Origin of the sequence: Peteryoungia ipomoeae (assembly GCF_004912165.1) — a bacterium.
GTDB classification, from domain to species: Bacteria; Pseudomonadota; Alphaproteobacteria; order Rhizobiales; family Rhizobiaceae; genus Allorhizobium; species Allorhizobium ipomoeae.
The window spans coordinates 1,247,317-1,303,099 of sequence record NZ_STGV01000001.1 but is presented as its reverse complement, the minus strand read 5'-3'; the positions used below and the strand labels follow the sequence as shown (position 1 = coordinate 1,303,099).

General features: G+C 59.8%; 53 protein-coding genes and 1 tRNA gene (2 of these 54 running past the window's edge). 18 read left to right on the top strand and 36 right to left on the bottom strand.

All coding sequences use genetic code 11. The annotated features are described in order from the left end of the window. Window positions 1-1,329, bottom strand: partial view of an aminopeptidase N gene (gene pepN / locus FAA97_RS06305; RefSeq protein WP_136597624.1) — the 5' portion only. It extends 1,320 nt beyond the left edge of the window; 1,329 of the gene's 2,649 nt are visible here — the first part of the coding sequence; it begins with the start codon at window positions 1,327-1,329; its stop codon lies beyond the left edge, outside the window. Window positions 1,330-1,823: 494 nt separating this feature from the next. On the opposite strand from pepN, the gene FAA97_RS06300 reads away from it, so the two are divergent. Then, window positions 1,824-2,762: a DMT family transporter gene (locus FAA97_RS06300; RefSeq protein ID WP_136597623.1), complete on the top strand. Its 939-nt coding sequence runs from the start codon at window positions 1,824-1,826 to the stop codon at window positions 2,760-2,762. Here the strand turns inward: FAA97_RS06300 and FAA97_RS06295 are convergent. Next, window positions 2,759-4,003, bottom strand: a complete 1,245-nt coding sequence (locus FAA97_RS06295) for an MFS transporter (RefSeq protein WP_136597622.1) — start codon at window positions 4,001-4,003, stop codon at window positions 2,759-2,761. The two genes, FAA97_RS06300 and FAA97_RS06295, sit on opposite strands and share 4 nt — an antisense overlap. 321 nt (window positions 4,004-4,324) lie before the next feature. Here FAA97_RS06295 and FAA97_RS06290 point away from each other — a divergent pair, with 321 nt between their 5' ends. Next, the gene (locus FAA97_RS06290; RefSeq protein ID WP_136597621.1) at window positions 4,325-5,221 is read left to right on the top strand and encodes a hypothetical protein; all 897 of its coding nucleotides are present in this window, start codon (window positions 4,325-4,327) and stop codon (window positions 5,219-5,221) included. A gap of 32 nt (window positions 5,222-5,253) precedes the next feature. On the opposite strand, the gene FAA97_RS21045 is transcribed toward FAA97_RS06290, so the two are convergent. The 6 genes from FAA97_RS21045 to FAA97_RS06265 form a co-directional block, all read right to left on the bottom strand. Continuing rightward, on the bottom strand, window positions 5,254-5,412 hold the full coding sequence (locus FAA97_RS21045; protein WP_168800929.1) for a hypothetical protein: 159 nt from the start codon (window positions 5,410-5,412) through the stop codon (window positions 5,254-5,256). A 273-nt stretch (window positions 5,413-5,685) separates the two neighbouring features. Further along, window positions 5,686-5,874 carry a hypothetical protein gene (locus FAA97_RS06285; protein WP_136597620.1) on the bottom strand — a complete coding sequence of 63 codons (189 nt, stop codon included), beginning with the start codon at window positions 5,872-5,874 and terminating at the stop codon, window positions 5,686-5,688. A gap of 136 nt (window positions 5,875-6,010) precedes the next feature. After that, window positions 6,011-6,898 carry a uracil-DNA glycosylase gene (locus FAA97_RS06280; RefSeq protein ID WP_136597619.1) on the bottom strand — a complete coding sequence of 296 codons (888 nt, stop codon included), beginning with the start codon at window positions 6,896-6,898 and terminating at the stop codon, window positions 6,011-6,013. A 61-nt stretch (window positions 6,899-6,959) separates the two neighbouring features. After that, window positions 6,960-8,252, bottom strand: a complete 1,293-nt coding sequence (locus FAA97_RS06275; RefSeq protein ID WP_136597731.1) for an Hsp70 family protein — start codon at window positions 8,250-8,252, stop codon at window positions 6,960-6,962. A 676-nt stretch (window positions 8,253-8,928) separates the two neighbouring features. Then, window positions 8,929-9,714: an SDR family oxidoreductase gene (locus tag FAA97_RS06270; protein WP_136597618.1), complete on the bottom strand. Its 786-nt coding sequence runs from the start codon at window positions 9,712-9,714 to the stop codon at window positions 8,929-8,931. A gap of 95 nt (window positions 9,715-9,809) precedes the next feature. Further along, window positions 9,810-11,252: a putative bifunctional diguanylate cyclase/phosphodiesterase gene (locus tag FAA97_RS06265; RefSeq protein ID WP_168800928.1), complete on the bottom strand. Its 1,443-nt coding sequence runs from the start codon at window positions 11,250-11,252 to the stop codon at window positions 9,810-9,812. Here FAA97_RS06265 and FAA97_RS21040 point away from each other — a divergent pair. The 3 genes from FAA97_RS21040 to FAA97_RS06255 all read left to right on the top strand — a co-directional run bounded on the left by FAA97_RS21040 (window position 11,251) and on the right by FAA97_RS06255 (window position 14,411). Further along, on the top strand, window positions 11,251-11,526 hold the full coding sequence (locus FAA97_RS21040) for a hypothetical protein (protein WP_168800927.1): 276 nt from the start codon (window positions 11,251-11,253) through the stop codon (window positions 11,524-11,526). The genes FAA97_RS06265 and FAA97_RS21040 overlap by 2 nt on opposite strands. A gap of 332 nt (window positions 11,527-11,858) precedes the next feature. Further along, window positions 11,859-13,520 carry an electron transfer flavoprotein-ubiquinone oxidoreductase gene (locus FAA97_RS06260; protein ID WP_136597616.1) on the top strand — a complete coding sequence of 554 codons (1,662 nt, stop codon included), beginning with the start codon at window positions 11,859-11,861 and terminating at the stop codon, window positions 13,518-13,520. 276 nt (window positions 13,521-13,796) lie between these two features. Beyond that, window positions 13,797-14,411, top strand: coding sequence for a L,D-transpeptidase (locus FAA97_RS06255; protein WP_136597615.1), 615 nt, complete (start codon window positions 13,797-13,799; stop codon window positions 14,409-14,411). A 57-nt stretch (window positions 14,412-14,468) separates the two neighbouring features. Here the strand turns inward: FAA97_RS06255 and FAA97_RS06250 are convergent, their stop codons facing one another. Further along, on the bottom strand, window positions 14,469-15,365 hold the full coding sequence (locus FAA97_RS06250) for a DMT family transporter (protein WP_136597614.1): 897 nt from the start codon (window positions 15,363-15,365) through the stop codon (window positions 14,469-14,471). Between the two features lie 272 nt (window positions 15,366-15,637). Here FAA97_RS06250 and FAA97_RS06245 point away from each other — a divergent pair, with 272 nt between their 5' ends. Then, window positions 15,638-16,546: a diacylglycerol/lipid kinase family protein gene (locus FAA97_RS06245; RefSeq protein ID WP_136597613.1), complete on the top strand. Its 909-nt coding sequence runs from the start codon at window positions 15,638-15,640 to the stop codon at window positions 16,544-16,546. Window positions 16,547-16,561: 15 nt separating this feature from the next. On the opposite strand, the gene FAA97_RS06240 is transcribed toward FAA97_RS06245, so the two are convergent. The 6 genes from FAA97_RS06240 to FAA97_RS06215 form a co-directional block, all read right to left on the bottom strand. After that, a complete protein-coding gene (locus FAA97_RS06240; protein WP_136597612.1) occupies window positions 16,562-17,419 on the bottom strand; it encodes a GNAT family N-acetyltransferase in 858 nt (285 codons plus the stop codon). Window position 17,420: 1 nt separating this feature from the next. Next, window positions 17,421-18,167, bottom strand: coding sequence for an aspartate/glutamate racemase family protein (locus FAA97_RS06235; RefSeq protein ID WP_136597611.1), 747 nt, complete (start codon window positions 18,165-18,167; stop codon window positions 17,421-17,423). A 6-nt stretch (window positions 18,168-18,173) separates the two neighbouring features. After that, window positions 18,174-18,992, bottom strand: coding sequence for an ABC transporter permease (locus tag FAA97_RS06230; protein ID WP_136597610.1), 819 nt, complete (start codon window positions 18,990-18,992; stop codon window positions 18,174-18,176). A 1-nt stretch (window position 18,993) separates the two neighbouring features. Then, complete coding sequence (locus FAA97_RS06225) at window positions 18,994-19,899, bottom strand: ABC transporter permease (RefSeq protein ID WP_136597609.1); 906 nt, start codon at window positions 19,897-19,899, stop codon at window positions 18,994-18,996. A 203-nt stretch (window positions 19,900-20,102) separates the two neighbouring features. Beyond that, a complete protein-coding gene (locus FAA97_RS06220) occupies window positions 20,103-21,401 on the bottom strand; it encodes an ABC transporter substrate-binding protein (protein ID WP_136597608.1) in 1,299 nt (432 codons plus the stop codon). Between the two features lie 36 nt (window positions 21,402-21,437). Beyond that, window positions 21,438-22,526 (bottom strand): ABC transporter ATP-binding protein, encoded by a 1,089-nt coding sequence (locus FAA97_RS06215; RefSeq protein WP_136597607.1) that lies wholly within the window; start codon window positions 22,524-22,526, stop codon window positions 21,438-21,440. 243 nt (window positions 22,527-22,769) lie between these two features. Between FAA97_RS06215 and FAA97_RS06210 the strand changes: the two genes are divergently transcribed. Next, on the top strand, window positions 22,770-23,495 hold the full coding sequence (locus tag FAA97_RS06210) for a GntR family transcriptional regulator (protein ID WP_136597606.1): 726 nt from the start codon (window positions 22,770-22,772) through the stop codon (window positions 23,493-23,495). Between the two features lie 64 nt (window positions 23,496-23,559). On the opposite strand, the gene FAA97_RS06205 is transcribed toward FAA97_RS06210, so the two are convergent. From FAA97_RS06205 to FAA97_RS06185, 5 genes are all read right to left on the bottom strand, one after another. Beyond that, on the bottom strand, window positions 23,560-25,167 hold the full coding sequence (locus FAA97_RS06205; RefSeq protein ID WP_136597605.1) for an ABC transporter ATP-binding protein: 1,608 nt from the start codon (window positions 25,165-25,167) through the stop codon (window positions 23,560-23,562). Window positions 25,168-25,169: 2 nt separating this feature from the next. Then, on the bottom strand, window positions 25,170-26,294 hold the full coding sequence (locus FAA97_RS06200) for an ABC transporter permease (protein ID WP_136597604.1): 1,125 nt from the start codon (window positions 26,292-26,294) through the stop codon (window positions 25,170-25,172). Beyond that, window positions 26,287-27,210, bottom strand: a complete 924-nt coding sequence (gene oppB / locus FAA97_RS06195) for an oligopeptide ABC transporter permease OppB (protein ID WP_136597603.1) — start codon at window positions 27,208-27,210, stop codon at window positions 26,287-26,289. The genes FAA97_RS06200 and oppB overlap by 8 nt, the downstream gene beginning before the upstream one ends. Before the next feature lie 69 nt (window positions 27,211-27,279). After that, window positions 27,280-28,878 (bottom strand): peptide ABC transporter substrate-binding protein, encoded by a 1,599-nt coding sequence (locus tag FAA97_RS06190; RefSeq protein ID WP_136597602.1) that lies wholly within the window; start codon window positions 28,876-28,878, stop codon window positions 27,280-27,282. A gap of 186 nt (window positions 28,879-29,064) precedes the next feature. Then, window positions 29,065-30,423, bottom strand: coding sequence for a glutamine synthetase family protein (locus FAA97_RS06185; RefSeq protein ID WP_136597601.1), 1,359 nt, complete (start codon window positions 30,421-30,423; stop codon window positions 29,065-29,067). Between the two features lie 189 nt (window positions 30,424-30,612). Here FAA97_RS06185 and FAA97_RS06180 point away from each other — a divergent pair, with 189 nt between their 5' ends. Beyond that, entirely contained in the window at window positions 30,613-31,986 is a 1,374-nt protein-coding gene (locus FAA97_RS06180; protein ID WP_136597600.1) for an aspartate aminotransferase family protein, read from the top strand. Between the two features lie 48 nt (window positions 31,987-32,034). On the opposite strand, the gene FAA97_RS06175 is transcribed toward FAA97_RS06180, so the two are convergent. Together FAA97_RS06175 and FAA97_RS06170 are read right to left on the bottom strand one after the other, a co-directional pair. Continuing rightward, window positions 32,035-32,808, bottom strand: coding sequence for an SDR family NAD(P)-dependent oxidoreductase (locus FAA97_RS06175; RefSeq protein ID WP_136597599.1), 774 nt, complete (start codon window positions 32,806-32,808; stop codon window positions 32,035-32,037). Between the two features lie 82 nt (window positions 32,809-32,890). Continuing rightward, the gene (locus FAA97_RS06170) at window positions 32,891-33,184 is read right to left on the bottom strand and encodes a DUF2218 domain-containing protein (RefSeq protein ID WP_136597598.1); all 294 of its coding nucleotides are present in this window, start codon (window positions 33,182-33,184) and stop codon (window positions 32,891-32,893) included. Window positions 33,185-33,319: 135 nt separating this feature from the next. Here FAA97_RS06170 and FAA97_RS06165 point away from each other — a divergent pair, with 135 nt between their 5' ends. Then, entirely contained in the window at window positions 33,320-33,793 is a 474-nt protein-coding gene (locus tag FAA97_RS06165) for an OsmC family protein (protein WP_136597597.1), read from the top strand. Between the two features lies 1 nt (window position 33,794). Here the strand turns inward: FAA97_RS06165 and FAA97_RS06160 are convergent, their stop codons facing one another. Further along, the gene (locus FAA97_RS06160; RefSeq protein ID WP_168800926.1) at window positions 33,795-35,276 is read right to left on the bottom strand and encodes a glycosyltransferase family 39 protein; all 1,482 of its coding nucleotides are present in this window, start codon (window positions 35,274-35,276) and stop codon (window positions 33,795-33,797) included. Window positions 35,277-35,292: 16 nt separating this feature from the next. Beyond that, a complete protein-coding gene (locus tag FAA97_RS06155; protein WP_136597730.1) occupies window positions 35,293-36,291 on the bottom strand; it encodes a glycosyltransferase family 2 protein in 999 nt (332 codons plus the stop codon). A 97-nt stretch (window positions 36,292-36,388) separates the two neighbouring features. Here FAA97_RS06155 and FAA97_RS06150 point away from each other — a divergent pair, with 97 nt between their 5' ends. Further along, entirely contained in the window at window positions 36,389-37,351 is a 963-nt protein-coding gene (locus tag FAA97_RS06150; protein ID WP_136597595.1) for a lysylphosphatidylglycerol synthase transmembrane domain-containing protein, read from the top strand. Window positions 37,352-37,389: 38 nt separating this feature from the next. On the opposite strand, the gene FAA97_RS06145 is transcribed toward FAA97_RS06150, so the two are convergent. From FAA97_RS06145 to FAA97_RS06140, 3 genes are all read right to left on the bottom strand, one after another. Then, window positions 37,390-38,892 (bottom strand): AMP nucleosidase, encoded by a 1,503-nt coding sequence (locus FAA97_RS06145; RefSeq protein ID WP_136597594.1) that lies wholly within the window; start codon window positions 38,890-38,892, stop codon window positions 37,390-37,392. 93 nt (window positions 38,893-38,985) lie between these two features. After that, the gene (locus FAA97_RS21035) at window positions 38,986-39,156 is read right to left on the bottom strand and encodes a hypothetical protein (RefSeq protein WP_168800925.1); all 171 of its coding nucleotides are present in this window, start codon (window positions 39,154-39,156) and stop codon (window positions 38,986-38,988) included. Between the two features lie 173 nt (window positions 39,157-39,329). Then, a complete protein-coding gene (locus FAA97_RS06140; protein WP_136597593.1) occupies window positions 39,330-39,665 on the bottom strand; it encodes a DUF2147 domain-containing protein in 336 nt (111 codons plus the stop codon). Between the two features lie 514 nt (window positions 39,666-40,179). Here FAA97_RS06140 and FAA97_RS06135 point away from each other — a divergent pair. After that, on the top strand, window positions 40,180-40,446 hold the full coding sequence (locus tag FAA97_RS06135; protein ID WP_136597592.1) for an SEL1-like repeat protein: 267 nt from the start codon (window positions 40,180-40,182) through the stop codon (window positions 40,444-40,446). 139 nt (window positions 40,447-40,585) lie between these two features. Here the strand turns inward: FAA97_RS06135 and FAA97_RS06130 are convergent, their stop codons facing one another. The 3 genes from FAA97_RS06130 to FAA97_RS06120 all read right to left on the bottom strand — a co-directional run bounded on the left by FAA97_RS06130 (window position 40,586) and on the right by FAA97_RS06120 (window position 42,679). Further along, a complete protein-coding gene (locus FAA97_RS06130) occupies window positions 40,586-41,698 on the bottom strand; it encodes a pyridoxal phosphate-dependent aminotransferase (RefSeq protein ID WP_136597591.1) in 1,113 nt (370 codons plus the stop codon). A gap of 111 nt (window positions 41,699-41,809) precedes the next feature. Then, window positions 41,810-42,211 (bottom strand): PilZ domain-containing protein, encoded by a 402-nt coding sequence (locus FAA97_RS06125; RefSeq protein ID WP_136597590.1) that lies wholly within the window; start codon window positions 42,209-42,211, stop codon window positions 41,810-41,812. Window positions 42,212-42,325: 114 nt separating this feature from the next. After that, window positions 42,326-42,679 carry a hypothetical protein gene (locus FAA97_RS06120; RefSeq protein ID WP_136597589.1) on the bottom strand — a complete coding sequence of 118 codons (354 nt, stop codon included), beginning with the start codon at window positions 42,677-42,679 and terminating at the stop codon, window positions 42,326-42,328. Between the two features lie 223 nt (window positions 42,680-42,902). Here FAA97_RS06120 and FAA97_RS06115 point away from each other — a divergent pair, with 223 nt between their 5' ends. After that, window positions 42,903-44,120, top strand: a complete 1,218-nt coding sequence (locus FAA97_RS06115) for an NAD(P)/FAD-dependent oxidoreductase (protein WP_136597588.1) — start codon at window positions 42,903-42,905, stop codon at window positions 44,118-44,120. A gap of 147 nt (window positions 44,121-44,267) precedes the next feature. On the opposite strand, the gene FAA97_RS06110 is transcribed toward FAA97_RS06115, so the two are convergent. The 3 genes from FAA97_RS06110 to FAA97_RS06100 form a co-directional block, all read right to left on the bottom strand. Further along, window positions 44,268-45,200 carry a tyrosine-type recombinase/integrase gene (locus FAA97_RS06110; RefSeq protein WP_136597587.1) on the bottom strand — a complete coding sequence of 311 codons (933 nt, stop codon included), beginning with the start codon at window positions 45,198-45,200 and terminating at the stop codon, window positions 44,268-44,270. A 295-nt stretch (window positions 45,201-45,495) separates the two neighbouring features. Then, window positions 45,496-46,506 (bottom strand): porin, encoded by a 1,011-nt coding sequence (locus FAA97_RS06105; protein ID WP_136597586.1) that lies wholly within the window; start codon window positions 46,504-46,506, stop codon window positions 45,496-45,498. Window positions 46,507-46,747: 241 nt separating this feature from the next. After that, window positions 46,748-46,838: transfer RNA gene (locus tag FAA97_RS06100), tRNA-Ser, on the bottom strand. Window positions 46,839-47,466: 628 nt separating this feature from the next. Here FAA97_RS06100 and FAA97_RS06095 point away from each other — a divergent pair. Beyond that, the gene (locus FAA97_RS06095; protein WP_136597585.1) at window positions 47,467-48,450 is read left to right on the top strand and encodes a porin; all 984 of its coding nucleotides are present in this window, start codon (window positions 47,467-47,469) and stop codon (window positions 48,448-48,450) included. Window positions 48,451-48,547: 97 nt separating this feature from the next. Here FAA97_RS06095 and FAA97_RS06090 read toward each other — a convergent pair whose 3' ends face one another. Both FAA97_RS06090 and FAA97_RS06085 read right to left on the bottom strand, forming a co-directional pair. Continuing rightward, window positions 48,548-49,408, bottom strand: a complete 861-nt coding sequence (locus FAA97_RS06090; RefSeq protein ID WP_136597584.1) for an alpha/beta fold hydrolase — start codon at window positions 49,406-49,408, stop codon at window positions 48,548-48,550. A gap of 156 nt (window positions 49,409-49,564) precedes the next feature. Further along, the gene (locus tag FAA97_RS06085; protein ID WP_136597583.1) at window positions 49,565-51,670 is read right to left on the bottom strand and encodes a lytic transglycosylase domain-containing protein; all 2,106 of its coding nucleotides are present in this window, start codon (window positions 51,668-51,670) and stop codon (window positions 49,565-49,567) included. A 214-nt stretch (window positions 51,671-51,884) separates the two neighbouring features. Here FAA97_RS06085 and dapA point away from each other — a divergent pair, with 214 nt between their 5' ends. The 4 genes from dapA to FAA97_RS06065 all read left to right on the top strand — a co-directional run bounded on the left by dapA (window position 51,885) and on the right by FAA97_RS06065 (window position 54,502). Next, the gene (gene dapA, locus FAA97_RS06080; RefSeq protein ID WP_136597582.1) at window positions 51,885-52,769 is read left to right on the top strand and encodes a 4-hydroxy-tetrahydrodipicolinate synthase; all 885 of its coding nucleotides are present in this window, start codon (window positions 51,885-51,887) and stop codon (window positions 52,767-52,769) included. Between the two features lie 137 nt (window positions 52,770-52,906). Continuing rightward, entirely contained in the window at window positions 52,907-53,437 is a 531-nt protein-coding gene (locus FAA97_RS06075; RefSeq protein ID WP_136597581.1) for an AAA family ATPase, read from the top strand. A gap of 166 nt (window positions 53,438-53,603) precedes the next feature. After that, window positions 53,604-54,080, top strand: coding sequence for an SsrA-binding protein SmpB (gene smpB / locus FAA97_RS06070; RefSeq protein ID WP_136597580.1), 477 nt, complete (start codon window positions 53,604-53,606; stop codon window positions 54,078-54,080). A gap of 2 nt (window positions 54,081-54,082) precedes the next feature. Then, a complete protein-coding gene (locus FAA97_RS06065; RefSeq protein WP_136597579.1) occupies window positions 54,083-54,502 on the top strand; it encodes a DUF3830 family protein in 420 nt (139 codons plus the stop codon). Between the two features lie 247 nt (window positions 54,503-54,749). Here the strand turns inward: FAA97_RS06065 and FAA97_RS06060 are convergent, their stop codons facing one another. Further along, entirely contained in the window at window positions 54,750-55,334 is a 585-nt protein-coding gene (locus FAA97_RS06060) for a LabA-like NYN domain-containing protein (protein ID WP_136597578.1), read from the bottom strand. A 289-nt stretch (window positions 55,335-55,623) separates the two neighbouring features. Here FAA97_RS06060 and rpoZ point away from each other — a divergent pair, with 289 nt between their 5' ends. Next, window positions 55,624-55,783, top strand: the 5' portion of a protein-coding gene (gene rpoZ / locus FAA97_RS06055; RefSeq protein WP_136597577.1) for a DNA-directed RNA polymerase subunit omega. 242 nt of this gene lie beyond the right edge of the window; the window shows 160 of its 402 coding nt (coding positions 1-160); its start codon is at window positions 55,624-55,626; the stop codon falls past the right edge of the window.

Genomic DNA, 55,783 nt, shown 5'->3' with positions numbered 1-55,783 from the left:
GAACTGGTTGAGGTCGGCGCCTGTTGCATCTTCAAAGCACTTGACGAAATCCTCGACGGTCGAGGCATCGCCGTCATGGCGTTCGAAGTAGAGATCCATGCCCTTCTTGAAGCCGTCGCGACCGAGAATGGTCGCGATCATGCGTGTGACTTCGGAGCCCTTCTCGTAGACCGTGGTCGTGTAGAAATTGTTGATCTCACGATACTTCGTCGGCCGGACCGGATGCGCGAGCGGGCCGGAATCTTCCGGGAACTGCTCCGAGCGCAGGTGGCGCACTTCGGCAATGCGCTTGACCGGGCGGGAGCGCATGTCGGCCGAGAATTCGTGGTCGCGATAGACCGTCAGGCCTTCCTTGAGGCAGAGCTGGAACCAGTCGCGGCAGGTGATGCGGTTGCCGGTCCAGTTGTGGAAATATTCATGCGCGATGATCGCTTCGATATTCGCGTAGTCCTGATCTGTCGCGGTCTCCGGGTCGGCAAGGACATATTTGTCGTTGAAGATGTTGAGACCCTTGTTCTCCATCGCGCCCATGTTGAAGTTGGACACGGCGACGATCATGAAGATATCGAGATCGTATTCGCGTCCGAAAACCTCTTCGTCCCACTTCATCGAGCGCTTGAGGGCATCCATGGCGTAGGCCGCGCGCGGCTCCTTGCCATGCTCGACATAGATCTTCAGCGCGACCTCGCGGCCAGTCATGGTGGTGAAGGTGTCTTCGACGACGCCGAGATCGCCGGCGACCAGCGCAAAGAGGTAGGATGGCTTCGGATGCGGGTCGAACCACGCGGCGAAATGCTTGTCGGGGCCGAAGCCGGCGCCACCGAGGAAATTGCCGTTGGACAGCAGAAGCGGATTGGCCGCCTTGTCGGCGATGATGTTGATCGTATAGACCGCGAGCACATCCGGCCGGTCGGGGAAATAGGTGATGCGGCGGAAGCCTTCGGCCTCGCACTGGGTGCAATAGATGCCGTTCGACCGGTAGAGGCCCATCAACTGCGTGTTGGCCTCCGGATTGATCATCGTGACGACGGTGATCTCGAACGGTGTCGATTCCGGCAGGTCGCGGATCTCGAGACTCTCGGGCAGGGCGGTGTAGCGCGCCGGATCCATCTCGATCTGATCGAAGAGAAGACTGGTCATGGTGAGATCGTCACCATCCAGAACGAGGGGGGCTGCGGGATCGACACCTTCGCGCCGGTGGAAGATCAGACGCGCTTCCACCTTGGTTTCGGTCGGATCAAGTTCGAAGGTCAGATCAACTCGTTCCAGAACAAAATCGGTGGGGCGGTAGTCTGCCAGATGAACGATCCGGCCCGTATCTGTGCGCATAGTATGTCCTGGTCGCTTCTCAATGTGGGCCCGGTTGCCAGCGTCCTGTTGTCAGCATCGCATGTCTGAGCCAAATCCAGTCGATCATTACAGCAAATTCTGAACGATTGTTAAAACTCTAGCGAATTTATGGGTCTGCTTATCTGCCGCAAAGGCAGAAAAGCGCGCGTTATGGCGTCATAATGGAACATTGCCCAAGAATAGTTCACCGCTGATCTTGCCCGGCCCTTTCAAATTTCGGTGACTGAAGAGGGCAGTTCGGGATTATTTTGAATGCATGCACGATGGATCGTCGAGGCCGGAGAAACGCCGGTTCGCGTCAGGAGTCCGGCCGGACTGCCTATGCCCGAAAGATCGAGGGAAGGTCGATTGCTGCCTTGTCTGATCACCGGGAAGCTGCAAGGGTTCGCGCCGCATGAGCGACCCGGAGGGTGAGTCTGGGGCGCAGAAGACCCGGTTGTGAGACCGATAGACAGACAGGCAGCACAGCTACGATGGCATACGCCGACCCAAGCCCCTTACGCGGGATCCTACTCAAGGTTTGTTCGGTTGGTGTGTTTGTTGCCATGGCGACCTGCATCAAGCTTGCGGGTGCCGGAATTCCGCCCGGACAGATCACGTTCATGCGGTCGGCCTTTGCCGTTTTGCCGGTTGTGGCCTACCTCGCATGGCGGGGTGAATTGCGTCGGGCGATGCGGACCGATCATCCCTTCGGCCATGTCAAACGTGGATTGATTGGCGTCTTCGCCATGGGCTTCGGTTTTTATGGCCTCGTCTTGCTGCCGCTGCCGGACGCGATTGCCATCGGTTATGCCATGCCACTGCTGGCCGTCGTCTTTGCTGCGGTTTTCCTCAAGGAGACGGTGCGGCTCTATCGCTGGTCGGCCGTCGCCATCGGTCTTGTGGGCGTGCTGATCATATCGTTGCCCAAGCTGTCGCTTTTCAGTGAGGCGGGCCTGGGAGGGCAGGCGGCGATTGGCGCCATCGCCGTTCTGTGTTCGGCAGCGCTCGGTGCGGCTGCCATGCTTCAGGTTCGCCAACTGGTCGAAGTGGAAAACACCTCGACCATCGTCCTCTTTTTTTCCGTCATGGCAGCGCTTCTCTCCGCAATCACCTGGATCTTCGGCTGGGCAAGTCTCACGGCGGAGGCCACGCTTCTCTTGATCCTGGCCGGCATCTTCGGCGGCATCGGGCAGATCCTGCTGACGGAAAGCTATCGCTATGCCGATGTCTCGACGATTGCACCCTTTGAATATTGCTCGATCATTCTGGGATCGGCTGTCGCCTATGTGCTTTTTTCGGAAATCCCGACCGGCACCACGGTCATCGGCGCGCTGATTGTTGTCGGGGCGGGGATTTTCATCATCTTTCGCGAGCACCAACTCGGCCTGGAGCGGCGACGGGCACGAAAGGCCTCGACGCCTGCAAACTAGCTCGTTTCTGCTGCGGGGTCATGCAGCGGCGAGGGCGCGTCGGTGCCCTGCATGCTGGGCATAAGCGCCTGGAAATCGGTCTTGTCATCTGCGGTGACATCGGCCGGGCGGCGGGTCATGCGCCAGGCGGCGTAACCGGCATAGAGCGCGAAGGCGACACCGAGGAACCAGATCAGCGCATTGGGGCCAAAGGCCTGCATCAGCGAACCCGCCATGATCGGACCGGTGACGGTCCCGAGGCCGTAGAGGATCATGATGGCGCTCGACAGCGTCACATATTCATGCGGCTCGGCGAGATCGTTGGCATGCGCGACATTGAGCGAGTAGACCGGATAGAGAACGGCGCCGACAAGGAAGCCGGAGAGGTAGACGGCGAGAGGCTGTTCGCTGCCGAAGGCCATCATGAGAAGGCATGCGCCGACGCCGAACAGGCCCGCGCCAATCATGACCTTGCGTCGATCGATGCGGTCGGAGAGCCGCCCGATCGGCACCTGGGCCAAAGCTCCACCAGCCAGGAAGGCGGCAAGAAGGGTTGCGCCCTGCGCCGTGTTGAGGCCGATATTCTGCGAGTAGACGCCGCCCAGACTGCCCCAGGTTCCCGACAGCGCACCGGATAGAAGCGAGCCGAAAAAGGCAATCGGCGACCGATTGAGCAGGCGCTTGAGGTCAAAGCTCGCTTCCGCGATGGGCGAGGGCGATTGCGCGGTCGACAGCGCTACGGGAAACAGGGCGGCTGAAAAGATCAGGGCGCAGATCATGAAGAGCTGCGGGCCATTCACATCACCAAGCGGGACGAGATACTGGCCGCCGATCGAGCCGACCAGGCAGGTCACCATATAGACGGAAAACAGGGCGCCGCGGTTGTCGTTGTTGACGCGCTCGTTGAGCCAGCTTTCGATCAAGAGATAGGCGCCTGCGATTGCAAAACCGGAGAGGCCGCGGAAAATCATCCAGGCCCACCACTCGACGACGAGAGCGCAGAGCAGGATGGAGATGGTCAGGAGCGTGACAAGTGCGCCGAAAACCCGGACATGTCCCACCCGCCGGACAAAGATCGGCGTGACGATGCAGGACAACGTGAAGCCGAACGTGTAGCCGGTCGCGATCACCGAAATGATCAGTGTCGACCAGCCCTCGGCCAGGGAGCGGATGGGCAGCATGTAGCTCATCAGCCCGAAGCCCGCCATCATCATCAGGGTCGAGAGCATCAGCGTGGCGATAGAGGCGAGGCTTGACAGCATGCGGCGGGTTCCTTGCAAGATTTTGCGATCTTGACCGGAAATAACAATCCTTCAAGATGAAGTTGCGACCCGCCGGGGTGAAATCACGCCTTCGGTGGCGATGACAATCATTGATAATAATAATGAATTGAAATGGTGAGGCAATTTCGTTTAGGTTGTTAAGTGTCACAGGACGGCGGCTGCACGTTGGCGGTCGCTGACGAAAGGTTTTCATGCTGTTTCGGCAAAGTGCAAAGGACCGATGGAAAGCTGGCGAACCACAGGACCGTCAGGGGACTGATCCGTTCATTTTGGCCGTCACTCTGTCCTTGAGGAGGCAACATGCCGTTCTCGGTCGATGAGATTGCCGAACATCCGCATTTTCTTGGGGCCCTGCGCGATTACTCAAGCAGTCTGCGTCAGCAGTTCGATGGTGCGCCCAGGCTGTCGCGGATGATGGCATCGCATCAGCGCTGGCTCTTGAGCCAGGCGGCGCTTGCACTCGATCTGGAGTATGATCCAAGCCAGCCGAGCAGTGGGCTGACGACGACAAACCTGCGCGAGATCGTCACGACCACGTCCGCTGCAAGCCGCAACACCGTGCTGAATTTTCTCGACCAGCTGCTGAGCTACAAGTTTGTCCGAATTGCCGGTGATCCCTACCGTCGGCCCAAACGCTACGAGGCAACCGATATCAGTCTTGCGGCCATGTTCCAGTGGCTGGTGACGAACCTCAGGCTTCTCGACAGCCTGGATGGGGGCGGGCGTGTGTCGCAGCTTCTCGCCAAGCCCGAGCTGTTTCGCCTGATCCAGCCACAGATCGCTCATCGAACGTGCCATTGCCCCGCCTGGCGCGAGCCGCCGAACCGTGTCGCGCATTTCCTCTGGACGGAGGCCGGCGGTCTGGTGATGGATGAGATGGTCCGGCGCGCGACGGATCTGAATTCGGAGTTGGACGGCTACCCGATCGGTCGGGTGGATGCGCGCAGTCTGTCCGAGCAGTTCATGATCTCGCGCACGCATTTGCAGCGTCTGCTGCGCAAGGCGGTGGATCTCGGTTGCCTAGCCTATGTGGACGATGCAAAGTCCGGCTTTGTGTTGAAGCGGGCGTTCCTTGAGGAATACTGCCATTGGCAGGCCATCAAGTTTGCAGTCGTTGATTTTGCCTTCGAGGCAATCTGCGGCCCTGTGCGCCTTAGTCTGCGCGAGCCGCAGCGCAACACGCTTCGCGAGGCGTGAGCAAGACTTTGTCGTCGGGCTGACTGAGAGGGTCAGATATCGAAGGCGCAAGCGCGAGCTGTTTCGCCGCGTTCGAGAGCGGCCCGACGGCGACGCGCCGCATCCGACAGGGCGGCGGAAACACTGATGGCCTGCTCGATGTCATTCATGACCTGGCGAAGACTGCGGACAGAGCTGAGGCGAAGGGACATGACGTTCTCCTTGACGAGAGTGGTGGTCTTGCAGCCCTTAATCTGTTCACGATTGAACGATTGATGCAATGCACAAATGGGAGAGGCAGATATGCGCTTCGCGCAGAGCCGCCCGTTCGGCATGCGGAGGTTTGGAGAACTGTCCGGAGTTACATCGGCGCCGAGGCGTTTGCGCAGGGTCGCGCAGGGGAACGCAGAGCTGTTTGCTGGGGCTTTTCGGTGACCCGTGGCAACAAAAGTTCGGCGACGCTTCGAGCGTCGGTTCAAGCCAGGTTAGAGGCTGTGCTCGACAACGCTTGTGAGCGGGCGTGCGATGCGGCCGACATGGGAGGTGCAGCGGGCCGTCAACTGCTCTGTGGCTGCAAGACCACCGCGATGGTATGGCGCATTGACGCGCCCAATGTCGCCGGCCAGACGGAGCGTCTCGAATTTGCAGTGGATTGGGCGAGTGCGCAGGGTCACGGGGTTATTCCTTGTGAGTCGATCCTCCCTCACAGGTGCCGAATATCGCAGTGCAGCATTTTTTCGGCAAGGCGAACAAATGCGATGCTGCCATGCGCAATTCGCATGGCGTTTGTCATATCTCCGTTGAAATGCCTTAAACCTGGGCAGGTGCCTGCTGAAGGCGCTCGGAAAAAGCCAGAAGGTCGAGCCAGGCCAGAGCCTTGCTGCCGGGAGCAGACAGAAGCTCCTGCGGATGCAGGGTGGCAAGCGCCGGAACGATATGGCCGGAGCCGCCAATCTCGCGCCATTTTCCGCGCAAAGCATGGATCGTGCCGGTTTCTCCGAAGAAGAAACGGGCGGCAAAATTGCCGAGAACCAGAACCTGTCGCGGTTCGCAGAGCGCGATCTGCCGCTCGATGAAGGGGCGGCAGATGGCGATTTCGGGTTGCGAAGGCATGCGATCTCCCGGCGGGCGCCAGGGAATGATGGTCGTTACGTAAACCGCCTCCCGCGGTTGGCCGATTGCCGCCAGCATCCGGTCCAGCAGAAGCCCGGCGCGCCCGGAAAAGGCTGTACCTTCCCGGTCGTCGTCAGCGCTCGGCATTGGCCCGATGACCATGATGCCGGATTGGCCGGAGCCCGTGACGGACACTGTCGAACGGGCGGAGGCCTTGAGATTGCAGCTGGCAAATCCCTCGATGGCCGTTTTCAGTTCGGCCAGTGATCGGGCACTTTCTGCGGCAAAACGCGCCTCGGCAACGGCGTTTTCGTCCGGAATGGCGGGCAGGGTGGAGCCGAGGGCGGCCTGCGATCGCGCGGGTTTCTGGTCTTGCGGCGGTGCCGGAATGCCGCGCGCTGCTGCGGCTTGCATCGGTGCGGGTTGCGGTTGCGCCCTCTGCACGTGCCGCGCCGCCCGTTCGCCTGCAAAGGCTGCAATGCGATCCACCGGCTCGTCTTCAACCAGCCACTCGACGCCCGCATCGGCATGGAATGCCAGAAGGGCGGCGAGTTCTGCGGGCGTCATGTCGCGGGCTTGGATCATGCGTCCGTTCTAGTGCCAATCGCCGTGGCAAGGCAAATCAAAAGCAAGCGGTCTCTCGCTTTCACGCGGTCCATTGGCCGATGTCGTCGCGATCGCCGATCAGCGCCAGACCATGGGCAATCGAGACCATTTCGCCGCCTGTTTCGATCCGGTCGGCGTCAAAACGACGGTTGAAGATATCGCGGACGGCCGGAACGAAGGAGGTGCCTCCGGTCAGGAACACCTTGTCGATTGCGGCGGCGTTCGTGTTGCTCTGTTCAAGAACCTGGTCGAGCGCTTCTTCCATGCGGACAATGTCGTCCGCGATCCAGCTTTCGAAGTCCGTTCGCTTGACCTGCTTATGTCCAGCCTTGCCGAGGGGTGCGAAACGGAATTCGGCTTCCTCTTGCGAGGACAGCGCCATTTTCGCCGCAGAGACCGCCTGGTAGAGCGGATAGCCCTCGTCATGATCAATCAGGTCGATGAAGATTTCGAGCTTTTCCGGCTCCTCGGCCTGGCGGACAAGGGACTTCAGATCAGCAAATTCCTTCATTGTTTTGAAGATAGATAGCTGGTTCCAGCGCGAGAAGGCGAGGAAATAGTTGCTCGGCACGTCGAGCAGCTTGCCGAAGCTTTTGAACTGCGTGCCCTTGCCGATCTCGGGAGCGACGAGATGGTCGATGATGCGGGCATCGAACTGGTCGCCGGCGATACCGACACCGGAATGGCCGATCGGGGTTGCACTCAGGCGCCCGGCATTGCTTTCAAACCGGATCAGCGAAAAGTCTGTTGTACCGCCGCCAAAGTCGGCAACGAGAACGGTCGCGTCCTGTTTCAGTGTCCGGGCGAAATAGAAGGCGGCGGCCACGGGTTCGTAGACATAGTGGATTTCCGGAAATCCGAGGCGCGTCAAAGCTTCCTGATAGCGGGTGGTGGCAAGGGCCGGATCGGGGCTTGCCCCGGCAAAATGCACGGGGCGGCCGACGACAAGCCGTTTGGTATCCACCGGCCAGCCGCTGCCGGCATAGGCTTCCAGACGCTTGAGGAACACTTCCATCAGGTCTTCGAACTGGAAGCGCCGGGCATGAACCAGGGTACCCTGGAACAGAGGGGAGGCGGCAAAGGTCTTGATCGACTGCAGGAAGCGACATTCTCCCGGATTGTCGATGAAGGTGCGAATGGCAGCCTGGCCGGCTTCCACCTTTAGCGCGCCGGCGCCCAGTTGCGGATCCTTCATGAAGGAGAGCGCCGTGCGCATGCTGTCGGTTTCACCTGCAGACGAGGTGAAGGAGACGGAGCGGGTGTGATCACCAGCATCGGCCACTGCCATCACGGTGTTGGTGGTGCCGAAATCCAAGCCGAGCGCCTGTGCCATGGCCATCGCTTTCTGTCCTGTGACGATTGGGAGGGTGCCGCAAAAAGGCCCGGACGAAACCGGGCCTGGGAAAGAGGGCGCCTGATGCCATAGCGGCTGATCGGAGGCAAGGTGGCGGGACGAAAAACTATTCCTTGCTCGCATCCCTGATGGAACAGGGCGGCAATGCGGGATCGACTTTCGGGTGATGTCTTCAGAACAGCTTCAGCCTAATGCTCGGCGCTGAGGCGTGGATCGTTAGGTCATAAATCTGTGCCCGATCTCAGGGGTGACCCAAGTACTCGGTTTGACACCGCGTTTGGTGTCACATCTCGTCGTAAGCCACGGAATGGACGGATCGTCTGTGTTTGGGCCCTGAACCCTCTTCGCTCGTCGCAATCAGAGGCAATATGTGACCGATGATCTTGCCCTGAGCGAAAATGCGTGAGCGGGGACCCAAAAGTGCAACGGCACGCGACGGCTCATCCGTTTCGTCCGAGGGATCAGGTTGTTGCACGTCAAATGGTGGCGTCAACCGGTCTTCATGTCCGGCGGGGAGCATTTTTGTAGACTTTCTTGGCAAGGATGATGGGACAGGAATACCCCAACTGCCTTGCCAAGATGTTCAGATCGCCATTAAGATTTTAGCGAGCGCTAATGAAATAGCGTCAGGCCACCTCGTCTACAGTTCGACGTCTCAGTTGGACTTTGCCGCGCCACCATCGACGCGCAGCATAGTGCCCGTCACATAGCTTGCTGGCACCGAGCACAGGAAGGCCGCGGCCGCAGCAAATTCCTCGACCTTGCCAAGCCGTCCGGCCGGGATGGCCTTGATCGAGTTTTCGCGTACCGCATCCAGCGACGTTCCCTGGCGTTTTGCGTTGGCGCCATCGAGTTCATCAATTCGGTCGGTATGGATGCGACCAGGCAGGATCATGTTGGCCGTCACGCCATAGGAGGCGACTTCGGTCGCCAGCGTCTTGTTCCAGCCAACAAGTGCGCCGCGCAAGGTATTAGAAAGGGCGAGGTTGGGGATGGGTTCAAAAACACCGGAAGAGGCCACAGTCAGAACGCGACCGAACCCTTGTGTCTTCATCAGTGGCATCAGCGCGTTGGTGAGCGTGATCACGCGCACCACCATGGACTGGAAGAAGTTGTAGAGCTTCTCGGCATCCATGTCCTCGACCGTGCCCGGGGTTGGGCCACCCGTATTGTTGACGAGGATGTCGATGCCGCCGAGCGTGTGATGCACGGCATGCAGCATCTGGTCGACGAAATGGCTGTCGGCGAGATCGGCGACCACATAGTCAGCCTTGCCGCCCGAGGCACGGATGCGTTCGACATTGGCTTTCAGGCGTTCTTCCGTCCGCCCGCAGATGAGGACATGGACGCCTTCAGCTGCAAGCGCGTTGGCAATGCCAAGCCCCAGTCCGCGTGATGCAGCGAGAACCAGTGCGCGTTTTCCTGTGATGCCGAGATCCATGAGTGCAATCCTTCCGTGATGCGATGCTTTTACCGGACCCTAGCAAGGGGTGAGGCGAGCGGGAAGGGGCATTTGCACAAGGCTCGGCCCAAGGCTTAGGAGGCCACCTGTTCAAGCACGGCTGCGGGACGCTGCTGGCCGCGGATCGGCTCGGGGCGACCATGCAGATAACCCTGGAAACGGACCGCGCCGGCAATACGCGAGCAGGTCTGCTGCTCTTCGGTTTCGATGCCTTCGGCCACGACGATCATGTCCAGTTCCTTGGCGATTTCGCCGATTGCGGTCACGAAGATCTGGGTGATCTTGTCGGTTTCCAGTCGCTGCGTGTAGCTCTTGTCGATCTTGATATAGTCGACCGGCAGATCGCGGAGCAGGGCGAACGAGTTATTTCCGGTGCCGAAATCGTCGAGCGCGATGGTGAAGCCCATTTCGCGCAGCTCCTTCAGCGCCCGCTGCACGGAGGGGGTGGCGCTCAGCACCACGGTTTCCGTGATCTCCAGCGTGAACTGGCTGGCCTCGCAGCCGCTTTCACGCAGCACCCGGCGGAACATGTCGACCATACCGTCATTGCGGAACTGGGCGCCGGAGACGTTGACGGAGAAGCGCGGGTATCCGCTCGATTTCAGATCACGGCAGGCGCGCTTGAACACCCATTCTCCAAGACGATGGATCATCTCGGACTTTTCGGCGACGCGGACGAATTTGTCCGGCGGCACATAGCCACGGCCGCGATTGCGCCAGCGCAGAAGCGCTTCGGCTGCACACACCGTGCCGTCCGCCTCGATGATCGGCTGGTAATGCAGTTCGAGCTGGTCGAGCAGGAGGGCCGCATGGAGATCATGGGCGATCTGGCGCTCTTCGGCTTCCTCGTGCTCCATGTCGCGATGATAGAAGGTAATCTTGCCGCGGCCATTGCGTTTGCCGGCGTAAAGCGCGACGTCGGCCTTGTGCATCAGATCCTGCGAGCGCGAGGCATCCTGGGGGGCGCTGGCAACGCCCACGGAAATGCCCTGGAAGCCACGGGCTTTTTCGTTGTTACGCAGCAGCGACGCCAGCTTGTCGGCGAAGTTGCGCGCCTCAGGGCCGATCAGGCGAGGATCGCTGCCGGCGACCAAAATGGCGAACTCATCGCCGCCGAGGCGACCGACCGTCCAGGATTGATTTTCCCGAGCGCACTGGCCGAGCATGCGCAGCACTTCGTCGCCATTCGCGTGACCGAAGGTGTCGTTGATCATCTTGAAATGGTCGACGTCGAGGAGAAGCATGGTGATCTCCTCATAGGCGCGACCGGCATCCTTGGCGTCTTCGATTTCGGCGAGTTTGTCGTTCAGGATTTCCATGAAGCGGCGGCGGTTCCAGCAGCCGGTCATTTCATCGACATTGGCGCGACGCTCGACCCGTTTGGTCCTGGCACTCAGCGCCCGCCAGACGGCCGAGACAGGACCCAGATGCAAGATGAGGGCAATACTGGCGGCGCCGGAGCCGACGGCTGTCGCCATCATCAATTGCCTGACAAACTCCTCGGATGCAGGCGTCATGATCAATGCCACGACGGCAAGCAAGGCGGCCATCCCTGACGAGCCGACGGCGGTCAAGAACGCCACCCTGACGGTTCGGAGAAGGTTAAGTATTTCGCGCAAGAGCCTGACCCGATCTCGTTCGTGGCCCTCCCATCCGACGCTCGTCGGACTGGACCGATTGCTGTTCAAGATAGCGCAATCATACGCTGTGCCAGTTGAAGACAGGTTAATGCGTAACGTGCCATTTTATGCTCAAACAACGGAAAATGCACGTTTTTCGCTCGCAATTTGACGTTGAGCAGGATGATTCCCGCGAGAATGTCTTGGTTCATATTGGGCTGATTGCGATTATACTCATGTCGTCTCGCCGAGATGCTTTCGTGGAACCCCTAAAAAGGAAGGGGACTTGCGGTTCTGTTTGTGACGGAACGCACATCAGCGGTGCTTGAGCTGGGACGTATCCGGATCGGCTGTGCATTGACGTTTACGTGTACGTAAGATATTCTTCCCTCTCACACCGCCCTGCCGGAATTTGCGTCGCCCGGCGTCGCGCTTCGGCTCGACAATCGGGTCGGGTTTTGTCAAGGAGGAGGGCGGACGGGACCGCCTGATGAGGAAATGACCATGAGCACCGAAATGGAACTGCCGGAACGCGAGAGCATGGAATTCGACGTGGTAATCGTCGGTGCGGGGCCTGCGGGCCTGTCTGCTGCAATCCGGTTGAAGCAGGTCAATCCGGACCTGACGGTGGTCGTGCTCGAAAAGGGTGCCGAGGTGGGGGCGCATATACTCTCTGGCGCTGTGGTTGATCCTGTTGGCATCGACAAGCTGCTGCCGGATTGGCGCGAAGAGACCGATCACCCATTCAAGACCGAAGTGAAGGACGACCAGTTCCTTTTCCTTGGGCCTGCCGGTTCAATTCGTCTGCCGAATTTTCTCATGCCGCCGCTGATGAGCAATCACGGCAATTATATCGTCTCGCTCGGCAATGTCTGTCGTTGGCTGGGCGCCCATGCCGAAGCGCTTGGTGTCGAGATCTATCCGGGCTTTGCCGCAACGGAAGTGCTCTACAATGACCAGGGAGCCGTGATCGGTGTCGCGACCGGCGACATGGGCATCGAAAAGAACGGTGAGCCTGGACCGAGCTATACCCGCGGCATGGAACTGCTCGGCAAATATGTGCTGATCGGCGAGGGCGTGCGTGGTTCCTTGGCCAAGCAGTTGATCGCCAAGTACCAGCTGTCGAAGGACAGCGACGTGCAGAAATTCGGCATCGGCATCAAGGAACTGTGGCAGGTCAAGCCTGAGCATCACCGCCAAGGCCTGGTGCAACACTCTTTCGGCTGGCCGCTTGGCATGAAGACCGGCGGCGGTTCGTTCCTCTATCATCTTGAAGACAACATGGTGGCAGTGGGCTTCGTGGTTCACCTGAACTATAAGAACCCCTATCTCTATCCTTTCGAGGAGTTCCAGCGTTTCAAGACGCACCCGGCAATCCGCGATACCTTTGAGGGCGCAAAGCGTTTGTCCTATGGCGCACGTGCCATCACCGAGGGCGGTTATCAGTCCGTGCCGAAGGTGACCTTCCCCGGCGGCGCGCTGATCGGCTGTTCGGCCGGTCTGGTCAACGTGCCCCGCATCAAGGGCTCCCACAATGCCGTGCTTTCCGGCATGCTGGCGGCCGAAAAGATTGCCGATGCGATTGCCGCCGGTCGCGCCAATGACGAGGCGATCGAGATCGAGAACGAATGGCGCTCCACGGATATCGGCAAGGACCTGAAGCGGGTGCGCAACGTCAAACCGCTCTGGTCGAAGTTCGGCACGGCGCTGGGCGTTGCACTTGGCGGACTGGATATGTGGATAAACCAGATCTTCGGGACTTCGCCCTTTACGTTGAAGCACGGCAAGACGGATGCACAATCGCTGGAGCCGGCGGCAAAACACCAGCCGATCGCCTATCCCAAGCCGGACGGCGTGTTGACCTTCGACCGCCTGTCCTCCGTGTTCCTGTCGAACACCAATCATGAGGAAGATCAGCCTGTCCACCTGAAGGTCAAGGACATGGACCTGCAGAAGCGGTCGGAACTCGGCGTGTATGCCGGTCCCTCGACGCGCTACTGTCCGGCGGGTGTCTATGAATGGGTGGAGAAGGATGGCGAGGAAACCTTCGTCATCAACGCGCAGAACTGCGTCCACTGCAAGACCTGTGACATCAAGGACCCCAATCAGAACATTACCTGGGTGCCACCGCAGGGCGGCGAAGGGCCGGTCTATCCGAACATGTAGTTCGTCGTGGGCCCGGCAGGCCGCCGTGGACGTTGGCTGGCAATGGTCCGGTCGACTGGTAAGCGCAAGCGTCAAGGGTGGTCGAGAGGCCGCCTTTCCTGTTTCGCCACCGGCTGGAGAGTTGGCGATCCTACAAGTCGGACCGGCAGGGTCGGTGTTTCGGCCGCATCGCGATTTTGCCATGAAGCTTAACCAGCGGATGCTGACTTAACCCGCCGTTAACCATAAATTCCTAGGCTCCTCGGCAACGAATCTTGCTCTGAGGAACTCCGACCCATGACAATTTCCCGCCGCGGCCTTCTGCTTGGCCTGCCGCTCTTCCTGGCCGGTTGCCAGGCCGGTACCAACCAGCAGGCGCTTTATGGCGATGTGACGACTGAGCCCTATCCGCTGAAAAAGGTGCCGCTTGAAAAGATCAAGCCGGAGCTTCGTCGCCAGGAGGTGGCTTATGAGACGACCCATCCTGCGGGCACTGTCGTTGTCGATACGCCCGCGCGCCGGCTCTATTATGTGATGGGTGGTGGTCGAGCCATGCGCTATGGCATCGGTGTCGGACGCGAGGGGCTGGCTATCGCCGGCAATGCCTATGTCGGCCGCAAGGCTGAATGGCCGACCTGGACCCCGACCCCCAACATGATCCGGCGCGATCCCGAAAAGAACCTGAAATATGCCGGCGGTCTGCCGGGTGGCCCCAACAATCCGCTCGGCGCTCGCGCCATGTATCTTTATCGCGGTGGCAACGACACGATGTTCCGCATCCATGGTACAAACCAGCCATGGTCGATCGGACAGGCGATGTCGTCCGGCTGTGTCCGCATGATGAACCACGATGTCATCGATCTCGCCGCGCGGGTTCCCGTTGGAACCAAGGTGATCGTCAAACAGGCGTGAGCTCTGCCGGATCTGCATGCGGGCAGGGCTGTGAAACCCCGCCCACGCCTGACTGGATCAGCGTTTGCGCAGAACGCCAGTCGAAAGCAGCACCCCGATGCCCGTGATCAGGGCTGCGATCAATGTTGGCAAGCCGAGAGGTTCGCTGAGCACGACAGCACCCCCAAGTGCGGCCGCAACCGGCGTGATTGCGGTGTAGGCTGCAGCCTGCGTGCCGCCAAGCGCGCGTACGGCGGTGCCATAAAGCAGCGTGGAGACCAATCCCGACAGTAACCCCTGGGTCAGGGATTGCAGGGCGATTTCGCTGACGGGGGCAGTGAGGAACCGGGTGCCGACAAAGGGCAGGGCGGCTAGATTGAGAATGGTCGACCAGACGCAGATGAGGGCAGCGCCTTCGAAGGCCGTCAGGCCGCTACGGCGGAAGGCGTGGGTGTAAACCGCCCACAAGACAGCACCGAACGGCAGGATGGCAAAGCTGATCCAACTTAGCCCATCATCGCCGAGATTGCCGAAGAGCAGCAGGGCGCCACCGGCAAAGATCGCCGCCATGCCCAGTTTCCGCCAGATATCCGGGCGTTCCCCGAGGAAAATCATGCCGATCAACGCAACGGCAAGCGGCATCAGGCCTGGCAGGAGCACACCCGCCGCCGAGGCCGGGGTGTGGCGCATCCCAAAAAACACGAGCTGAAAGAAGGGGGCGCCTGAGCCCAGGATCATCAGCACAAGCGCGCTGTTCGCCCCCTTGGGAAACAGCCCGGTGCGCCACCAGACGGGCGTAAGCACCAGCGCGGGAATGCCATACCGCAGTAGACTGAGATCAAGCGGTCCAAGACCTGCGCCGACCCCATGCCGTGTCGATACAAGCCAGGTCGCCCAGATGAGGACGACGGAAAGGGCGGAGATGGCCCCAAGCACCGAACGGCGATTGTCGAGCGGGGCAGGGTTAGCGGACATGGGCTCTCCGGAGGATCGGGAATCAGCAGGCGCCAGTCTAGGCTGGCATTGATGCGGGTCGCAAATCGGTGCTCACGCCAGTCGACCAATGGTCGCGCGGTGAACCAGGCGTTGCTGCCATCGGCGCGGTCTCTAAATGGCGGTCGCGAGGCCATTTTGCGACCGCACTTGAAATCTTTCATGGGCGGCTCGATTTGTGCTTCGACCGGAAACTTTTCCCACCGCGGCACGTTTGAAACGACGGCTCTCCCCCTGAGCCGTGAAAGGACCCTATGAAGATCAAAGCGGTACTCAATCGCGACGGCGGCACCTTCAAGACCACCGATATGGAGGCCTATTGCGAGAGCGCCACCCGCGCCTTCACCGCAAAGGGGCACGAACTCGATTGCGCCGTGGTCGGCGGTGACGAGATCGTCGACGCGCTCCAGCGCGTGGCGGATGACGGCGGAATCGATGCTGTGGTTGCCGGTGGTGGCGACGGAACGATCTCGACCGCTGCCGGAATTGCTTGGAAAGCTGGCCTGCCGCTGGGGATCGTTCCGGCCGGCACGATGAACCTGTTTGCCCGCTCGCTCAAGCTGCCGCTCGATATCTGGAAGGTTCTCGATGTGCTGGCCGACGCAAGGGTTGCCGATGTCGATATTGCTACGGCCAATGGACGGCCATTCGTGCACCAGTTTTCGGCCGGACTGCATGCCCGAATGGTGCGGATGCGCAACCAGATGAATTTTGCGTCGCGGCTCGGCAAAATCCGCGCGAGCACAAGTGCTGCCTTTGGCGTGATGCTGGATCCGCCCCGCTTTGAGGTGATGTTCGATATCGATGGCGACGGTCGCAGCGATGAGCGTCCCGTCTCTGCGATTTCAGTGTCGAACAACCCGCTGGGCAACAATTCGCTGTTTTTCGCCGATGCCGTCAATACTGGCCGTCTCGGCGTTTATCTCGCCGATCCTCTTGAGCCGACAGGCGTCGGGGCACTGGCTTTTGACATCCTGCGCGGTCGCTTCAAGGAGAATGACGCGGTGACGGCCTCAACGGCCAATCACGTGCATCTGCATTTTCCCAAGCACCGCAAAGGGGCCGCCTGTGTGCTTGACGGCGAATTGTTGCGCATGCCGGCGGATGTCGAAATCAAGATGCATGCGGGGGAACTCAAGGTGCTGGTCCCGAGTGCGACTTGAGGAGCCATCGCGGTTTCAGCCAAGTTCCAGTGTGGTGATGGCATAGACGCCCGCGAGAGCGATCGCAGGCACAGGGCCGCGATACATGCGCGCTGTCGTGAAGCCGGGTTCAAAACCCAGGCGCCGGAGTGTTTCGCTCAGACGAATCTGATGATCCGGCACGTCGATCTGGATGCCATCACCCATGGCGCTGTCCAGGCTGGTATGCAGCAAGAGCTCGGCTGTCTCGTCATCGACTGCAAAGAGTGGGCCGATCTTTCGACCTTGCCGGCAGCGGCGAAGGACGGCATAGCCCAGGATGGTTCCATCATTCGTCGTCGCGACACATGCGTCACGCGCACCCTCCGCTGTCCATAGGGGGAGAAAGCCGTGACGAGGGGCAGGGAAGTGACGCCTGTCGAAGGCGGAGAGGGCCGGCAGATCCCTCGCTGTGATGGCGCGGACCGATGCTGTCCCCAGGCTCGCTATCGGTAGCCCCTTGCCTGCGATCCCATTCCACCGGACAGTCTCGTAGAGACGGGCAAAGCCCCGGCTGGCATAATAGGCCTGTTGCTCGGGTACGCCATCGAGCCCGATGCTGCGGCTGCCGAGATACTCCATGCCCGCATCCCAGACCTTTCGGCCATAACCCTTTCCGCGGAAACGGGGATGGCATATATAAAGCCCGATGAAACCGAACTGCGCGTCATAAGCGACGGCGGAGATGCCGGCGGCCAGCTCACCTCCGACAAAACATCCCAGGAAACCCGCGGGATCAGCGGCATGGAACGCAGCGGCATCGGCCAGTCCAGGGTTCCAGCCTTCGTCCGCTGCCCAATCGAGCAGTCTATCGAGCTCTTCTCGTGTTAGGGCGCGAACGGCTGTTGATGTCATCTCAGCCAGCTCCCAGCCGTGATGGGGAGAAGGCCTCAAGCATGCCGGTGAATTGCTTCTCGACCGGGGCTGCATAGGCGCGGGATTTCCCTGTGGTCAGGCCGAGTGTGACCAACCCCTCCGCCTGTTTGACGGCGGCTGCCACGCCATCGACCACCGGCACACCAAACTCTTGGGTAAGGTCGAGCGCCAGGTCCGCCATGCCGGCACAGCCGAGCACGATGGCCTCGGCCCTGTCTTCACGAAGGGCCGAGGCGATCTCCTGACACAGCTTTTCCCGGGCAAACGAATGGGGATCTTCAAGCGACAGCACGGGAATGTCCGCGGCCCGCACTTTGACACTCCCGGCCTTGCCGTAGCGATGCACGAGATGTTCGATGGGCAGTCGCGAGCGTTCCATGGTGGTGACAACGGTGATGCGCTGCGCAATGAAGCTCGCCATCGAGAGGGCGGCTTCGCAAATGCCGAGCACGGGAATTCGGACAAGGGCGCGGGACGCGTCGAGGCCGGTATCGTCGAAGCAGGCAATGATTGCGGCGGCTGCGCCCTCCTGTTCGGCCCTGGCGATTTCGAGGAGCAGCCCCGGCAAGGCCAGTGCCTCGTCATAGTAGCCCTCGATCGAGGCCGGTCCCATGCTGGAGGTGACGGCGTGGATGGTGGTGTCAGGGTGCGCCACCCGCCTCGCGGCATCCGCAATGGTCGCGGTCATGCTGGCCGTCGTGTTTGGATTGATGATGGCAATCTTCATTGACGCTCAGCCCCTGCCATGGCGGCGGTTGAGGCCGATGATCAGAGCAAGCGTGCCCCCGATCACGAGAAGGGAGAACACAGTGGTGACCGTGCCGAGTGCGTAGAGAACCGGCGTGGTGACATTGGTTGTCATGCCGTAGATCTCGAGCGGCAAGGTGTTGTAGGTGCCCGACGTCATCAGGCTGCGGGCGAATTCGTCGTAAGAGAGTGTGAAGCCGAAGAGACCGACGCCGATCAGGCTCGGCAGGATGATGGGCAGCACGACATGGCGAAAGCTCTGCCAGGAGGAGGCGCCGAGATCGCGGGCGGCTTCCTCATAGGCCGGCGAGAAGCGGTTGAACACGGCAAACATGATCAGCACGCCGAACGGCAGCGTCCAGGTGAGATGCGCGCCGAAGCCGGACGTGTACCAGGCCGGTTGCAGGCCGAGCTGCGAGAAGAGCACGCCGATACCGAGCGAGACGATGATCGAGGGGACGACGAGGCTTGCAACCGCGAGATAGAAGAGCGGCGTTGCTCCCCAGAACCTGCGGCGGAAGGCAAGCCCTGCCAGAAGCGAGACGACGACGGTGACCGCCATGACCATCAGCCCGAGCAGGAAAGAGCGCCGGAAAGAGCCGCCGAAGTCCCCCACCGCCTGCTGTTCGAAGAGATTGAAAAACCAGTGCAGCGACACACCGTTCAGCGGAAAGGTGAGGCCGCCATTCGGTCCCTGAAAGGACAAGATGACGATCGCCGAAAGCGGTCCGTAGAGAAACAGCACGAACAGCAGGAAGAAGAATGCGAGTGCGTAAAATCCGCGCGAGCGTTTTTCGGTATTCATCTTACAACTCCTTGCGGATGTCGACGACGCGCAGGATCGCGGCGACCATCACGAGAACAAGGGCAAGCAGCACCACCGCATTGGCGGCCGCTGCCGGATATTGCAGGAGCGACATCTGGTTCTTCATCATCAGGGCGACGGAGGCGCTCTGTCCGCCGGACATCACCTGGACGGTCGAGAAATCCGCCATGACGAGCGTGACGACGAAGATCGTACCGATCGCCATGCCGGGTTTGGCCAGAGGGATAATGACATTGGCGAGGATCTGCACGCCACTTGCGCCGGCATCGCGCGCGGCCTCGATCAGCGACCGGTCGATGCGCATCATGGTGTTGAAGATCGGCGTCACCATGAACAGCGTGTAGAGATGCACCATGGCGAGCACCACGGCGAAATCGGAATAGAGCAGCCACTCGACGGGCTGGCTGACCAGGCCGGAGTTGACCAGTGTGGTGTTGACGAGCCCATTGCGACCGAGCACCGGAATCCAAGAAATCATGCGGATGATGTTCGACGTCAGGAACGGCACGGTGCAGACCAGAAACAGCACGCTCTGCATGGCGGCGGTCCGGACGTGGAAGGCGAGGAAATAGGCAACCCAGAAGCCGATGACGAGCGTGATCGCCCAGACCATCAGCGCGTATTTGAAGGTATTGAGATAGGTTTTCCAGGTGACCCAGGAACCGAGCGTCTCGCTGTAGTTGAAGGTGACGAAATCGGGATACATCTGGGCGAAATCATAGTCCCAGAAGCTCACGACGCCGATCAGCAGGATGGGCAGGAGCAGGAAAAAACCGAGGATCAGCGTCAGCGGCAGCGCCTGCAGATAGGACGCGAGCCATGCTGGCACCCGGATCTCGCGTTTCGGCTTGTCCTCGCCGACGCCCAGAAATCGCACTGTGGTCATGTCTTTCCGTCTCCTGTCGCTGCGGTCATGCCTGCTGGGAAGTTTGCCCCTCATCCCCCTGCCGGGACCTTCTCCCCGCAAACGGGGGAAGAGGCAGAGCGGCGGCCCTATCGACCTTCGCCCGCTTGCAGGGAGAAGGTGGCGGCAGCACAGGCGCAACACGTTGCGCCGGGGATGAGGGGCAAACAGCCTGGGTCTGGCCATCAAGCCGCGATGAACTCGTTCCAGCGACGGACCATGTAGCGGTCCTCGTCCATGACGGAGTTCCAGCAGGCCACCTTGCCCATGCGCTCCTCGAAGGAGCCGCCATCGCGCACAGCGCCTGCCTTTTCCATGACCTTGCCTTCGGGGGACATAATGTCGCCTGCCGCGGCCTTGCCCTCGATCCAGTAGCCCCATTCGTCGGCCGACATGTGCTCCTTGGCGGTTTCCATGCAGGCGGAGTAATAGCCCTGGCGATTGAGATAGCCACCGACCCAGCCGGACGTGTACCAGTTGATGTATTCATAGGCCGCGTCGAGCTGAGCGCCGGTCAGATGCGCCGCCAGGCCAAGGCCGCCGCCCCAGGAGCGGTAGCCTTCCTTGAGCGGCTGGTATTTGCAGGCGATGCCCTTGGAGCGGACGGCGGCAACGGCTGGCGACCACATCGACTGGATGACGACCTCACCGGAGGCCATGAGGTTGACCGACTCGTCAAACGACTTCCAGAAGGCGCGGAACTGGCCGTCCTGCTTGGCCTTGATCAGGAAGTCGATCGTTGCGTCGATCTCTTCCTTCGTCATATTGCCCTTGTCGGCATACTTGATGTTGCCGAGCGCCTCCATGATCATCGCCGCATCCATGATGCCGATCGACGGGATGTTGAGGATGGAGGCCTTGCCCTTGAAGGCCGGGTCCATGATGTCCGCCCAGGAGGTGATCTCGCGACCGACGAGGTCTGGCCGGATGCCGAGCGTGTCGGCATTGTAGATCGTCGGCATCATGGTGAAGAGCTCGGTCTCGCTCGACGCGAAGGTCTTGGCGTCCTTGCTTTCGACATATCCGACGGTATGCGGCGCGGTTCCCTGGGCAATCACGCTGTCGGGCAGGAGCTTGCCGGTTTTGAACAGCGGCACGACCTTGTCGTAGTATTTGAGCTTCGCCGTTTCCATCGGCTGGATGACGCCGGTCGGATAGACCTTCTTCAGGATCCAGTATTCGATATCGGCGATATCGTAGGAATTCGGCTGAGTGACCGCGCGCTGGGCGGCGGCGTCGGAATCCGTCGCCGTCATCTCAAGGGTGATGCCCAGGTCTTCCTTGCACTTCTGCGCGATAGCGTTGATGTTCGAGACGCCCGTGCCGAACTGGCGAAGCGTGATCGGGTTCTGCGCCCAGATGGTCGGGAAGCCGGTGATCACGCCGGAGCCGGCCGCAAGGCCCGCTGCGGCCGAGGCTGTCTTCAGAAGGTTCCGGCGCGTCAGGCCTTTCTTCTCGGAGGTGGTCTTCACAGTCATGCTCATTCTCCTCTGGATTTTTATGGTTGGTCAGGTCTTGCGTCAGGCATCGGCCTTGCCGAGCGTGATCACGTCACGTGCACTCCAGGAGAGCGGCACGGCATCGCCCGGTTTCACGGGCATGGCGAAATAGGCGGCATCGCTGGTGACGATGGTGAACTCGTCGATCCCGGCTCCGGCGACCGCGATCTTCACCGTGGCGCCGAGATATTCCACGCCGGACACCACGCCGTTGAAGCCGAGCAGCGGTTCGATCTCGCCGCCGATCACGACGCGATCCGTCCGCAGGGCGAGATCAAGCATCTGGCCGACAGGCGCTGCGGAGGCGGGCGCCTGGAAGCGGATGCCGGCAGTGGTCTCGATGACTGTGTGGTCCTCGCCGCTTTCGACGACGCGGCCCGAGATGACGTTGTGATCGCCCATGAAGCGGGCAACGAAGGCGGTGGCCGGCTGCTCGAACACCTGGCGCGGCGTAGCCGCCTGCTCAATGCGTCCGGCATTCATCACGACGATGAGATCCGCGAGCGCCATGGCCTCTTCCTGGCTGTGCGTCACATGAATGAAGCTGATGCCAAGTGAAGTCTGCAGCTTCTTGAGTTCCGCCCGCATCCGGATCTTGAGAAATGGATCGAGCGCCGAGAGGGGTTCGTCGAGAAGCAGCGCTTCCGGCTTGGTGATCAGGGCGCGGGCGAGCGCGACGCGCTGTTGCTGCCCGCCGGAAAGCTGGGCCGGCCGGCGGTTTGCATACGGCTCAAGTTGCATCAGGGCCAGCATTTCAAGCGCTTCGCGACGGCGCGCCTCCTTGTCGACGCCCTTCATCTTCAGGCTGAAAGCGACGTTGTCGACGAGATCGAGATGCGGGAAGAGCGCGTAGGACTGGAACATCATCGCCGTGCCACGCGATGCCGGCGGCAGATCCGTGACATTGGCATTGCCCAGCAGCACATCGCCTGATGTGACGCTCTCGTGCCCAGCGATCATGCGCAGCGTCGATGTCTTGCCGCAACCGGAGGGACCGAGCAGGCAGCAATAGGTCGCGGCCGGGATCTTCAAGCTGACGGGATGGACGGCAATGGTTTGCCCGTAGGCTTTCGAGACGGCGGCAAGTTCGATATCGGCACTTTTTGTCATGATGCGATCCCTCTATGCCAGGAGAGATGCAGGTGGCGTGCCAGTTTGCTGCGGCGCACTCTAAGTGTCTGAAGCCATTCAACTCGTGCTCGCAACCCCGACCTTGGCTCTCAGATCGGTCAGCTCTGTATGCACAGAATTTCAACATTGCATACAATAATGCGTCTTCTTTGATCGCATTTCAGGTGTGGTGTTGCGCGCAACAAATTTGCAACCTGCTTCTGAGAGCGGTAAAAGACCGATATGGAACGTTTGACGAAGCCGATTGCCAAAGCCGTGACTGTGCCGGAGAGCCAGCAAGAGGACCGCGCCCGCGCGATCCGTGACAGCTTGCGGGATGCGATTGTCGACCGCCGCCTGGCGCCGGGGACAAAACTGTCGGAGGCAGAGGTCGGGACACTGTTCGACGTCAGCCGGACGGTTGTGCGGGATGCGCTGCAGATGCTGGCTTTTGAGGGCCTGGTGAAGACCGAGCGCAACCGCGGCGCCTTCGTGTCCAATCCTTCGCCTGAAGAGGCGCGACAGATCTTCGACAGCCGACGCGTGATCGAAGCGGCAATTGTTGCCGCCGCAGCGCCGCGCCTGACGCCCGAGGACATCGATACTTTCCGCGCCCATATCGAGGAAGAAACCCGCCACAAGGGTGAGCGCGGACCAAGCGCCCGGCGTGCGGAGATCAAGGCGTCCGGTGATTTCCATCTGCTGCTGGCCAGGCTGTCGGGCAATGCCATTCTCGAGAAGTTCATGCACGAACTTGTGGCGCGCTCGTCGCTGGTGATCGCGCTCTATGGCCGAACCGGTGTCTCGAGCTGCGGGCACGACGATCACGGCGATATTCTGGAAGCGCTGGAGCGGGGCGATGTAGAGGGCGCAACCACCGCCATGCTGCATCATATCGGCCATATCGAAGCGGATCTCGATCTGCGCGAAATCGAGGCCATGACCCTCAAGGATGCGCTGCTGGTCTGAGCGCCCCATTGCATAGCCGCACAAGAAATGAGGCCCCGCTGGTGTTGCGGGGCCTCTGGTCTTGTCAGTGGCTGAACGCTGCGGCGATCAGCGCCTTGGTATAATCCTGCGTCGGATGCTCGAAGATATCCTCCGTCGCTCCCTGTTCGACGATCTTGCCGTTCTTCATGACCACGACATGGTCCGACATCGCCTTGATGACGGAAAGGTCGTGGCTGATGAAGACGTAGGAGAGACCGTGCTTGTCCTGCAGGTCGCGCAGGAGTTCGATCACCTGGCGCTGGACCGAGCGGTCGAGCGCTGACGTCGGCTCGTCGAGAATGACGACCTTCGGCTTCAGGATCATCGAGCGGGCAATGGCGATGCGCTGACGCTGGCCGCCCGAGAACTCGTGCGGGTAGCGGTTGCGCGCCGCAGGATCGAGGCCGACCTCCTTCAGTGCGGCGATTGCCCTCTGGTCGCGCTGGGCGCGCGACAGCTGCGGTTCGTGCACGTAGAGGCCTTCGGTGATGATCTCTCCGACGGTCTGACGCGGTGACAGCGAGCCATAGGGATCCTGGAACACCAGCTGCAGCTCTTTGCGGAACGGACGCATGCCGCCACGATCCAGACCCGACAGATCGTTCGTCTCGAAGCGGAAGGCACCGTCGGCAGCGAGCAGCTTCAAAAGCGCCCGCCCAAGCGTCGACTTGCCCGAACCGGATTCGCCGACAATGCCGATCGTCTGGCCCTGTTGGAGGCGGATGCTGACATCGTCGACCGCGCGGAACGTCCGCGACGGGCCGAAGAGACCGCTGCGGCCGATGTCGAAGTCGACGATTACATTGCGGCCTTCGAGCATCACCGGGGCATCCGCCGGCGGCGGCGGCTTCGTTCCCGTCGGTTCGGCAGCGAGCAGCATCTTGGTATAGTCGTGTTGCGGATCGCCGAAAATCGCGTCGCGGCTGCCCGTTTCGACGATCTCGCCCTTGCGCATCACGGCAACCCGATCGGCAACGTGCTTCACCACGCCGAGATCATGGGTGATCAGCACGATCGCCATGCCGAACCGCTTCTGCAGGTCGGCGAGGAGATCGAGGATCTGCGCCTGGATCGTTACGTCAAGCGCCGTCGTCGGCTCGTCGGCGATCAAAAGGTCCGGCTCGTTGGCGAGCGCCATGGCGATCATCACGCGCTGGCGCTGGCCGCCGGACATTTCGTAAGGATAGCTGTCGATGCGGCGCTCGGGGTCTGGAATGCCGACAAGCTTCAGGAGCTCCAGCACACGCGCGCGGGCCTCCGCCTTGCTCATTCCACGATGGTGGATCAGCGGTTCGGCGATCTGTTTGCCGATCCGGTAGAGCGGATCGAGCGAGGTCATCGGTTCCTGGAAGATCATCGTGATCTTGGCGCCACGGACCTTGTTGAGTTCGCCGAGCGGCAGGCCAACCAGGTTCTTGCCGCCGTAAAGCGCCTTGCCGGTCACGTCGCCGTTTTTGGCGAGCAGCCCCATGATGCCCATCATGGTCTGGCTCTTGCCGGAACCCGACTCGCCGACGATGGCGAGCGTTTCGCCCTTCTTCACCGAAAAGCTGATGCCTTTGACCGCGTCGACCGTTCCGTCTGGTGTCGCAAATGTCACCTTCAGATCGGAAACGTCGAGCACGGTGTCATTGTTCGTCTTGTCGTCCATGCTCATCGGTCCTTCGGATCCAGTGCATCACGCAGGCCATCGCCCACGAAATTCAGCGAAAACAGTGTCGCCACGAAGAAGATTGCCGGGAAGATCAGCAGCCAGGGCGCATTCTGCATGCTGGCGGCACCTTCCGAGATCAACGTGCCCCAGCTTGCAAGCGGCGCCTGGACGCCGAGGCCGAGGAAGGACAGGAAGCTTTCAAGCAGGATGACTTTGGGAACGACAACCGTGACGAAGACGATGACAGGACCGATCGTGTTCGGGATGATGTGACGGCGGATGATCTGCCCGTCGGTCAGGCCCAATGCCTCGGCCGCGCCAACGAATTCGCGGCGCTTCAGCGACAGGGTCTGACCGCGCACGATGCGGGCCATTTCCAGCCACTCGACCGCCCCGATCACCAGGAAGATCAGGATCACCGATCGACCGAAGAAGACGACCAGCACGACGACGAGAAACACGAAGGGCAGGGAGTAGAGGATTTCAACCAGGCGCATCATGACGTTGTCGACACGTCCGCCGAGATAACCCGATGTGGCGCCGTAGATGACGCCGATACCAAGCGAAACCAGGCTTGCGGCAAAGCCGACGGCAAGCGAGATCTGGCCGCCGAGCATGACGCGTACCAGGAGGTCACGGCCATTCGAGTCGGTCCCAAAAGGGAAATAGACCTGGTCGACTTCGCCCGACACGGTCATCGACCGGTTGTCGGCACCCGTCTCGACGACCTGCGTGTTGCGGAACTCGTTGTTGCGGTCGAAATAGCGGATGGTGCGCGGATCGATCTCCGAGGCGGAGCTGATCTTTGCCGTGAAGGTTCCGTTTTCGACCTCGAAACTGTCGAGCGTCACGCGCGCACGGGATGCGACGCTTTCAGCGACCTCTTGCAAACTCTGCGGATCGGGGCGTGGCGACAGGCTCGGCGGCACGTTGACGTAGGACGAGAAGACCTGGTCGTAGGTGTGCGGTACGAAGAACGGTCCGGCAAACGAGAACAGAGCGATCAGGACCAGCATGAAGCAGCCGGAGATTGCCGCTTTGTTGCGCTTGAAACGGATCATGGCGAGCTGCGCCAGGCTGCGGCCGGCGATCTCGGTTTCTGGAATCGAGGTGGTATCAGTCATTGCGAACCCTCGGATCGAGCAGGCCGTAGGCGATGTCGACCAACAGGTTGAAGACGATCACGAACACGGCGACGAGGATCACGGTGCCCATGACAAGAGGATAATCGCGGTTGAGCGCGCCAAGGACGAAGTAGCGTCCGACGCCCGGGATGGTGAAGATCGTCTCGACGACCGCCGAACCGGTGAGGAGCGCCGCGGCACATGGGGCAAGATAGGAGACGATCGGCAGCATCGCGCCGCGCATGGCATGCGTGACGACCACGACACGAGACGGCAGGCCATAGGCCTTTGCGGTGCGGATATGGTCGGTGTGCAGCGCTTCGATCATCGCGCCGCGTGTCAGTCGGGCAAAGACGGCGAGCTGCGGCAAGGCAAGGGCCGTAACCGGAAGCACCATGTAGCGCAGCGAGCCATCGCCCCAGCTGCCAGCGGGCAGCCAGTTGAGAATGACCGCGAAGAGCAGCGTCAAAACCGGGCCAACGACAAAGTTCGGAATGGTGACGCCGACGGTCGCAAAGGACATGACGGCGAAATCGATGGCGCTATTTTGCCGGAGGGCAGCAATCGTCCCGAGGAGAACGCCACCGATCAGTGCGACCAGGATGGCGATGCTGCCGAGCTGGATCGAATAGGGCAGGGCCTTGCCGATCAATTCGGAGACGGTGTTGTCCTTGTAGATGAAGCTCGGGCCGAGATCGCCGGTTGCGGCATTGCCGATATAGCTCAGATACTGGCTGAACAGCGGCTGGTCGAGCTTGTAGGTGGCCATGATGTTGGCCATCGTCTGGGGCGGTAGCGGGCGCTCAAGGTTGAAGGGGCCGCCGGGCGCAAACCGCATCAGGAAGAATGAAATGGTGACGACGATAAAGATCGTCGGGACGGCGCTCATGAGCCGTCGCAGTACGAAGGATGTCATGTCCTGCTCCTGAACAGACGACGCGCGGCTTTCACCGTGCGTCGCCCTGTCATGCTTGTCTAACGAGAATTATTCGGCAACGCTCAGGAAGCGGCTGAGGTGCTCGTTGGCGGCATTGTCTTCCCAGCCGCTGACGCGGTCGGAAACAAGCCACAGGTTCGCCGTGCTCATGAGCGGAGCGATCGGCTGATCGCGCATCAGGATCACTTCAGCGTCGTGCAGGATCTTCTTGCGAGCCTCTGCATCACCCTCGGCGTAGGACTTCGCCATCAGCGCATCGAATTCCTCGCTCTTGTACTTGCCGTAGTTGAACGAGGTATTGGTCGAGACGTTGAGCGCCAGGAAGTTTTCGGCATCCGCATAGTCGGCGACCCAGCCGGCGCGCGCGACGTTGAAGGCGCCGCCTTCCTGGAGGTAGGCGTAGTGCGAGGCCACGTCGAGGTTGGTCATCGTGACAGTGGCGCCGAATGTGTTCTTCCACATGTCGGCGACAGCCGTTGCAACACGCTCGTGGTTCGGGTTGGTGTTGTAGCGGATCTCGATGGCGAGCGGCTTGCCGTCTTCACCGTAGCCAGCGTCCTTCATCAAGGCGATTGCCTTGTCCTCGCGGTCGAGCTGCGACATTTCCGCAAAGTCAGCCTTGGCTGCCGAGTAGCCGCCGAGACCGTCCGGAACCAGCGAGTAGGTTGGAAGCTGGGCGCCCGAATAGATTTCGGTGGCGAGGAAGTCGCGGTCAACAGCCATCGACAGGGCCTGACGGACGCGGACGTCGTTGAAGGGTTCCTGGCGGTTGTCGAAGACGTAGTAATAGGTCGAGGCTGACGGCGACACGCGGACCTGCTCGCCATAGCTTTCCTTCAGGCGATTGATCTGGTCAGCCGAGAAATTGTAGACGAGGTCCATTTCCTTGGCTTCGAAGCGACGAACCGAAGCGGCCTGGTCGTCGATCGGGTAGAAGATGACCTTGTCGATCTTGGTATTGGCTGCGTCCCAGTGGTTTTCGTTCTTTTCAACGACCAGATTGTCGTTTGGAACATGGCTGACGAGCTTGTAGGCGCCGTTCGAGACCATCGTGCCCGGCTTGACGAAGTCCTTGCCGTTCTTCTCGACGCTTGCCTTGGAAACAGGCAGGGCCGTCTGGTGGGCCAGCAGTTCGAGGAAGAAGGGGGTCGCGCGCTCAAGCGTGATTTCCAGGGTCTTGGCGTCGACGGCCTTTACACCGATTTCTTCCAGCTTCGCTTCGCCCTTGTTTGCCTTTTCGGCATTTTTGATCGGGTAAAGGATGTTGGCGTATTTCGCTGCGGTTTCCGGGTTCTGCACGCGCTGGATGGAGAAGACGAAATCTTCTGCCGTCACCGGCGAACCGTCCGACCACTTGGCGTTTTCGCGGATCTTGAAGGTGTAAACAGTGCCGTCGTCGGAAATCGTCCAGCTTTCGGCAGCGCCAGCCACGATTTCGCCCTTGGGATTGTAGATCGTCAGGCCTTCGTAGAGATCCTTCAGAATGAAGGCTTCGATGTCGATCGAGGTATTGGCCTGGTCGAGCGTCTGCGGCTCGCCGGAGTTGCCGCGATGCAGCACGGTTTCGGCCAGCGCCTGGCTTGCGCCGAGGAAAAGCGAGCCGAGCAGGAGAGAGGTGCCGAGAATACGGCGCGTCTGGATTGTCATCTTTTTGGAACTCCCAGTTCTTCGTTGACGAACAAGGGACATGAGGACATTCCCCCAAAAGGGGCAAGAGAATTTATGAACCATACCCTAATTTTCGGGAGGTATTTTCTCCAATTTGTTCCAAAATCGACAAAAAATTGCGCAGCGCGTCTGTACGGGGCAATTTTATGACGGTTTCAAGACAACTTAGATCCGCGGCAGGTAGGTCTGGTAGTCAAAGCTCGAGACGGTTCTGAGATAGGCCATGGCTTCCTTGCGTTTGGTGTCGCCATAGATGCGCTGATATTCGGCGCCAAAGATGTCCGCGATGAAGGCCGAAGCGCGGAAACGTTCGACTGCTGTCAGGAAGTCGTAAGTCAGCATGTCGGGGTTCTCCGGCGCGCTCTCCGGTGTCGTCACCGGACCCGGGTCGAGGTCCTCTTCGAGGCCAAGGAGTATCCCGCCGAGGATGGCAGCCAGTAACAGATGCGGATTGGCATCTGCACCGGCCACCCGGTGCTCGATGCGGGCCGCCGGGCCTTCACTGTCGGGAATGCGGATCGCTGTGCCGCGGTTGCCGAACCCCCAGTCGATCTTGTCGGGCGCGAACGAACCCGGCTGGAAGCGCCTGTAGGAATTGGCAAAGGGCGCGAAGATCAGCTGCGCATCCTGCATCGATTGCAGCATGCCCGCCGTGATCGACTTCAGCTTCACCGGATCGCCGCCCTTGGCGTCGAGGATGTTGCGGCCGTCCCGGTCGATGATCGAGGCATGCACATGGAGACCGGAGCCGGCATGGTCGCCATAGGGCTTGGCCATGCAGGTGGCTTTGAGGCCATGGCGGCGGGCGGCGAAATCAACGACGCGTTTCAGGTAGATGCAGTCGTCGGCAGCCGCTATCGCATCCGGCTTGTGCAAGAGGTTGACCTCGAACTGGCCGGGGCCGAATTCGGCGGTCGTGGCATCGGCCGGTAGGCCCATATGGTCGCAATAAGACCGCACCGTCCCAAGGAAGTCTTCCATCGTCGCGGTCGCGCGCATGTCATAGAGTTGGTAGCCCTCGACCTCGCCATTCATGACGAGCGCCTTCGGCGGCATGGGCCGGCCGGTCTGGCGGAAATCCGGCTCGATGACGTAGAATTCGAGTTCGGTCGCAACGACCGGCGTCAGACCCTTCTCCTCGAAGCGCTTCAGCACCCTGGCGAGGATCGCGCGTGGGCAGACATAATGCGGCTCGCCATCCAGCGTGTGCATCGTCGCCAGCACCTGCTTCGACCCTTTGGGTCCCCAGGGCAGCGTGGTCAGCGAGGTTTTGTCCGGCATGCAGATGCCATCTGGATCGCCCAGGGTGAGTGAAATTTTCGTGATGTCATCATTGTCGTCGCCCCAGATGTCGAGCGACTGGGTCGATGCCGGAAGGCGCACGGTGTTCTTCCAGATCTTGTCCTCTGCCTTGAGCGGGATCATCTTGCCGCGCAGGTCACCATTCATGCCGACAAGAAGGACCTCGACACGGGCGGAGGGATCATCTGCTGGTTGCTGGGCGGCCTCAAACGATGCGGTCATGCGCGAAAACTCTTTCTGGCTGGTGCGATTTCGGCCAGAGGAACACGGCGCTCGCTGCCTTGCCAAATGCGCATCGGAAGGTCATGTTCGTAGCCGATAAAGTTCCACCTTTCAATGCGGTGGCAGGTGCCGGGCCGGACCTTGTTTGGCCATGATTTGCGGCGCCGTGCTGCCCTGAGGACATGTCATATGAACAAGCCGTTTTCCGCCGTCTCCAATCTCGGTGCCATTGATGCAGCGCATCATCTGCATCCGTTCTCGGACATGAAGAAGCTGAACGCGTCCGGCACCAAGATCATCAGCCGTGCGGAAGGCGTGCATATCTGGGATTCCAACGGCAAGCAGTATCTCGACGCCTTTGCAGGCCTCTGGTGCGTCAATGTCGGCTATGGCCGCAAGTCGATCGCCGATGTCGTGCACGCCCAGATGCTGGAACTGCCCTATTACAACACTTTCTTCGGCACGACGACGCCGCCGACCACGCTGCTCGCCCAGAAGATCGCCGAAAAGACCGGCCCGAAGCTCAACCGCGTCTTCTTCACCAATTCCGGCTCGGAAGCCTCCGACACCTGGTTCCGCATGGCCCGCGTCTACTGGAAGGCGCTCGGCCACGAGACAAAGACCCAGGTGATCGCCCGCAAGAACGCCTATCACGGCTCGACCGTGGCCGGTGCCTCGCTCGGCGGCATGAAGTGGATGCATGAGCAGGGCAACCTGCCGATCGACGGCATCCACCACATCAACCAGCCCTATTGGTATGCCGAGGGCGGCGATCTCTCGCCCGAGGATTTCGGCCTGAAGGTCGCGCGCGAGCTGGAGGAAAAGATCCTCGAACTCGGCGAGGAGAATGTCGCAGCCTTCGTCGCCGAGCCGATCCAGGGGGCCGGCGGCGTGATCGTTCCGCCATCCACCTACTGGCCCGAAATCAAGCGCATCTGCGCCAGGTACAAGATCCTGCTGGTCGCCGACGAAGTCATCTCCGGCTTCGGCCGCCTCGGTACGTGGTTTGGCCATCAGTATTATGATTTCGAACCGGATCTCGCCCCGATCGCCAAGGGCCTGTCTTCCGGTTATCTGCCGATCGGCGGTGTGCTGGTGTCGGACCGCGTGGCCGAAGTCATGGTCAACGAGCTCGGCGATTTCTACCACGGTTACACCTATTCCGGCCATCCGGTGGCCGCTGCCGCAGCGCTTGAAAACATCCGCATCATCGAGGAGGAGGGACTGGTCGAGCGCGTACATGACGACACGGGTCCCTATCTTGCCGCCGCTCTCGCCTCGCTCGCGGATCACGAGCTCGTCGGCGAAGCCGTCAGCGTCGGCCTGATGGGGGCGGTGCAGATCACAGCCGACAAGGCAACGCGCCGCCGCTTCAAGAAGCCGGATGACACGGGCACCGCCGTGCGCAACCAGTGCGTCGATGCCGGCGTTGTGCTGCGCGCCACCGGCGACCGCATGCTCTTTTCGCCACCGCTGATCATCACGCGCGCCGAGATCGATCAGGCCGTCGATACCTTGCGCAACGGTCTGGACTGGCTGAAGGACAATCGCGGCGAGGGTTGAACGCGCTCGCCGAGGTGTGGGGCATCGGGGTTTCCGGCGCCTTGCCACTCACGGCATGAACTGCCCGCCGTTGATATCGATCGTCTGCCCCGTGATATAGCCTGACAGGCTCTCGGACGCGAGGAAGAGATAGGCCCCGACGCAGTCCTGCGGCGTTCCGGTGCGCTTGAGCGGCACATTGCCTGCGACTTGATCGAGTTGGCCGGGCAGCGCATATTTGTCTTGAAATGGTGTCGTGATGACGCCGGGCGCGACCGCGTTGACGCGGATATTGTATTTGCCAAATTCCAGCGCCATGCCCTTGGTGACCGCGCCGACGAAGGCCTTGGACGAGCCGTAGACGCCCGAGCCCGCCGTTCCGCCGGTGCGGGCCGCAACCGATGTCGTGTTGATGACAAATCCGCCCTGGCGTTTGAGGTGCGGCACGGCGGCCTGGGTCGTGGCGATCACCGAGCGGGCATTGACGTCCATTACCTTGTCGTAATGCTCATCCGTCATCTCTTCATAGAGCACGCGCGCAATCATGCTACCGGCATTGTTGATCACACCGTCAAGGCGGCCGAAGGTTGCCGCGGCATGCGCCACCGCCTCGGCCATCGCCTCCGAAGATGCGGCCTCTGCCTTGACCAGCACAACGCTGCCCCCGGCGGCTTCGATGTCACGCGCGATGGCGTGCGCTGCTTCCGCATTGGAATTGTAGTGCAGGCCCACGAGCGCCCCTTGTGCAGCAAAAGCCCGGGCCAGGGCCTCTCCGATGCCGCTCGATGCGCCGGTAATCAGCACGGCCTTGCCGGCGAGGTCGGGGATGGTGAGTACGGTCATGGGCTTGTCCTCCTGTTGTCGGACAAGTTAGAGCGGCCTCGACACTATTTGGCAAGACGCTCCCGTCCTGAGGTGGACAAGCTTACGCAACTTTCCAATCGAAGGGCAGAGGCGCCTCGCGGAAGGCAAAGCGGTCTAGATGGCTGGCCACGACGCCTTTGTAGGTCTCCAGTCCAGCCTCGTCGCTGCTATCGATGAACACCTTGAGGCTCGATGCATCGGCCTGCATGGTGGCAACCGCGTGGTCGAACGTCACGACGCCGCGCTGTGCCTCCTCATCAAGGTCGACCTGCAGTTTGTGGGCCCAGTGCTTGCAGAGCTGCTGAATATATTTCCAACCGTTTTCGGTCGCGATCACCGCGGTGGTTCTGGCCATGTCGAGCACTCCAGCAAGAATTTGTTGAGTCGAATTATCAGGTATGTAGATAATTTGACGCCAGAAGATTGACAAGCCTTGGATTGAGGAAACTTGCTCTCTATTCTGCCCTTACGGCAAAGCGAGGAGAGTGTGTTGAGCGAGAAGCGGCACGACTACAAGGTCCAGATAATCTGGACGGGCAATGCGGGCACCGGCACATCGGCCTATCGTGACTATGGTCGCGATCATCTGATTTCAGCTGAAGGCCGCCCAACCATCCTTGCCTCTGCCGATCCGGCCTTCCGCGGTGATCCCACGCGTTGGAACCCGGAGGATCTCTTTCTCGCTTCCGTCGCGGCCTGTCACAAGCTCTGGTATCTGCATTTCTGCGCTGTTTCCGGCGTGATTGTGACCGCCTACGAGGATAACGCCGAAGGGGTAATGGAGATGGATGCGAGCGGCGGCGGCCGTTTTACCGAAATCGTGCTTCGCCCGCGCGTAACCATCAAGCGCGGAACGTTCCCGAAGGTCGCTGAGGAACTCCACGCAGATTCCCATGAAAAATGCTTCATCGCCAATTCGCTGAATTTTCCCGTGCGGTGCGAACCGATCATCGTCGAGGCTTAGCTCACGGTGAAGGAGGGTATACCCAAGCATAGCCGAGCGCGGCCGTTTCATCGTTGAAACTGTGCTGGTAGGGGCGTTCGATGGAGCGCGGGCCGCTGAGGCGGTGCACGGGGGCTGCCCGCTCGAGCCACGCTGAGATGGAGGGTGGAATGGTATCGCCTTCACTGCGAAGCCATATCAACAGCATGGGGTTTTCATCGGACCAGGCATAGGGCAACTGCAAGGCCTCAAGTGAGGTTGCCATGACGGGAATGTCCGGGGTCTGCAGATGGCTGTTGCCAGCGACCATCCAGTTCGTGGTCTGGATCAAACCGGGCTTGCGCCCTTCTTCGGCAAGGATGTGCTCCATCAGATCGCCATACGGCATGTTATAGGCCTGATAGGATCCGAAAAGCTGTGGTGCATTGGTACGCAAGGTCAGCGCAAGCGGCACGAGCAGCATGACCGTCAGCGGAAAGACCAGGAACCGCCCCAAAAAGTCATGCGACTGCACCTTGAGCGCTTCGAGTTTCAGGCAGAGAAAGAGTGGGACAAGTGCCACGAATGGCATGAGCCAGCGATCGCGAAGGGCCGTCATTCCGATCGTCACGATGAGAATGAGCACAGTCAGGATGATCGTGACAAAGATCCAACCGAACAACCGCGTCCAGTCCGTCGAGGCCCTGAGGCTTCGGAGAAGATTGCTGCGGAATACCAGGAGATAGACGAGGGCGAGAGGCGCAAGGATGATGACCGTTATTCTGAAAAATCGAATTGGTCCCTGGACGAATTTCAGCAGCGCCTCGTCTGGTGCATCCTGGCCCATGATGGTCAGCGTCTTGTTGGACGCGACGCCGAAGTTGTCGAGCAACCAAAGCCCGTGTGGCAGAACGACGAGAAGGCCGATCAGGCAAGACAGGAGAATGCGCGGATCATAGAGCCGGACCCGCCATTGCGGATTCGCCAGAACCGCGACGAAGGTTCCCAAGAAGATCAGGGCGAAATTATATTTTGAGATCATTCCGAGCCCGGCGATGAGACCAAGGCTGGCATAGAGCAATGTCGTTGGCGCCTTCAGCGTGCGGATGACGACAAGCAGGAAGAGGTTGATGCAGATGACAAGCGCGACGGAGTGGGTGAGATCTCTCTGGGCCTCCCAGAAAATTTGCGGGATCGTCATCAGCGACAATGTGGCGATGACAGCGAAGAGCCTCTCCGTCAGCACTTCGCGCGCGAGACGGTAGTAGCTCGCATAGGCAGCAAACAGAGCGACGGCCTTCACGAAGGCAAGAGATGTGATTGACAGTCCGAAGACGGCTACAAATGCGGCCTGGACCCAGTTGTAGAGTGGGGGCTGCGAATCATATCCCGCAACGATCCATTGCGAAAAGAATGCCTGCTGCGCTTCGTCATATCGCAAACCATCGGGAATGATGTGCCTGATGCCGAACATCACAGCGAAATAGGCAGCAAGAAGCACCAGCACGGTGTCTGGCCTCTTCATCAAAATTCTCTGCATCTCACGGGTTTCCGAAGATTTGCCTGACAATATAATTGGGCTGCGCATCGTCACGGTAATAGGTGCGTGCAATCATTTCAGCGAGAATGCCTGTCGTAATCAACTGGACCGATGACAGGAAGAGCATGAAGCCGAGGATCAGAAGCGGGCGCCCGCCGATATCCGCGCCGAAGGCGACCTTCTCGATGAAAAGCCATGTCAGAATGACCGCGCTGAGAAACCCTGTGCCGAGACCGAGCGAGCCAAAGAAGTGACCCGGCCGTGCCTTGTAACGCATGAAGAACATGACCGAGAGCAGATCCAGGATCACACGGAAGGTGCGGGAAATACCATATTTCGAGGTGCCATGCTGTCGGGCATGGTGCGTCACCTCCATTTCGCCGATCCGCGAACTCGGCACGACGCCCGCCACCCATGCCGGAATGAAACGGTGCATCTCACCCATCAGCTTGACCTGCTTGATGACTGTGGAGCGATAGATCTTCAGACTGCAGCCGTAGTCGTGCAATTTTACCCCGGTGATCTTGCCGATGAGATAGTTTGCACACCAGGACGGAATTTTGCGAAGGACAAGGCCGTCCTTGCGGTTTTTCCGCCAGCCGACAAGGAGGTCGAGTTCACGCTCTTCAAGCGCCGACACCATGCCGGGAATGTCGTTGGGATCATTCTGCAGGTCGCCGTCGAGCGTTGCAATCAAGCGTCCGATGGCCGTGTCTATGCCGGCCTGCATTGCGGCTGTCTGCCCGAAATTCCGTTGGAGCTCGACGATCTTCAGGTTGAGGCCGGGACGATCAAGGTAGGATCGGGCGTTCGGCAGGGTGCGGTCCGCGCTGCCATCGTCCACCAGCACAAGCTCCCAGGTCTCCGGATATGCCGCCATTGCCTCCACGATCCGCTCGATGAGGGGCCCTACGCTTTCTTCTTCGTTGAAGATCGGCACCACGATGGAGAGCTCTGTAGCCGGCGCCACTGTTGCGATAGGCTCACGGCTCGTTTCGATCATCGCATTCACGCATAAACTCCATGTCGCGCCGGTGGCATGGCGCTGCTCGCCCATGCTAAGGGCGGGCGCTCTAATTTTTTGACCGTAGGGATATATGAAGTACAGCAAGGACGCCAGCAAACAAAGGTGGGTGCGACGCAATAGGATGTGGCTTGTCACAACAGCGACGCTCGGCGCCTATGCCGGATTTCTGCAGCTCTCATTTGGTATCGGCGAACTGTTGGAAGTGTTTGCGGATATTGGATTTTTACCGATTTTCAGTGCTCTTTTCCTGCTGGTGTCGACATACTTTGTGCGCACATGGCGGGTTGCCGATTACTTTCCGCAGGAAACCCGAGGTCAGTTTCGCCGCCTGCTTCGATTGACGCTGGTGCACAATCTCCTCAACGTCATGCTGCCCTTTCGTGCCGGCGAAGCAAGCTTTCCGCTGCTTATGCGTTCGGAATTCGCAATGCCGCTCGGCCGGGCCACGGCCGCACTTCTGGTCATGCGGCTTCTCGATCTGCATGCCTTGATGGCCGCAGCCGGTATCGGGCTAGTCCTTGCCGCTGAAGGGGCGGCACTCGCCGTCATGCTCTGGCTGGCGTTCCTGCTTGCGCCGCTCCCGCTGTTCGCGCTGAAAATGCCCATCCTGACCTTGGCTGACCGTTTGCCCAGACGTCTGCAATCCGTAATCGCGGACATCGAAAGCGGATTGCCTGACGGGTATCGGGCCTTCCTGCGTGCCTGGGGTGCCACCTTGGTCAATTGGGGCGTGAAGGTGGTGGTGCTCGCCTGGGTGCTCAGGCTGATGGATATCGTGCCTTTCGCCGCAAGCTTCGGTGGTGCGTTGGGGGGAGAATTGTCATCGGTGCTGCCGGTTCATGCTCCGGGCGGGGTCGGCACCTATCCGGCGGGTATCATCGCCGGAGCGCTCGCCTTTGGCTCTGGGGCCTCGTCTGCAGCCTTGGCCCAGATCGGAAAGGCGGCGGTCAACGCACACCTTCTTGTTCTGATGTCAGCCTTCGTCGGGACGGCAGTTGCCGTTCTGCTGTCACCATCAAGACACAAGTCCTGAGAGGAGCAGGGCGGCGCAAGGGCCGCCCGCCTGCTTGGTCACTGGAATGCCGTCTCGAAGAAACTTCTGAGCTTGCGGGAATGCAGCTTTTCCGTCGGCATGGCACCGAGCTTTTCCAGCGCCCTGATGCCGATCTGCAAATGCTGGCTGACCTGTGTCTTGTAAAAAGCCGTTGCCATGCCCGGCAGCTTCAGTTCGCCATGCAGCGGCTTGTCGGAGACACAGAGCAGGGTGCCGTAGGGCACGCGAAAGCGGAAGCCATTGGCGGCGATCGTGGCCGATTCCATATCGAGTGCGATCGCACGCGCTTGCGAGAGGCGCTTCACCGGGCCGCGCTGGTCGCGCAGTTCCCAGTTGCGGTTGTCGATCGTGGCGACCGTGCCCGTGCGCATGATGCGCTTCAGCTCGAAGCCTTCATAGCCGGTGATCTCTTCGACCGCGTCTTCGAGCGCAAGCTGAACCTCCGAGAGCGCCGGGATCGGCACCCAGACCGGCAGGTCGTCGTCGAGGACGTGATCCTCGCGCATATAGGCATGCGCCAGCACGTAGTCGCCAAGCCGCTGGCTGTTGCGCAGGCCCGCGCAGTGGCCGAGCATCAGCCAGGCATGCGGGCGCAGAACCGCGACATGGTCGGTGATCGTCTTGGCATTCGAAGGGCCGACGCCGATATTGATCAGGGTAATGCCGGCATGGCCCTTTTTCTTCAGGTGATAGGCCGGCATCTGCGGCAGTCGCCCAAGCGCCACGCCTTCCGTCGGGTCCGCATGGCCAGCCGGCGTGATGATGTTGCCGGGTTCCACGAAAGCGGAATACCCCTCGCCGCCATCGGCCATCAGTTTCCGGGCATAGGCGCAGAACTCATCGACATAGAACTGATAGTTGGTGAACAGTACGAAATTCTGGAAATGCGCTGCACCCGTGGCCGTGTAGTGGGAAAGGCGGGCCAGCGAATAGTCGATGCGCTGCGCCGTGAATGGCGCAAGCGGCTGAGGCTCGCCCGGCGGCGGCTCATATTCGCCATTGGCGATTTCGTCGTCAGTGACCGTCAGATCGGGCGTATCGAAGATGTCGCGCAAGGTCATGTCGGCAAGTCCGCCGGCGGAAGCCTCGACATGCGCGCCTTCGCCAAAGGCAAAATGCAGCGGGATCGGCGTGCTGGACTGTGAAACGGTGATGGGCACCTGGTGGTTTCGCATCAGGAGCGCCAACTGCTCCTTGAGGTAGTGGCGAAACAGGTGCGGCCGAGTGATCGTTGTCGTGTAGATGCCCGGGGCCGTCACATGGCCATAGGAGATGCGACTGTCGATATGGCCAAAGCTGGTCGTCTCGATGCTCACCTGCGGGTAGAAGGCACGGTAGCGTCCGGCCACCGGCTGGCCGTTGGCAAGCGCCGAAAACGCCTCCATCAGAAAGCCGGTATTGCGCTCATAAAGCGCCGTCAACGCATCGACGGCAGCCGCAGCGTCGGAAAATACCTGCGGCGTGTAGGGCTCGGGGCTGATGAAACTGACGGGCGATTGAGTAAAGATTCGTGTGCTCATACGTCATTATAAGAGGCCAAGCTTGACAAGCAAACGACGACTGTGGCGCCCGCACAGTTTTCGATGCTTTCACAGAGGTTGCATCTGACCCGATCAGAAGGTCAAGCGGCATGTGTTGAGACCGGTTGGTTCGCAACTGGCGACAAGACTGCCAGGCAAGTTCCGCTTGGTCGGTGCGGTGTTGATCACAAGCTGGCTGAAAGCCAGGGCGAAGACCGCCATGGTCAGCGTAATCAGTGTCATGCGCCTTGCTAGATCTGTCATGTCCCGAACTCCCTGTTACCCTGGTGAAAGGTTTAACGGCAGGGGGCTGAATAGAGGCTGAGATGACAGTTCATCTGGTGTTCACAAGCGTTAAAGCTCGGGCGCGACAAAGACAGCAAAACAAAACGGCGCCGGATACCCGACGCCGCGAAGAGATCCTGAAGGGTATTTGCTTAGAGGCGGGTCCAGGTCTGCGTCTTGCAAAGCACTGCCATGACGCACCCCTTCATCTTCAGCGAATTGCCTGACACGGAGCCTGAACCGGAATAGGTCTTGTCCGCCTCCGGATCGGTAATGGTGCCTTTGTAGCTGTCGCCCGAGCCGGCCATCTTGCCGATTTGCTTGCCGCTGTGCTTGCCGCTTTTCAAGGTAACGCAAAAGCCGCCGCCGCAAGGTGCGATTTGTGCAGTGGCCCCCGATGCCGTCTTCCAGTTGCCTTCGATGGGCTCGGCAGCCTGTGCGGTCATGGCAGAAAGCGCAAGCGCAGCCGCGATGATGATGAAACGCATGTCTTAATCTCCTCCCGAGATGATGATGACTGCCGCCTTGCTGGCCGGATCGGCTTGCGGCGCATGGGCGGCTAAAACATCTTACGCACACGTAAAGGTAAAACGCAATCCGCCGCTTTCCGTGGTTTTTTGGGAGGCGGATTTCGTCCGCCGCCAAGTATTGATCGAGCATTCCAGAAAATCGCTTCGGATTCTGTGGTGAATGAACCGTTTCTTTCGGGTCGCGGTGTTTTCGACAATTTTTCGCCGAATTGCCGGAAATACAGGCGATCCGATACTTAACGAAAACCGAAGTTTACAAAGAATTTGTACTTTGTTTTCAGCAAATTAAGGATGCATTTTAAGCGACTTTCAAAAGCCTTGCTGCATATTGGTCTCATCAAACGAGCAGGGGAAAACCCGCCGAAACTCAGTCGAAACGAGAATGCACGGACAAAGAGCCGGCACCGTTTCGGAGGAGCCCGAAAGGGAAAACAGGGACATTTGAACAATAGGCAGAACAGGGACAAAACCGATGGCACGCTTTGAAATGCACAATTCCGAAACCGCCACCATGGGTGGCGAAACCCGAGCCGACATCTACAGAGACATGGGCTTGATGTACGCAACCGGTCGGGGCTGCCCGATCGATCTGGTCGCGGCGCACAAGTGGCTGAACATCGCGGCGATCAAGGGCTGCGACCGCGCCGCCGAGTTGCGTGCCGATCTTGCCCACACAATGTCGAAATCCGAACTCGCCGAGGCGCTGCGCGCTGCCCGCGAATGGATGACAATGCACTGAGACACGGGCTGCAAAATCGCCTGACAGACAAAAGCGATAACCCGATTGGGGAACGTGGCGGGGACCTTTGGACGGGGCCAGGCCAACACTTTAAGAACCGCGACCGGCAGGAACAAGGCCGGCGCGGTTTTTTCTCTTGTTAGCGAAATCGTCGCAACACGTCCGGTAGAGCCTGCTCGAAAAGGTCGAGGTCCGCTGCAACGCCGGTCGATACCCGGATGCAGCGGTTGAGAGGTGAAACCCCGGGCATCCGGATAAAGACGCCATGTTCCATCAACCCGTCCACGATTGCACGGGCGAAGACACCGTCGCGACCCGTATCGACTGCAACGAAGTTGGTGGCTGAGGGAAGAGCAAGCAGCCCATTTTGAGCGGCAATCGCCGCGATCCGCTCGCGCGCGGTCTTTATCCGCAACACCACGTCTTCTAGGTAGGCCTGGTCCTGCAAGGCGGCAAGTGCGGCTTCCGTCGACAATCGCGGCATCCCGAAGTGATTGCGGATCTTGTCGAAGGCCTGAACCGTGCCGGCCGTTCCAATGCCATAGCCGACCCGCGCCCCCGCAAGTCCATAGGCCTTTGAGAACGTGCGTGTGCGTATGACATTGGGCCGGTCAATGAGGGCGCCGATCGGTGGAATTGATCCCGCAGGCGCGGTCTCGCTATAGGCCTCGTCAAGAATGAGCAGCGTCGTTTCCGGCAGAGCGCGCGCAAACGTGATGATCGCCTCTGCATCCCACCAGCTGCCCATAGGATTGTCGGGATTGGCGAAATAGACAAGCGGCGCATCTTCACGCCGCGTGGCAGCAAGAAGTGCATCCAGATCCTCGCGGTCATCGCGATAGGGGACTGTCACGAGCCGCCCGCCAAAGCCCGAGACATGAAAGTTGAAGGTCGGATAGGCGCCGAGCGATGTGACGACCGGCATGCCTGGCTCGATCACGAGGCGCACGATGAGGCCCAGCAGGTCGTCAATGCCTTCGCCGATCACGAGATTGTCTGATCGGATGCCCAGGTGGCTGGCTAGAGCCGTCTTCAGCGCATGATTTTCCGGATCATTGTATTTCCAGATTTCCGGCGCGGCTTCCGTGATCCTGGCAAGGACGGAAGGGGCAGGGCCAAATCCGCTCTCATTGGCACCGATGCGAGCTTGGACTTTTAAACCTCGTTGCCGCTCAATGGCTTCGGGGCCGACAAAGGGTACCGTGGCAGGCAGACTCTGGGCAAGCGGTGTGAAACGGGAAAAGGCGGTCATGCTGGGAGGCATCCTGATCGTGTGAACACCGCACCATAGAAAACGACCGTTCAAAGACAAGGGCGTGATGCGATCTTTCGGTACTACGGCGACGATCTGGCAAGACAGGCGTCAGCGCAAGCGAGCCGCCGAAAGAGGTGAAGTTACCTGTGCTTTCTCGCCAAGCAGGAAATCGGCCCGAACAATTTGGTGCAGCAGTGCTTCCGAGATTGGTGCGATGAATTTCACGCCGATACGGCTTGCGTTGCGATACACCTCCGCGGCGCCGATGCGCTCACCCAAGCCGACGATCTGGATATAGTAATGGGAACTCAAGCCGGTTGTGCTGGTGACTTCCAGTGCAGCGCCGCCGCGCGATATGTCGACAACCTGACAGCTTCGGGTCGTGGTGCCACTCAAGCATGGCTTCACGCTGATAAGTCTTGCCGGACGCTTGACGTAGAAGCGCTCCCATTTGCGTTCGTACATTTCGGACGTGATCGTCGACAGGTGGGTAGACGTTTCCCTCTGCATCGTGGCGCGTTTCTCCCTTAATCCGGAAAACCTTAGAGGGCGATTGACTGCAAGAGCTTGAACGAAACTCTTCGTATTTTAGGCGCGCCTTAAAATGACACCTACATCGCAGGCTCAGTGGCTCAGCTCGAAGTTCAGTCGGACGACATGATGAAGGAATTCGGCATCGATCAGCATGTTGAAGCCGACGGTCAAGTTCTCCGCTTCGCGGCGGATGGTCGTGCAGCCGATATGGTCGTGGATGCCCAGGATCTCCAGGAAGAAGTTGTTGGGAACCGCGACATGCGGGGAGACATCGAGCTCGGCACCGTAAAGGGAAATGGTGCGGATCACGCAGCGCAGGGTCTGTTTCATGCTGAGGTGGTGACCGACAAAGATGATCTTGCCCGGACGGTCGATCTTGTATTTCTCAAAGATCTGGTCCCGCGGGAGGGCTTCTTTTGCGTCGGGAATGCGCTGTAGCGGCATGTCACGGTCCTCTGGCAAGTTGCCGACAATCACGATAGTGCAACTTTCTATATTCATACTGCAATTGATTGATAAAATTCGAATGAACAGATTTTCGATCTGGGAGATGCCCAGCTCGTTTGGGCGTTGACCACACATGGTGAGCCGGGTACCCGTGATGCGATACAAGGTCGGTCCAACACACCGGCCAGGCAAGCTTGTATGATGCAGGAGTAGGGCCGGCGTGGCAGACAATCTGGTAATCATTGGTGCAGGACAGGCAGGGTTTGCGCTTGCCGCAAAACTGCGCTCCCTCGGCGATACGCGTCCCATCACAATGCTCGGCTCCGAACCCGTAGCCCCTTATCAGCGTCCACCACTCTCGAAGAAATACCTTCTGGGTGAGATGACATTCGAGCGGCTGCTGTTCAGACCCGCAGAATGGTATTCGGAAAACAATGTGGACTTGCGCCTGTCGACACCGGTCGAAGAGATTGATCGGCAGGCACAGGCCGTGCGGCTATTCGATGGAACGACGATTGACTACGGTCATCTGGTGTTTGCAACGGGTGCAACGCCGCGCCGGCTCCCTTCGGCGATCGGCGGCGATCTTGCGAGTGTTTACACTGTCAGGGACAAGGCCGATGCCGATGCTCTCTCCGCCGAGATGAAGGCGGGGCGGCGGCTTCTGATTGTTGGTGGCGGCTATATCGGCCTGGAAGCCGCGGCAGTTGCGCGCAAACTTGGCCTGGATGTTGTCCTGATCGAAATGGCCGACCGGATACTCGCCCGCGTGGCGGCCAAGGAAACCGCAGACAGTATCCGAGCCATCCACCAGGCCGAAGGCGTCGATATCAGGGAAAAGACCGGGCTGGTCCGGCTGATCGGCAATGACGGTCAGGTGGTCGCTGCCGAACTCTCCGATGGTAGCACCGTCGACGCCGATCTGGTTGTTGTCGGAATCGGCGTGCAGGCAAATGATCTACTGGCAGCCAAGGCAGGCCTTGAAACGATGAACGGCATCGTCGTCGACGACTTTGCGCGCACGGGCGACCCGCTCATTTTTGCCGCTGGCGATTGTGCCGTTCAGGTTTGGAAGGGTGAGCGTGTGCGGTTGGAATCGGTCCAGAACGCCGTGGACCAGGCGGAAGCGATTGCCGCGCTGCTGGTTGGCGGAACCGAGCCCTACCGACCAAAACCGTGGTTCTGGTCAGACCAATATGACGTCAAGCTTCAGATCGCGGGCTTCAACCTGGGCTATGACGAGACCATTGTCCGCGCTGGCAGCCGTGCTGGAAGCTCATCGGTCTGGTATTTCCGAGAGGGCATTTTTGTGGCGGTCGATGCGATCAACGATGCCAAGGCCTATGTGACGGGCAAGAAGCTTTTGGAAACTGGCGCCGCGGTCGATCGTGCCCTGCTTAGAGATCAGAACGCAGATGTGAAGCAGCTCCTGGCCTGAGTAAGCGCTGCCTCGTGGAAATGACAAAGGGTCCGGCTTGCGCCGGGCCCTTTACTTTTTCCATATAATCGTTATTTATGACAGCGAAAGCATAATGATTTCAAAGTGATGGTAGCGCTGTCATATCACTGTTAAAAAAATGAACCGTCAGCATGCGGCAGCCCGCTCCAGGACGGGGACGCACATGTCGAGGTCATGCGACGCCAGGTGCGCATAGCGCATGGTCATCGTCAGCGTCTGGTGGCCAAGCCACATCTGCACGCGCCGGATATCGATGCCGCCCTGGACAAGACGCGATGCGCAGGTGTGGCGAAGCACGTGCGGCACGACATCCTTGTCATCGGCAAAGCCAACCGCATCCTTGGCATTGTGCCATGCGATGCGGAAACGCTGCTGGTCGATTTCGGCAAAGGGTCCGGCATGACGCCGATCCGATGCAGCAATCGCGTCTATGGCCCGCTGGGTGAGGGGGACAGAACGGGAGCGGCCCGATTTGGTGACCCAGAACGTGACCCGGTTTCCATGGATGTCACCCCAGCGCAGATCAAGGCCCTCGCTCAGGCGCGCGCCCGTATCGACCAGAAAGAGGCAGAAGCGGTAGTAAAGTTCGGAATGCGCGCGAAGTTCGGAGAACAGCAGGTCCTCTTCATCGCGATCGAGGAAACGAATTCGCCCGGCCTTTTCCTTTTGCCGTTTGAACTCAGGCAGACTGTGAACGTCGCCCATCTTATACGCCTTTCGCAGTAGCTTGCTGAGGGCCGCCATCTTTCTGTTGATGGTGGCGTTGCTATTACCGCGTTTGCGCAATTTGCCAATGAGTTGGTCGAGCATCGCCTGGGAGAAGGTCGAAAATCTCGGAACATCCAGGAGGTCGTGAAGCTCTCCGATAAAATTTGTCACGTTGTATTTGTGGCTGCCGTTCATCCAGAGCAAGTCACCATATTGGGCAAACAGGTCGCGCAGGCTCGTTTCCCGCACCTCGTGCAGAATATTGCCTTGGCTGTACTGGTAATGGACCGAATAGTTCGGCACTTCGACAAAGGTGTCGAAATCCTCTCCGGCCGACAGTTCAACGTGCATAGGTCCCCACTCTCGTTCACCAGGGCAAACGAACCCAACGCCCGTTTCCCCGCGGGCGGCATAATTATTATATTTCATAAAAAGTATACGGCAAAACTGCACAAACTTTTGCGAGCGGCTCGATTCAAGCCTTCAAGATGCGTCCGATCTGACCTCCAAAATTCAGGATCACCAGCCCGCGAGGGGAGGGGAACCTATTGTTCCAGCGAGAGATTTGCGTGAATGAATGAAGCAGTGAAGGGTCCGGCATCTGTCGACGCCGGACCCTCAACTTTTTTCGCTAATCCGCTGTGGATTAGAACGAACGGGTCAGGCGAACGAAGCCTTCGAAGTTGTCGTCACCGTCGTCGATGTCGGTGTACTGAACATCAGCAGAAGCCTTGAGGCCCTGTGCCAGCTTGTACTCGACGAGCAGGTCTGCGCCCCAGGCGTCAGACGAGCTGAAGCCGTAGTCACCCCAGTAAACAGCCTGAGCCGTTACAGCGAGCTTCTCGGTAGCGTTGAAGGTGTAAGCTGCACCAACAGTCCACTCGGAAGCGAAGTCGTAAGCAGCAGACTGACCGGTTGCGTAGGCACCAGCGATGCCGAGCGTGCCCGGGCCGAGGTCAGCGGTGAGAACGCCGCCGATTGCGCCTTCTTCGACTGCGAAGTCGTAAACGCCGTTTACTGCGAGCGAAGCCGGGCCGAAAGCAGCGGTTACAACACCCTGAACGCCAACTTCGTTGTCGTCGGTGATAAACGCGTAGTCGTCAGAGAGGTCATCAACGCCGAGACCGACGGTGAAGGCATCAGACGTGTAGGTGTAGGAAACGGTGTTGAAGCGAGCCTCACCGAAGAAGTCGTCGGATTCGCCAGCCAGACCCCAATCGTCAGCCCAGGTCAGAACGCGACCGACCTTGAAACCGCCAACGGTGATGTAAGCCTGCTCAACGCCAAACGCGGTGTTGATGTCAGAGAGCGCGCCCTGGTTGGCTTCGAGACGGATGTAGGAACCGATCGTGCCGATTTCCGAGTCGTTCTTGGCTTCGAAGGAAATGCGAGCACGAACAGTCGAGTTGAAGCTCTGGTCTTCATCCAGGCCAAGGTCCTCTGCGTCGTTGAAGCCGAGGGTCGCACGAACTTCGCCGCCGATCTTGAGGCAGGTCTCGGTGCCGGGGATGTAGAAGTAGCCGGTGCCGAATGCGTCGCAAACGCGAACGTATTCCATAGGCTCAGGCTCGGCAGCAACGATAGCGTCGGCAGCCTGTGCGCCAGAAACTACAGCGAGAGCTGCAGCGGAGCCGATGAGAAGGCTCTTGATGTTCATTATTGACCTCCAGTCAATTATAGAGGTCGGCAAGGGGGATTGGAGAAACTAGCTATTATATTTCAATTATTTAGTTTAATTTCAGATTTTGCGAATATTCATTGTGACGGCAAAAATCCGACTGAAGGAAGTCAAGAAACGTCCGTGCAAGGCACAATGCAGTGCCTGAAACGGCACGGAGAATCGCAGCGCCGGGCGCAAGATCTGATGTCATGAAAGGGGAGTTTTGCCATCCAGGCAGTGGCGGAGAGGAAGGGATTCGAACCCTCGATACGCTTTTGACGTATACTCCCTTAGCAGGGGAGCGCCTTCGACCACTCGGCCACCTCTCCGGTCGGGCCTGATTATTGCGTTGAATCACTGAATGCAAGGGATTTTCTCTCTCGCACACATTATTCCGCATCGTGGTTTAAAACGCCCAGCTCAGAAGGTGCGCAGCAGCTGCAGTAAGGAGAATCGCAGACTGCACTCCCGCGATTCTCCGGGAAACGCAGCGATTCTTCTGAATGGAGGCCGGAAATTGGCCTGCGGACGGACCGGCAAGCGCGTCACGCAAGGTCCGAGCAGCCTCTCAGCTGATGAATGAAACCGCAAAGACTCACGGATTCGCCCTGGGAATCCTGAATTCACGGGTTCGATCCACACCTCACCGATCCCCTCTATATATAGGGAGCGCTTCCTTAAGTGCCCGTTTCCACACGCGTTTCTTAACGAAAGGTAAAGTTTGAGCGATCCTGGGGGCTCGTTTTGTGGCGTTTCAGCAACAGCCCGACCGGAAGGGCCGGATTCAATCCCCCATTCCTCTCTTTGCGGATTGCATGACCCGAGATGTTTTGTATTTTCAACATCGGAAGCGAGGCGGTGGATCGTCCGTCTTCTGAAACCGACGGGGATGGGCAGGGAACGCTGTCTTTCAGCCGTATAACCCAGACCCATACGAAACTTGACTGGAGGTCAATAATGAACATCAAGAGCCTTCTCATCGGCTCCGCTGCAGCTCTCGCTGTAGTTTCTGGCGCACAGGCTGCCGACGCTATCGTTGCTGCCGAGCCTGAGCCTATGGAATACGTTCGCGTTTGCGACGCATTCGGCACCGGCTACTTCTACATCCCCGGCACCGAGACCTGCCTCAAGATCGGCGGCGAAATCCGCGTTTCTTACGACTGGAACAAGGATGATGGCGCAGACTTCGGCGGTGACTTCACCACCCGCGCTCGCGTCACCTTCGAAGCCCGCAACGACTCGGAAGTTGGCACCATCGGTTCCTACATCCGCATCGAAGGCAACAGCGACAGCGCTACCCAGGGTAACGACGTTCAGCTCGACCAGGCTTACATTACGGTTGGCGGCTTCAAGGCTGGTTACTTCCTGACCTGGCTCGACGACGTTGGCACGGCTTCTGAAGGCGACGCCTTCATCGATGGCGCCAAGTTTGACTCCGTTTCGTACACCTATGCTTCTGACGCCTTCACCGTCGGTCTCGGCGTTGACGAACTGGACACCACCGCTGGCTTCGACGACCTCGGCGTACAGGGCTTCGCTTCGGCTTCGCTCGGCGCAGCGACCGTTTCGGCTTGGGGCGCATACGACTTCGACGCTGAAGAAGGTCTCGTTGTTGGTGAAGTCTCTGCCGACCTCGGTCCGGGCACCTTCGAACTCTACGCTGGTTACGCTTCTGGCTTCTCGACCTACGCTCAAACCGCTGAGTGGACCGTTGGCGCTGCTTACGGCTTCAAGGCCACTGAAAAGCTGACCATCACCCCGTCTGCCAACTACTGGGGCGATGTCGACTTCCTCGATGGCAACGACGCTTGGGGCGCTGGCCTTCTGGCTGAATACCAGATCGCAACCGGCTTGAAGGCTTCGGCAACGGTTGACTACTACGACGAAGATCTGGCTGGCGACAGCTGGTCTGGTTTCGTTCGCCTGACCCGTTCGTTCTAATTCGATCCCAGATCGGATAAGGGAAAGCCCGGCTTCTAGCCGGGCTTTTTCTGTTTGGGCGCTTGGGTCGATGAAATCAGATGCCTGTAGCCGGCGCTTATCTCAGGAGAAACTGTGCGATCTCTTTCGGTAGGTCGTCCAGATGAAGCAGTGGCGCGTGGCCCTGACCTTGCGCTTCGACGATTGCCATTTTTGGCTGGCGGCGAGCCATCTCTTTTACGGTCTCGCGAGACAGCAGTCTCGAGTGCTCGCCGCGGATCACCATCAAGGGTCGGGTGGCAAGGGCGTCGAATGCCTCCCAGAGCGCGGGCAGGGGTGTGTCGAGATCCATGTCGCGGAACTGGTCGCCAATCGCGGTATCATAGGCGGAAACGAGCAGACCTTCCTGCTCAAGAAACAGTGCCTCGGCCATCTCAGCCCAGTCCCCCTGCGCAAGGCGGGGGAATTCTGTGCCATAGGCGTGCCGCAAGGCTTTGGCGGCGGTGCCAAGATCTTTCTGCGCGTTCCGTTTTTTCAACGCCTCTTGAATTTGCTTGAGGCCATCGACCTCCAGAGCCGGGCCGATATCGTTGAGAACGGCGCGATCGATGCGCTCCGGCGCTGTCAGTGCCAGCACATGCAGAATCAAGCCGCCCCGCGAGGTGCCAATGAAGGCGGCTTTTTCGATGCGGAGCGCCTGCATGACGCCGAGCACATCGGCGGCCTCGTTCGCAACCGTGTAGCGGCTGGGATCCGGATCATGATCCGACAATCCGCGTCCGCGTGAGGACAGACTGACAACATGAAAAGAATGAGGCGGCGATGCAAGCAGCCGCGCCAGGCGGTCGAAATCCAGAACATTGCGCGTGAGGCCGGGCAGGCATATGACAGGCACCGCGTCCGTGGGCTCACCATAGAGCCGGACATGCAGCTGCAAGCCATCCGCATTGGGGATGAACCGATCCTCGATTGCAACCATTGCAGCACTCCCTCGTTGCGAAGGATGCATCTTTCATCGCTTCGACCCGGGAGGCAAGCGATACCAGCTCCAGCGATGACCGAACACGCCGCCCGGACTGCGCGGACGGCGCCTTGCTCTCGGGCATGGTCATGATTGCGAAGGGGGGGGGCGGCGTCAGCGCCCGAAGCGCAGGTCCCGCTCGATATCGGATTTTTGCCCGAGCCGTGTCTTGTAGACCTGATAGTTCTCCATGACACGCTGCACATAGCTGCGTGTCTCGGGGTAGGGGATGTTCTCGATCCAGTCGACGACATCGTCGATTGGCCTGCCGCGCGGATCGCCATAACGCTTGATCCAGTCGGGCACGCGCCGCGGTCCGGCATTATAGGCAACGAAGGTCAGAATGTAGGACCCGTCGAAGGCGTCGATCTGTTCGCCGAGATAGTGCGCCCCAAGCGTTGCGTTGAAGCCGGCATCGCGTGTCAGCTTGTCCGGCGCATAGGCAATGCCGTGCCGCTGGGCGACGCTTTTTGCCGTGCCCGGCATCAGTTGCAGGAGCCCGCGGGCATTGGCGGGCGAAACCGCGCCGGGGTTAAACGAGCTTTCCTGCCGGGCAATGGCATAGGCGAGCGCCCGGCCGGAGCCGCCGATATCGGCTGTGTCGGGGATGACGCCGACGGGGAAGGCGAGCGCCGGCACATCAATACCCCGGCCATAGGCGGTCTTGCCGATATGCAGCGCCAGCTGATGGCCGCCCTCGGATTTTTCCGCCTTGGCGGCAAGGAGTGCAAGCTCGCCGGGGCTTTCCAGCTGATCGGCCAGCATGCGGTAGAGGCTCTGTGCCCGGCGTCCATGGCCGGCAGCCTCATAGCGCTCGATCGCTTGAACCGCCTCGCGCCCGGCAAAACGCTCGCGATCGGCGTCGGCAGGCGCCGGATAAGGGATCAGCAGGCCGGAAAGCCCTGATTTGGCAAAGGCCAGCTGACCGTAAAACGTGCTCGAATGGCGTGCCGCAAGCTCATATTGCCGCCGCGCGCCCTCTTCGTCCTTGGCAGCCTGCGCCGTGCGGCCGAGCCAGTAATGTGCCCGCGAGACCGAGAGCGGCCGGTTGGACGTGGCGAGCAGGCTGTGGAAGTGTTTCTTCGCGGCCTCCAGGTTGTTCAAACGGCGCAGTGCATACCAGCCGGCGTGGAATTCGGCGTCGGCCACATCCGTCGGGTCCTCGGCCACATGGGCTGCAACGATCTTGAACGCCTCCTCGTTCTTGCCGAGGTCGGCAAGTCCGCGGGCGATGATCCGCTGTTCGTTCCACCAGGCACCGCGATCGATCAGGGCCTGCTTGTCAGCCGGCACTTGCGCCAGAAGCTTTGCCGCCTCCTCGTATTTTTCCTGTTTGCGCAGCGATTTGACCCGCAGATAAAGAAGCTCCGGTGTTTTCGCCAGCTTGGGGTCTACCCTCGCAATCAGGCCGTCGACCTTGTCATTGCCGGAGATCGAGGCGGCCCAGGCTTCATAGAGAGAAGGGGCCGCCGCAAGGCCGGCAAAGCGCCGCGCCTGGGTCATGCGGTCCTTGTAAAGCAGAAACGCCATGCGCTTGTAGTGATCGTCTGTCTTTAGCACGCCCTCGAAATCGGCAAGGATGCGATCCTCCCAGATATCCTCCATCGGGTCTGTATGCCAAAGCGTGCGTACCATCTGCTCCGCTTCGGGCCTCTTGCCGGTTTCCGCCTTGGCGCGCGCAAACAGGATCTTGCCCTCAATGGTTTCCGGCGGTTTGGCCGAGAAGAAGGCAATCACGTCGCTGGCCGGTGGCTTGGCGCGAAATAGCGCACGCTCGGAATTGGAGCGGAAGGTCTTCTCGCCCGGCCAGTTGTCGAGCTCCTTGGCCGCGGCGGCGATATCCTCTGCCGTGATGGCAGGCAGACCCGACATCGCGATCGACCAGGTCAGCATATGCCGGTCAAGGCCGGCTGCCATGCGGTTGCGGATCTCGAGCGCCTTGGCGCCATCGCGGTCGGACAGGGCATCGAGGCCCGTCTTGAGATCGGGATTGACCTTGATCATGTCTGCCGTGCGGGGAATGGTGCCCGTCACGTCGCCGGCGGGCCGCAGGAAAAGAGGGGCGGCAACCTTGCTCGGCGCAAAGCCGAGCGGCTTGTTGTCCGGCACCGGCGCTTTGGCCGGCAAGTCGACCTCCGACAAGGCTCGCGCCACGTCCATAGGAACAGCGCTCAACACGCCACAGCCAAGAAGAGAAGCGAGCAAGACGGATTTCTTCATCCAAACATCCCAGAAAGGGCGAGCGTCCGGCATAATCAACGCTCGCCATGTTGCCATAAGATCGCGGGTTTCGGACCTGCCGTAGAAAGCCACGGGAATCTGTCACAAAACCGTTGAGCATGCGCTTGTCGCACCAGAAGGTGCGAAGTAATGTGCAGCCGATTTAATTCAGGAATGAGGCCGAAGCGTGAAGTCGGCCGTGGGAGTTCATTGCATGTTCCAGGGATCCATTCCCGCGCTCGTTACGCCTCTGACCGAAGCAGGCGCCGTCGACGAAAAGGCCTTTGTCGCCCATGTCGAATGGCAGATTGCGGAAGGATCGTCCGGTCTCGTTCCCGTCGGCACCACCGGCGAATCTCCGACGCTGTCGCATGCCGAACACAAGCGGGTCATCGAGCTTTGTGTCCAGGCTGCGGCAAAGCGCGTGCCGGTCATTGCCGGTGCCGGCTCCAACAACACGGTGGAGGCCATCGAGCTTGCCCTGCATGCAGAGGCCGTCGGCGCCGATGCGCTGCTCGTCGTTACACCTTATTATAACAAGCCGACGCAAAAGGGCCTGATCGCCCATTACAAGGCGATTGCCGAGGCAACGACCCTCCCGATCATCATCTACAATATCCCCGGCCGCTCGGTGATCGACATGACGCCGGAAACCATGGGTGCGCTTGCCAAGGCGCACAAGAACATTGTCGGCGTGAAGGATGCGACCGGCAAGATCGAGCGCGTCTCCGAGCAGCGCATCACCTGCGGCACAGATTTCGTCCAGCTCTCGGGCGAGGATGCAACGGCGCTCGGCTTCAACGCCCATGGCGGCGTCGGCTGCATTTCGGTGACCGCCAATGTCGCCCCGCGCCTCTGTGCAGACTTCCAGGCCGCGACCCGGACAGGAGACTACGCCAAGGCGCTCGACCTGCATGACCGCCTGATGCCGCTGCACAAGGCGATCTTCATCGAGCCCGGCCTCTGCGGCGCAAAGTATGCCCTCCACCGCCTCGGCCGCATGAATCGCAACGTCCGCCTGCCGCTGATGGGCACGCTGGAGGCCTCGACGGAAGCCGCGATCGATGCGGCGATGGTCCATGCGGGGCTGATGAATTGAGGGGACGACGAAGGGCCGGCGGAAACGCCGGCTTTTTTGGTTATATGGAGAGGGACTAGTTTGGGGCCCGAAGCAGTCATCTGCGCGACAATAACTTGGACGTAGAGTGCATAGCATTTCGAACTGGGCGAGGCGGTATGGCCATCAGGAACTATCTCATCGAAGGCGTGTCCGGTGCAGGAAAGACATCTGTCGCCACGGAATTGCAGCGCCAGGGCTATCACGTTCTGCACGGTGATCGTGAGCTTGCTTACAAGGGCGATCCCATTACTGGAGAGCCGATTGACCTATCGTTGCTCGATCAAGATAGCCTCGATTCGACCTTTAAGCATCGGCATCACGTCTGGGATGTCGGAAAAGTGGATAAGGCGATAGAGGACAAGAGCCATGCGATGGCTTTCTTTTGTGGCGGATCGCGGAACTTCCCCAGCTTCATTCACCTGTTCAGTGCAGTGTTTGTCCTTGACGTTGACGCAGAAACGCTGAGGAAGCGGCTTAGCGTGCGACCGGAGGGCGAATTTGGCAGCAAGCCTACTGAACAGGAATTCGTTCTGCAGCTCCTCGCGACGAAAGAAGATATCCCTGTCGATGCTATCGTCATTGATGCCACTGCACCGTTGCCGGCTGTGGTCGATACCATCCTTTCGCTATGCCGGACGTCTGCTTAGCGGCGATGTCCGGTGTGGAGCCGCAAAGCGGTCATCGATCTCCCTCCATCCCACCCCCACCTTTATTTCCCCCCCATCCTCCATTACATATCCATGACAACCGCCACGCCCCGCCCGGGCGCAGGCGACATACGACAAAATCCCGGGCGAAACGGAAGAATTGACCATGGCCCCGAAAGGCTCACAGCGTGTCGTCAACAAGATCGTTGCGGAAAACCGCAAGGCGCGGTTCAACTATGAGATCGTCGACACCTACGAGGCCGGTCTGGTTTTGACCGGTACGGAGGTCAAGTCGCTGCGCGAGGGCAAGGCCAATATTGCCGAATCCTATGCCTCGGACGAGGGCGAGGAGATCTGGCTGATCAATTCGCATCTGCCGGAGTATCTGCAGGCAAACCGCTTCAACCACGAGCCGCGCCGTCGTCGCAAGCTCTTGTTGTCCAAGCGCGAGATCAACCGTCTGCGCGCCTCGACCAACCGCGAGGGCATGACGCTGGTGCCGCTCAAGATCTATTTCAACGAGAAGGGCAGGGCGAAACTGGAGCTGGCGCTCGCCAAGGGCAAGAAACTGCATGACAAGCGCGAGACCGAGAAGGAACGCGACTGGAACCGGCAGAAATCCCGCCTCTTGAAGACGGGTTGATCATGGCGCTCTCGCATCTGAAGGTCACCGTCGGAGACTTTGTCTTCGAGGCCCGTTTCGAGCGCGAAAAGGCGCCCGAGACCTGTCGGATTTTCGAGAGTTTTCTGCCATTCAGAAACCAGACGATCCATTCGCGCTGGTCGGGCGAGGCGATCTGGGTGCCGCTTGGCGATTTCCAGTTCGGCGCCGGGTTCGAAAACCACACGGCGCATCCCTCGCGCGGCGATATCCTGCTTTATCCCGGCGGCTTCAGCGAAACGGAACTTCTGTTCGCCTACGGCTCCTCGCAGTTCGCCTCGAAGATGGGCGTGCTTGCGGGCAATCATGTCCTGACGGTTACGAAGGGTATGGAGCAGCTGGAGGCCATGGGGAAAATGGTTCTTTGGCAGGGCGCGCAGCCAATCGCATTCGAGGCGATGTAATTCTCTGGAAGGCTTAATCGGCAGGGGTGTCGGCAAATACCCCCCTCTGCCCTGCCGGGCATCTCCCCCACAAGGGGGGGAGGGCGGCTGAGCCGCGACTGTAGCCACACTCATCGATCGCTTCAGAGTGAGGATGGCAAGGCGACAGCGTCCCCACTCTCCCCCCTTGTGGGGGAGATGTCACGAAGTGACAGAGGGGGGTACCCTGCAGCGAACCGATAAGTCGCGGGGAGGACGCCTCAAACCCTCACTGTTCGGCTTCGCTTGCCGTTGCAGGTTCGGCCACGCGCGGCGCACCGCGTTCGCTCGGGTCGCGGCCGATTTCGGCCTTCAGCGTCATCAGGTCGATGAAGTGGTCCGACTGGCGGCGCAGGTCGTCTGCAATCATCGGTGGTTGCGTCGACATGGTGGATACCACCGAAACCTTGCGGCCCTTGCGCTGCAGGGCTTCCACCAGCGTGGTGAAATCGCCGTCGCCGGAGAAGAGCACCAGGTGATCCACCGTTTCGGACTGCTCCATGGCATCGATGGCAAGCTCGATATCCATATTGCCTTTCACCTTGCGGCGGCCCATGGAGTCGGTGAATTCCTTGGCCGGCTTCGTCACGACTTTGTAGCCGTTATAGTCCAGCCAGTCGATCAGCGGACGGATCGAGGAATATTCCTGATCCTCGATCAGCGCCGTATAATAATAGGCGCGCAGAAGATAGCCGCGCTTCTGAAAGGCTTTCAGAAGCTTGCGATAGTCAATGTCGAAACCGAGGCTTTTTGAGGCGGCGTAAAGATTGGCGCCATCGATGAACAAGGCGATTTTTTCGCGTGGATCGAACATCCCGATATCCTCAAATCCAAATCAAAAAAAGTGAAAGGCAATGAAAATGTGCCGCTGCACCTTCACAAATGACCACTCCTTTAAATTATGAAGTGATCATATACATGTTGTTTAAAGTGCCCGCGAAAACATTCCAAGCAACCTAGGATTGAAATTGGTTGCGATTGACCTCTTTTCCACCGGGTGAACGCGGCCATTTTAGGTCCGGAACGAAAAACTTGAATTTCTTGTCCATTGATTGTATCGCAACCGTCAATTCCTGACAGTCATGAACGCGAAAGGACAGCCAATGGCCCGCGTCACCGTTGAAGATTGCATCGACAAAGTCGAAAACCGCTTCGAGCTCGTGCTGCTCGCCAGCCACCGTGCGCGCCAGATTTCGCAAGGCGCGCCGATCACCGTCGATCGCGACAAGGACAAGAACCCGGTTGTCGCCCTGCGCGAAATCG

What these genes read in the sequence shown, in the direction of transcription:
- FAA97_RS06300 (WP_136597623.1), top strand. Translation starts at nt 1,824, where the DNA reads ATGGCATACGCCGACCCAAGCCCCTTACGCGGGATCCTACTCAAGGTT.
- FAA97_RS06295 (WP_136597622.1), bottom strand. Translation starts at nt 4,003, where the DNA reads ATGCTGTCAAGCCTCGCCTCTATCGCCACGCTGATGCTCTCGACCCTG.
- FAA97_RS06290 (WP_136597621.1), top strand. Translation starts at nt 4,325, where the DNA reads ATGCCGTTCTCGGTCGATGAGATTGCCGAACATCCGCATTTTCTTGGG.
- FAA97_RS21045 (WP_168800929.1), bottom strand. Translation starts at nt 5,412, where the DNA reads ATGTCCCTTCGCCTCAGCTCTGTCCGCAGTCTTCGCCAGGTCATGAAT.
- FAA97_RS06280 (WP_136597619.1), bottom strand. Translation starts at nt 6,898, where the DNA reads ATGATCCAAGCCCGCGACATGACGCCCGCAGAACTCGCCGCCCTTCTG.
- FAA97_RS06275 (WP_136597731.1), bottom strand. Translation starts at nt 8,252, where the DNA reads ATGGCACAGGCGCTCGGCTTGGATTTCGGCACCACCAACACCGTGATG.
- FAA97_RS06270 (WP_136597618.1), bottom strand. Translation starts at nt 9,714, where the DNA reads ATGGATCTCGGCATCACAGGAAAACGCGCACTGGTTCTCGCTGCATCA.
- FAA97_RS21040 (WP_168800927.1), top strand. Translation starts at nt 11,251, where the DNA reads ATGATCAATGCCACGACGGCAAGCAAGGCGGCCATCCCTGACGAGCCG.
- FAA97_RS06265 (WP_168800928.1), bottom strand. Translation starts at nt 11,252, where the DNA reads ATGACGCCTGCATCCGAGGAGTTTGTCAGGCAATTGATGATGGCGACA.
- FAA97_RS06260 (WP_136597616.1), top strand. Translation starts at nt 11,859, where the DNA reads ATGAGCACCGAAATGGAACTGCCGGAACGCGAGAGCATGGAATTCGAC.
- FAA97_RS06255 (WP_136597615.1), top strand. Translation starts at nt 13,797, where the DNA reads ATGACAATTTCCCGCCGCGGCCTTCTGCTTGGCCTGCCGCTCTTCCTG.
- FAA97_RS06250 (WP_136597614.1), bottom strand. Translation starts at nt 15,365, where the DNA reads ATGTCCGCTAACCCTGCCCCGCTCGACAATCGCCGTTCGGTGCTTGGG.
- FAA97_RS06245 (WP_136597613.1), top strand. Translation starts at nt 15,638, where the DNA reads ATGAAGATCAAAGCGGTACTCAATCGCGACGGCGGCACCTTCAAGACC.
- FAA97_RS06240 (WP_136597612.1), bottom strand. Translation starts at nt 17,419, where the DNA reads ATGACATCAACAGCCGTTCGCGCCCTAACACGAGAAGAGCTCGATAGA.
- FAA97_RS06235 (WP_136597611.1), bottom strand. Translation starts at nt 18,167, where the DNA reads ATGAAGATTGCCATCATCAATCCAAACACGACGGCCAGCATGACCGCG.
- FAA97_RS06230 (WP_136597610.1), bottom strand. Translation starts at nt 18,992, where the DNA reads ATGAATACCGAAAAACGCTCGCGCGGATTTTACGCACTCGCATTCTTC.
- FAA97_RS06225 (WP_136597609.1), bottom strand. Translation starts at nt 19,899, where the DNA reads ATGACCACAGTGCGATTTCTGGGCGTCGGCGAGGACAAGCCGAAACGC.
- FAA97_RS06220 (WP_136597608.1), bottom strand. Translation starts at nt 21,401, where the DNA reads ATGAGCATGACTGTGAAGACCACCTCCGAGAAGAAAGGCCTGACGCGC.
- FAA97_RS06215 (WP_136597607.1), bottom strand. Translation starts at nt 22,526, where the DNA reads ATGACAAAAAGTGCCGATATCGAACTTGCCGCCGTCTCGAAAGCCTAC.
- FAA97_RS06210 (WP_136597606.1), top strand. Translation starts at nt 22,770, where the DNA reads ATGGAACGTTTGACGAAGCCGATTGCCAAAGCCGTGACTGTGCCGGAG.
- FAA97_RS06205 (WP_136597605.1), bottom strand. Translation starts at nt 25,167, where the DNA reads ATGGACGACAAGACGAACAATGACACCGTGCTCGACGTTTCCGATCTG.
- FAA97_RS06200 (WP_136597604.1), bottom strand. Translation starts at nt 26,294, where the DNA reads ATGACTGATACCACCTCGATTCCAGAAACCGAGATCGCCGGCCGCAGC.
- oppB (WP_136597603.1), bottom strand. Translation starts at nt 27,210, where the DNA reads ATGACATCCTTCGTACTGCGACGGCTCATGAGCGCCGTCCCGACGATC.
- FAA97_RS06190 (WP_136597602.1), bottom strand. Translation starts at nt 28,878, where the DNA reads ATGACAATCCAGACGCGCCGTATTCTCGGCACCTCTCTCCTGCTCGGC.
- FAA97_RS06185 (WP_136597601.1), bottom strand. Translation starts at nt 30,423, where the DNA reads ATGACCGCATCGTTTGAGGCCGCCCAGCAACCAGCAGATGATCCCTCC.
- FAA97_RS06180 (WP_136597600.1), top strand. Translation starts at nt 30,613, where the DNA reads ATGAACAAGCCGTTTTCCGCCGTCTCCAATCTCGGTGCCATTGATGCA.
- FAA97_RS06175 (WP_136597599.1), bottom strand. Translation starts at nt 32,808, where the DNA reads ATGACCGTACTCACCATCCCCGACCTCGCCGGCAAGGCCGTGCTGATT.
- FAA97_RS06170 (WP_136597598.1), bottom strand. Translation starts at nt 33,184, where the DNA reads ATGGCCAGAACCACCGCGGTGATCGCGACCGAAAACGGTTGGAAATAT.
- FAA97_RS06160 (WP_168800926.1), bottom strand. Translation starts at nt 35,276, where the DNA reads ATGAAGAGGCCAGACACCGTGCTGGTGCTTCTTGCTGCCTATTTCGCT.
- FAA97_RS06150 (WP_136597595.1), top strand. Translation starts at nt 36,389, where the DNA reads ATGAAGTACAGCAAGGACGCCAGCAAACAAAGGTGGGTGCGACGCAAT.
- FAA97_RS06145 (WP_136597594.1), bottom strand. Translation starts at nt 38,892, where the DNA reads ATGAGCACACGAATCTTTACTCAATCGCCCGTCAGTTTCATCAGCCCC.
- FAA97_RS21035 (WP_168800925.1), bottom strand. Translation starts at nt 39,156, where the DNA reads ATGACAGATCTAGCAAGGCGCATGACACTGATTACGCTGACCATGGCG.
- FAA97_RS06140 (WP_136597593.1), bottom strand. Translation starts at nt 39,665, where the DNA reads ATGCGTTTCATCATCATCGCGGCTGCGCTTGCGCTTTCTGCCATGACC.
- FAA97_RS06135 (WP_136597592.1), top strand. Translation starts at nt 40,180, where the DNA reads ATGGCACGCTTTGAAATGCACAATTCCGAAACCGCCACCATGGGTGGC.
- FAA97_RS06130 (WP_136597591.1), bottom strand. Translation starts at nt 41,698, where the DNA reads ATGACCGCCTTTTCCCGTTTCACACCGCTTGCCCAGAGTCTGCCTGCC.
- FAA97_RS06125 (WP_136597590.1), bottom strand. Translation starts at nt 42,211, where the DNA reads ATGCAGAGGGAAACGTCTACCCACCTGTCGACGATCACGTCCGAAATG.
- FAA97_RS06120 (WP_136597589.1), bottom strand. Translation starts at nt 42,679, where the DNA reads ATGCCGCTACAGCGCATTCCCGACGCAAAAGAAGCCCTCCCGCGGGAC.
- FAA97_RS06110 (WP_136597587.1), bottom strand. Translation starts at nt 45,200, where the DNA reads ATGCACGTTGAACTGTCGGCCGGAGAGGATTTCGACACCTTTGTCGAA.
- FAA97_RS06105 (WP_136597586.1), bottom strand. Translation starts at nt 46,506, where the DNA reads ATGAACATCAAGAGCCTTCTCATCGGCTCCGCTGCAGCTCTCGCTGTA.
- FAA97_RS06095 (WP_136597585.1), top strand. Translation starts at nt 47,467, where the DNA reads ATGAACATCAAGAGCCTTCTCATCGGCTCCGCTGCAGCTCTCGCTGTA.
- FAA97_RS06090 (WP_136597584.1), bottom strand. Translation starts at nt 49,408, where the DNA reads ATGGTTGCAATCGAGGATCGGTTCATCCCCAATGCGGATGGCTTGCAG.
- FAA97_RS06085 (WP_136597583.1), bottom strand. Translation starts at nt 51,670, where the DNA reads ATGAAGAAATCCGTCTTGCTCGCTTCTCTTCTTGGCTGTGGCGTGTTG.
- dapA (WP_136597582.1), top strand. Translation starts at nt 51,885, where the DNA reads ATGTTCCAGGGATCCATTCCCGCGCTCGTTACGCCTCTGACCGAAGCA.
- FAA97_RS06075 (WP_136597581.1), top strand. Translation starts at nt 52,907, where the DNA reads ATGGCCATCAGGAACTATCTCATCGAAGGCGTGTCCGGTGCAGGAAAG.
- smpB (WP_136597580.1), top strand. Translation starts at nt 53,604, where the DNA reads ATGGCCCCGAAAGGCTCACAGCGTGTCGTCAACAAGATCGTTGCGGAA.
- FAA97_RS06065 (WP_136597579.1), top strand. Translation starts at nt 54,083, where the DNA reads ATGGCGCTCTCGCATCTGAAGGTCACCGTCGGAGACTTTGTCTTCGAG.
- FAA97_RS06060 (WP_136597578.1), bottom strand. Translation starts at nt 55,334, where the DNA reads ATGTTCGATCCACGCGAAAAAATCGCCTTGTTCATCGATGGCGCCAAT.